The organism is Pseudarthrobacter sp. fls2-241-R2A-168, from assembly GCF_030209335.1.
GTDB lineage: Bacteria > Actinomycetota > Actinomycetes > Actinomycetales > Micrococcaceae > Arthrobacter.
The window spans coordinates 1-56,152 of the sequence record NZ_JARVSG010000042.1 but is presented as its reverse complement, the minus strand read 5'-3'; the positions used below and the strand labels follow the sequence as shown (position 1 = coordinate 56,152).

The window sequence follows — 56,152 nt, the reverse complement described above, 5'->3', positions numbered from 1 at the left end:
TTCAGCAGATTGGTTCCGGTTCCGGTCAGCCAGCCCCTCACGAGCTCATTCCTCCCGGGCACTGGCGCGGCGGTTTCAGGGGCTGCAGCAGCCTTGCCGTGCCGCAGGCTCTTCAATAACAGCGACAGCCCCAGCCAGATCATGTAGGCGGCGCCGGCGATGGTCAGCACGCGGTAGGCCATCTCGGACGCTGCCAGCAGGGCCGAGATACCAACTGCTGCGGCGGCTCCCCAGATCATCGCCCCGGTGCTGATGCCGATCGCCGTGGCAAAGGCGAACGGGCGGGACCTGGAGATGGACGAGCGCAGCACCAGGGCAGTGTCCATGCCGGGTACCAGCGTCAAGAGCCCGGCAACCACAGCAAAGGAAAGAACAGCCTGGAGGAGAGTCACCGTTCAAGGATATGGGGGCCTGTGGTTCAGCGTGCCGAAACCCGTGACCCGCAGTTCACTTTTGATTCACTCAGGCAACAACCGCTGTCCAACCGGCCTCCATAGCGTCGGACCCATGGACAACATCTCACGCAGATCCCTGATTTCCGCCGGGCTTGGTGCCGGCCTCGTTGCCGCCCTGCCAGGTGCCGCCGTCGCCACTTCCATCGCAGACGACGCCGGTCTCCGCACCGATCCGTTTATGCTCGGCATCGCCTCGGGCGAGCCGTGGGCGGACGGCTTCGTCATCTGGACGCGCCTGGCGCTGGACCCCCTTGCCGAGGACGGCCTGGGCGGCATGCCCTCCCGGCAGGTCCCGGTGGCGTGGGAGGTGGCCGAGGACCCGAACATGCGCACTGTAGTAGCCCGCGGCGTCGAACACGCCCGGATCGAAACCGCGCACTCTGTGCACGTGGAGCTCAAAGGCCTGAAGCCTGGCCGCGAATACTTCTACCGGTTCCGCAGCGGCCGCCACATCAGCGGAACGGGCCGCACCCTTACCGCTCCGGCGCTGCACGAGACCCCGGCCGCACTGGCCATGGCCTTCGCCAGCTGCTCGCAGTACGAGCACGGCTACTTCACTGCGTACCGGCGGCTCGCGGAGGACCACCCGGACCTGGTGCTGCACCTGGGCGACTACATGTATGAGTACAAGAAGGGCAGCTACGTGATCGGCGGCGGCAACCCCCGCGACCACCAGGGCCCGGAGACGACCACGCTGCAGGGCTACCGCCAGCGGCATGCCCAGTACAAGGCCGACGCCGACCTGCAGGCTGCGCACGCCATCGCACCGTGGCTGGTGGTGTGGGATGACCACGAGGTGGACAACAACTGGGCGGACGACATTCCGGAAAACCGCGACGCCGGCCAGCTCAACGACAGCACCGAGCGGTTCCGCCAGCGCCGGGCCGCCGCATTCCAGGCGTACTACGAGAACATGCCGCTGCGGGCCTCGTCCGTTCCGGCCGGGTTCGACATGAAGATCTACCGCACCATCCAGTGGGGCCAGCTGGCCAACTTCCACATGATGGACACCCGGCAGTACCGCGACGACCAGCTCGCCGGGGACGGCTGGCGGAAGAACGTGGCCGAACGCCTCGCCGAAGACCGCACCATCACCGGCGCGGAGCAGGAAAAGTGGCTGCTGGACGGTTTCCAGAACTCCAGTCAGCGCTGGGACATCCTGGGCCAGCAGGTTTTCTTCGCCGAGCGGGACCGTGCCCAGGCGCTGGATATCGACGACGTCTCCATGGACGGCTGGGATGGCTACGCCGCCTCACGCCGCCGCATCACCCAAGGCTGGCTATACGCGAAGGTGCGCAACGCCGTCGTCCTCACCGGCGACGTGCACCGCAACTGGGCCAACGACCTGAAGGTGGACTACAAGGATCCTGCCTCGCCCGTGGTGGGCTCGGAGCTGGTGTGCACGTCCATTACGTCCACCGGCAACGGCACGGGCGCCACCACAGACCCCACCATGGCGTGGAACCCGCACCTGAAGTTCTACAACGATTCGCGCGGGTACGTGAACACGAAGATCACCAGGGACGCCATGACCGCAGACTTCCGGGTACTGGACTACGTCACGACGCCGGGCTCCCCCGTTTCGACGAAGGCCTCCTTCACCATCCAGGACGGCGTCCCCGGCCTCCAGGCGTAGCCGTTCGAAACGCGGTGGTTGAGCCTGTCGAAACCCGGCAAGCCCCTTAAAGTAAGTAGCGCCAAGTGCCGTTTTGAGCGTTCAAAACGGCACTTGGCGCTACCCAGTTTGGGGGAAGCTAACCCGCCAGGCCAGCCACCAGGAAGATTGCCGCCGCGATGGCGAAGCCCATCACGCCGATGAGCGTCTCCATCACGGTCCAGGTCTTCAGCGTGGTCTTGACGTCCATGCCGAAGAAGCGGCCCACCAGCCAGAAGCCGGAGTCGTTGACGTGCGAGACCACCACGGACCCAGCGGCAACGGCGATCACGAGGGCGGCGATCTGCATGCCGTTCAGTCCCGCAGCAGCAACGGCCGGAGCGATGAGGCCGGCGGTGGTGGTCAGTGCCACGGTGGCAGAACCCTGGGCGATGCGCAGGATAGCGGAGATCAGGAAGCCAGCCAGGATCAGCGGGATGCCCAGGTTGCCCAGGACATCAGCCAGTGCGGCGCCGATGCCGGAGGTGCGCAGGACGCCGCCGAACATACCGCCGGCACCGGTGATCAGGATGACTGAGCAGACCGGGCCAAGCGAGGATTCGAGCAGTTTCTCCAGCGCGCCTGCGTCCTTGCCCCGCTTGGCACCCAGGACGAACATGGCCACAATCACGGCGATCAGCAGGGCCACCGGAGTTTCGCCGATGGTGCGCAGGACCTGGAACCACTGCTCCTTCTTAACGTCCGCGGAGAGAACGCCGGACGAGGCCAGGGTGTTCAGGCCGGTGTTCATGAAGATCAGGACCAGCGGCAGGAGCAGCAGCCCCACGATGGTGCGGAAGCGCGGCGGGTGGGATTCGGCTTCGGCGCTGGCGTGGCCCAGGAGTTCCGGGACGGGCAGGACCAGCTTCTTACCGGTGTACAGGCCGTACAGGTAGGCGGTGACGTACCAGGTGGGGATGGCGGTGATCAGGCCCGCGATCATCACCAGGCCGACGTTGGCCTCAAAGAAGGCCGCGGCGGACACCGGGCCCGGATGCGGTGGCAGGAAGATGTGCATCACGGAGAATGCGCCGGCGGCGGGGAGTCCGTAGCGGAGCACTCCGCCGCCCAGGCGGTGGGCTACGGCGAAGACGACGGGCAGCATAACCACCAGGCCGGCATCGAAGAAGATGGGGAACCCGAAGATCAGCGAGGCCAGGCCCAGGGCGAAGGGGGCGCGTTTCTCGCCGAAAATGCCGATCAGGTAGTCGGCCAGGACCTTGGCGCCGCCGCTGGTTTCCACGATCCGCCCCAGCATGGCGCCCAGGCCAACGAGCAGGGCCACGGTGCCAAGGGTTGTCCCGAAGCCGTTGATCAGGACCGGCACCACCTGGTTGGCGGGAATGCCGGTGGCGAAGGCCGTGGCGAGGCTGATGACGATCAGGGCCAGCAACGCGTGCATCCGCAGCTTGATGATCAGGAACAGCAGGGCGACGATCGCCGCCGCAGCGATGAGCAGCAGGGGGCCTGCGCCCATCGTTTGGGTCCATCCTTCGATGGTCATGGTTCTCCTTTGAAACAGGATTGTTGGGGTTTGGGGATGCTTAGGATGCCTGGCCTGCGGGGAGCTGCAGTGCGGCAATGATGGTTTTGACGAGCTCTTCCGGGGACTTGGAGATGTCCAGCCGGAGGCTTCCGGCGGCAAGCTCCTCGTCGGTCAGCGGCTCCAGTGTGGCCAGCTGGCTGGGCAGGAGCGTGGGCGGCATGAAGTGGCCTTCGCGGCCCTGCATGCGCTGGCCGATCAGGTCCGCTTCGCCGTGAAGGTGAAGGAAGAGAACGCGGCCCTCGGCCTGGGACAGCAGCTGGCGGTAGCTCTGCTTGAGGGCCGAGCAGGTGAGCACTGTACTCTCGCCGGCCTTGGCCTGGGCGGTCATCCAGTTTTGGATTTCCTGCAGCCACGGCCAGCGGTCCTCGTCCTGCAGCGGCGTGCCCTGGCTCATCTTCTGGATGTTGGCCTGCGGGTGGAACTCGTCTGCTTCGGCGCAGGCCCAGCCAAGCTGCTGCGAAAGTGCTGCCGCGATGGTGGATTTGCCGGAACCGGCAACGCCCATGACCACCAGGTGCGTGGCGGGATACTGCATGTTTTACCTCCGAAGAAGACGCCGTTGGCTTAGGGAAGAAAGCTCATTTGCACTTCCGGTGAGGAAATGCGCTGGAGATAAGGTATCACCTTTTGTGAGCACAGATACTATCTTTGCGTGTCATAAGTCATACCTTTGCGTCTTTTTTGGGTAGGCTGGTACCGCGCAGGCCCGCAGAGGAAGGCAGGAAGATGTCGACGGCGACACCACAGGACCAGGACACCGCGGACGACGGCGGGACCTCCCCCGCCCTGCAGGGACGCGTTGTCGAGGCGCTTGGCGTAGCCATCGCCTCCGGCGATCTGCCGCCCGGAAGCCGGCTCACCCTGGAAGGCCTTCAGCAGGAGTACGGGATTTCGCGCACCGTGGCCCGGGACACCATGAAGGTGCTGGAATCCATGAACCTCGTCTACTCGCGGCGGAGGGTGGGCATTGTGGTGCAGGAGCGACGGTTCTGGAATGTCTTCGACCCCAAACTGGTGCGCTGGCGGCTTGCCTCGGACCGGCGGGAAATCCAGTACAGCAGCCTCACAGAGCTGCGCATCGCCGTCGAACCCATTGCCGCAGCCGGGGCGGCCCGACGGGCGAGCGCCGCCGAACGGGCCAAGCTGACTTCCCTGGCCGCCGATCTGCGCCGGCTGGGCGAAGCCGGTGAGCTCGAGGCATTCCTGGCCGCGGACATCGAGTTCCACTGCCTGCTGCTGGAAAGCTGCGGCAACGAGATGTTCCTTGCCCTGGAAGGCATGGTGGCCGAGGTCTTGACCAGCCGGACCAAACAGGGGCTGATGCCGTTCAAACCGCGGAATGAAGCGCTGCAGGCGCACGAGGATGTGGCTGCCGCCGTGGCCGGCGGGGACGCGGTAGCGGCAGAAACAGCCATGCACCACATCCTGGATGAGGTGCGCAACGCCATGGGACTGCACTGACCGTCGGTTGAGCGTGTCGAAACCCGCAGCATGGACGGCCCTCGCCCGCCTAAGCGGTGTTGGCCAGCACCGTCCCAGCGGGCCACGGCCGCTCATGCCGCCAGGACCAGGCCGCCGCTACCCCTTCCGGGACAGCCGCTCTGCGTCCTGGACAGCCAGGAAGAACTTCACTCCGCCGTCGGTAAGAAGTGCACGGTCAGCGAACGTGGCCTTGGGAGTCTTCAGGCACAGGCACATCAGGGTCCACGAGACGGTCCGGTAGATGTCTGTGATCCACTCTTCGGGAATGGGATGGCCGGAGCGGGTAACAAATCCCGTTTCCTCCAGCGCCAGCCGGATGACATCCCTTTCCAGGTTCCAAGGCGGCGCAATGCACGTGAGGTACCAGTTCGTGTAAAGGTGCGTGACGAGCCGGACGGCGTCGTGCCTGGGATTGGCGATGGTGTCCACCATGAGGTCCCACAAGTAGCCGGGATGTTCGATCGCACGCCGGCCGCGCGGCGCGAGCACCAGCCTGCCCTTGAGTTTCCGGACCAGCTTCCATGCAAGTGCGTGCTCCCTGAGTTCGCGGACCGGCAACACATGGGCTTCGCGGTTCCCCTTGCCGAAGACAATGCCGTCCCAGCCGATCTCCTCCACTGCCTGCTTAACCAGGACGGGCTTCAGGTAGCCGTCCTTGGTCAGTTCCAGGCCGTCGCCCGCGGCGTTTCGCAGGAGCCACAGTACCGGCTTGAGTACGTCGTCCCGCTCCTCCTCCGTGACAGGCTCGGGCCACCACTGAAGGGCGAGAATCCGCAGTTTGCGGTTCACGGCCTGCACGTTGAAGCGGGTGGCGTCGAAGCGCTCGCCGAATTCACCGGCAGTCTCGAACACCCATCGCGCCGCATCCTCGTGTTCCGGGTGCTGCTGGTCGGCCAGGATCTGCACCAGGCGGGCGTACCCGGGCGGCCCGCCGGAGTCCTCCACGGGTCCGCGGTTGGCGCCGTCCAGGCACAGGAGTTGGCCGCGCTCCAGTTCAGCGGGCCCCACCAGTTCCGTGCGGTGGGTCCAGCCGTCGCCAAAGTCATACTCGTAGTCGAACACAGTGCCCGGCTTCTGCGGGTCCAGCAGATCTGAAAGCACGACGGCGGCAGGCGACTCGGCGTCAGAATTTTCAGTTACGCCGTCGGGACCCATAACAACGCGTGGTTTCCCGGCGGGATCCACGGCGCGGACGCCGTACAGGTGCCGGTCCTCCCAGCCGAAGACTGCCTGCAAGGCCAGGTGGAACTGCTGGATGGTCAGGGCAGCGGGAACACGCAGCCGTCGCCAGATCAGCGGCTCGGAATCCTCGATGGTAATGCGGAGGTCGAAAGCGGGGACAGTGCCGGCTGAATGCATAGGGGCCATCTTTCCAGAGGGAACCGCCGGATGTGGCGTCAGGCCCTTCGTAGCACGCGCGGGTTAAACAAAAGCAGGGCCGGTCAGTGACCGGCCCTGCTCAAAAATTGAAACCCTGAGGCCCCAGTTTCCCTAAGAAATTAGAGAGCCTGGATGTTGGTGGCCTGGGGACCCTTGGGGCCCTGCTCGGTTTCGAAGGAAACCTTCTGGTTCTCTTCGAGGGAGCGGAAGCCGTTGGAGTTGATCGCAGAGTAGTGTGCGAAAACATCCTGTGAAGAGTCATCGGGGGAAATGAAGCCGAAGCCCTTTTCAGCGTTAAACCATTTGACGGTACCAGTAGCCATTATTTTTGTCCTTCGTGAAGGTGGAGGAAAAGTCCCGACTTTCGGGTCCTCCGGTGTGGGGTGTTCAAAACCGCTACTTCAGAAGAACGCGGACTTTCGACCGCGCGTACTGCCTGAACTACCAACTGCATAAACACAACAACAGGATCAACAGTACAGGAGTTTTGGCAGACGGATTACCACAGCGGCCGGACCGGAGTATTCTGCGAACAGATCCACTCCTTCCGGACCACTTGGAGCACCCCATGGACACAACGACGTCGTCCAGCGCCCACGGTGACCGCCGCGCTTCCGGGTTGCCGGAGCGGGTGGACACCCTGGTCATTGGGGCCGGACAGGCCGGGCTGGCCACCAGTTACTGGCTCACCCAGCTCGGCGTGGAGCATCTGGTGCTGGAGCGGAGGGACGGGATCGGCGGGGCGTGGCAGGACAGGTGGGACTCGTTCTACCTGAACACGCCAAACTTTTTCTGCAGACTCCCCGGGCTTGGGTACGAGGGCTCCGAGCCGGACGCTTTCATCCCCCGCAATGCCGTCGTCGACCTTTTCCGCGACTACGCCCGGCGGATCGCCGCGCCGGTGCAACTGGGAACGGCCGCCACCCGGATCAGCGGGGCGGCGGGCGCCTTCACGGTGGAAACGACGAGGGGACAGCTGGCCGCGGCAAACGTAGTCCTCGCCAACGGCGCGTTCCAGCGACCGCGTATCCCCACGGCGTCGGCGGACATCCCCGCCCGTATCAAGCAGCTGCACAGCCACGACTACCGCAACGCCACGCAACTGCCCGACGGCGCCGTCCTGGTGGTGGGCACCGGCCAGTCCGGCGGCCAGATCACCGAGGACCTGCTGGCCGCCGGCCGCCAGGTGCACCTGTCCGTTTCATCGTGCCCGGAAGCGCCCCGCCGGTACCGCGGCCGGGACCTCCTCCACTGGATCCTCGAGCTGAACCTGCACGGCTCCGAGCACGGCATCAACGGCTTCCAGGTGGCCAACCTCCCCTCCCCCGCCGGCCGATTCCTGTGCAACCCGCTGATCTCCGGCAACGACGGGGGCCACAGCATCCATGTGCGGGAGCTGGGGCGCCGCGGCGTGCGCCTGCACGGCCGCTTCGAGGGAGCGGACGACGGCGTCCTCATCTTCAGCGACGACCTCCCCGAACGTCTCGCGCTGGTGGAGGCCGGGTTCAGCCCACGCCTGCGGCTGGCCGATGCCTACATCGAGGCCCTCGGCATTGATGCACCGGCCGCGGATCCGGTCCCGGACGATCCCTGGCTTCCCCCGGAGCCCGGGGCGCGGCTGGACCTGGCCGCGGAGGACATCCGGTCCATTATCTGGGCCACCGGCTACAGCATGGACTTCAGCTTCCTCGACTTCCCGGTGCTGGATCAATGGAACTATCCCCGGCACAACCGGGGCGTCACCGAAGTGCCGGGCCTCTTCGCCGTCGGGCTGCCCTGGCTGACGAGGCATGCCTCGGCAACGCTTGGCCTGGTGGGCGAGGACGCCGGGTACGTGGCGGAGCAGATCGCCGCCCGGCACGCTTAAACCCACTCCAAGCCGCCACGCGAAATGGCACTTCGCGGCAATGTTGTGGGGAAACATTGCCGCGAAGTGCCATCTCGGGTGAAGGGCCGGCTACATGATGCCGGTGGGTACCAGCAGTGCCCAGGCCAGGGCCGGTGCAACCAGCACCACGCCGCCGGCGTACATCATGAGCTGCTTGTAGACGCGCTGCCGGTCGTCGTCGCGGGCGTTCGCGACCACCAGGGCGCCGTCGGTGGAGAAGGGCGAAACATCCACCACGGTGGCCGCAATGGCCAAGGCGGCGACGGTGCCGGAGGCGCTCAGGGTGCTGCTGGCGAGCAGCGGGCCGGCAAGCGGGATGAACGCTGTCAACAGTGCGGTGGAGGAAGCGAAGGCGGAGCCCACGCCGATCACGTAGCAGAGGACCAGGGCCACCAGCAGGGGCGCACCGAGTGCCAGGGCCTGTTCGGCGAGGGTGTCGATGACGCCGACGTGCTGCAGCAGCGAGACGTAGGTGATCATGCCGGCCACCAGCAGGACGGTGGACCAGGAGACACCGCCGATGAACGTCTGGTGTTCCTTGATGTTGATGAAGGCGAGCAGGAGCCCGGCGGACAGGGCCACGAAGCCGATGGGCATATGGAAGCCCAGGGTGCAGACGAGCATCGCGCCGATCAGGACCAGGGTGAGGATCTGCTGGCCGTGGGGACGGCCGGTGCTGGTGGTGTCCACGTCGGCAAGCTGGCCGCCTTCGCCGTCCCGCAGTTTGCCGAGGAGGCTGAACAGCACAATGGTCAGGACGGAAAGGATCAGGTTCAGGGCGAAGCTGGCAATGAAGAGGGCGCCCTGCGAGATGGGGAAGCCGTTTTCAACGGCGATGTTGTGCACCAGGACGCCGGCCACGGACAGCGGGGAAAAGCCGCCGGCGTGGGCGCCGTTGATGATGAACGCGCCCATAACCACAGGGTGGATGCGGGATTCGTAGGCGAAACCAAGGGCTGCCGGTGCCAGCAGGGCGACGGCGGCCGGCGAGAAGGTGCCCAGCGAGGTGAGCGCGGCAGCGATCAGGAAGAAGACCCAGGGCAGCAGCATGGTTTTGCCCCTGACCAGGCGGACGCAGGTCTGGACGATGATGTTGATGGTGCCGTTCCGCTGGGCCATGCTGAAGAAGTAGGTGACGCCGATGATGGTCAGGACGATGCTGGCCGGGAATTCCTCCAGGATCTGCTTGTCCGTCATCCCAAGCATGAAATAGCCGACGCCGAAGGAGGCCACCAGCCCCATCACGCCGATGTTCAGCGGCCACTTGGTGGCCACAACGAACATCACCACGAGGATGACGAGCGGGATGATCTGTACGGCTGTCATGGTGTGCTCCGGGTCCGTGGCGGCCCCCTGGTTGAGGAAGCCACCCCCCAGCACGAGGGCAGCCAGGCCCAGGATTGCGAGTCCGGCCACCACCATCAGTAGGATACGGCGGCGGCGGTTGGGACGCGGTGACTGTTGGTCCCGGGTCTCCTCGAGAGTGTCAGTGGGGCGTTGCGCTGTTTTGGTCATGGCTTACTCCTCATTGAGTGGCTCCCGCGAGGACGGCAGGTGCAGCGCTGCCGGAAACCTCGGGGAGGTGGATGATGGTGGTGGCGATGGTGCGGGCGGTGCGGTCGACGCCGACGAGCAGGCTCCCGGCGTGGTCCTCGCTCCAGGTTTCAATCACCCCGGCGGGGGTCCGCAGCCGCAGGGTGTCGCCCTGCGTACCGCCCGTGATGGTGTGCAGCACGGTGCCCGGTGTCCGGGCGGCCAGGGTCAGGGCGATGCTTCCGGTGATGGCCAGGGCCGGGTGGGGCCTGCCCATGGAGAGCATCATGACGTTGACGTCGGCGCTTGCTTCGGCGTCTGCAGGGGCGGCAACGATGGCGAGCTTGGGGATGGCCCGGGCAGCTTCGGCGGGAGTGGGAGCCAGCCCCATCCGCACGGCCGCCTGGCGCCGGATCTGTTCCAGGGTGTCCAGTTGCAGTTCCACACCTGCGCGCCACGTCTCGTAGCGGGCGGTGTCCAGGCCCAGCTCCTCGGCGCGGACCATCACCACCGGCGCTCCGGCGTCGACCATTGAAACGGTCCAGTTGGTCCCGCCGGCGGTGATGGTGTCCGTTGCCGCGCCGGTGGGAAGCAGTGCCCCGGTGGTTTTGCCGGCGGGGTCCTGGAAGCCCAGGCCCACGGGGTATCCAGGGAACGGGACGCCGGGCATCTGTCCTTCCGGGATGACCGGCAGGGCACCGTCCGGGGTGGGCACGCGCTGGACGATGACCTGGTTGGTGTTGGTGTTGCGGGTGACAATCCGGGTGATGTCCCCGGTAGGTACAACCCAGCCCTTCTCGATCGCGTACAGGCCCACCACTGCGGAGCCGTTCCCGCAGTTGCTTCCCCAGTCCACGCCGGCTTCTTCGATGCCCACCTGCGCGAAGGTGTATTCGACGTCGATATCGCCGTCCGTGGGCCGGTGCAGAATGATTGCCTTGCTGGTGGTGGAAGTGGCTCCGCCCACGCCGTCTATCTGGCGGGGGTCCGGACTTCCGAACAGCCGGGGCAGCAGCTCATCGAGGCTGGCACCTCCCTCCTGAAGATGCTCCGCTTCGAAGACCCAGCACTTGCTGGTGCCTCCGCGCATCCATTCCGCTTCGATCTTCATCGACTTCCACCTCTCCTTCGCCTCAAAACTGTTGAGGGCCTACGAAAAGGTTGAGCCAGATCACACTTTAGGACAATGTTGGATAGTTGCATGGGGATGTAGAGTTACTTCATTCAGTGACACTAAAGGGCGTCGGGCATGGGATCGACCGTCCCGAACGTCGGTGTAGTGCGGGAAAGCACGCGGAATCCCGGACACATTGCAGTGAATTAACGAAAAGCACAGAGAGGCGAACGGATGCTTAACGAAGAGGAGCAGCCTCTGTTCGATATCCGGCGGCTGGCCCTGCTCCTGGAGGTGGTGGAGCAAGGATCGATCACTGCCGCGGCCGAGCTGATGATGTACACGCCCTCGGCTGTCTCGCAGCAGCTGCGCAAGCTGGAACAGGAAGTGGGGCAGCCCCTGCTCAACCGCCGTTCGCGCGGGGTGGTGCCTACAGAGGCCGGGCAGGTATTGGCCGGGCATGCCCGCAAGATAGTCCACCAGATGAAGGCGGCGCAGTCGGACCTGGGCCAGATCGCCGGGCTGAAGCGCGGATCGCTGACGGTTGGCACGTTCCCCACCCTTGCCGGTTCCTTCCTGCCCATCGTCATCCGGACCTTCAAGAAGCGTTACCCGGCAATCGGCCTTTCACTCCGCAGCGCCCGCTTCGACGAACTCGTGGCAGACCTGGAGTCCGGCGTCACGGGCCTGTGCCTGCTGTGGGACTACCCCTGGAACCGTTTCGAGGACGAGTCCATCCGGGTCACCGAGGTCTTCCAGGAGAGCACTGTGATCCTGGTGGCGCGCGGGCACAAGCTGGCAGGACGGGACCAGGTGAGCATGGAGGACCTGCGCAACGAGTCCTGGATCGTCCGGGCAGAGGCCCACCCGGTGGTGGAAGTCCTGCAGCGTTCCGCCCACGACGCCGGCTTCGAACCAACCATTGGTTTCCTGGCCAACGACTACCAGGAAGCCCAGGCGATGGTGAGCGTGGGCATGGGCGTGGCCATGGTGCCCAAAACCGCCGTATCACTCCAGCATCCCGACGTGAGGGTGCTCAGCTTGGGCTCCGCGGCACCCCTGCGGCGAATCCTGCTGGCCCAGCGCCAGGATAAGGTCTACGCCCCGGCCGAGGTCGCCTTCCACTCGACGCTGCTTGAGGTTGCCCGCGAACGGGCCGCGGACTACCTCTAGCTTTTCGGGCTGACGCGCGCCGTCTCGGGTTGCTACAATTGCTACGGAGGCTGGCCATGACAACAATTCCCCATCGCGAATTGCGTAACCAGAGCAGCAAGATCCTGGAACGCGTGACGAACGGCGAAACGATCGACGTTACGAACAATGGCGAAATCGCAGCGACAATGATTCCGCCGTCAATCTCCCCTTTTGAACGTCTCTTGCTGGCCGGTCAGGTCAGGCCGGCAAGGCCAGGCCGAGTTGACTTCCGGACCCTGCCCCGCATCACATCGAAGGTGGGCACAGCGGAGATCCTGGACGACCTTCGAGGGGACCGTTGATCTATGTCGACACCTCAGCCGTTCTAAAGCTGGTGGTGGCGGAAGAAGAATCCGCGAGTGTTGCAGATTACCTCTCCGAGGCCGCGGCCAGAGGGGATAACCTCGTCGCATCGATGCTCCTCTATACCGAACTACATTCCGCGGGGCACCGTCGAAGGATCCCTACCGGACTGGTCAACGACGTCTTGGCCGGGATCAATCTCGTTGACCTGGCGAGATCCGACCTTATGTTTTCGGCCGCGATGCCGGGCCATTTGCGCAGTGCAGACGCCATCCATCTGGCCACCGCTATCCGGCTGCAAGCCGATCTGCTCGTTGCTTATGACACAGAACTGTTGGCCGCAGCCGTCGAGGCTGGCCTTGACGTCGCCTCACCTTCCCATCAGCCTGGACACTGACGCTTTGGCAATCCAACAACCCTCCTGGCGCATCGAGATGTGTGGGGCACGGAGCCGTCGCCGTCCAAGGCGCCGTTGGGCCGGCTGACGGCGGAAGAGTCTGCCCTCTATACGGCGCTGGCCAACGACGCTTTCGGCGCCTCCATCAGGCTGGAGCAGGAGCTGATCCGTTGGGACTGGGCGCTTGGGAAACTCCATCGTTGAGCGGATGTAAATCCGTTATCGGCCAAGCCCCAGAAAGACCACAAGGGACTGCTCCACAGCGCCCATGGTCCTGGAATCAATCCTTCCAATCCGCTCTCCGAGGTTGGAGCGCCGTACCGTGGCCAGCTTATCCACCATGATTTGACTGACCTGCTGAAGGCCGCTCAGGCGCCCGGGCTCTACGGTCAACCGCAGCAGCTCGCCACGATTCACTCCGGCCAGTCTTCCGATATCTGCTCGATGAAGTCCTGGTCGTCAGTAGCGCGGTCTGAAGCGGCAACGGCCAGTGCTTGCATCCACCGGCCGCACTGCCTCCTAATCCAGCGCCGGCGAGTATGCGGTAAACCCCTCCCGCAGCCGGACCCCGGAGGAACCAATCATCAAAATGTCCTCCCACAGCACCAGGAACGAACCCCGGTGCCGCCACCGGAAGATCGAAGGCAGCGGCCAGGGCTGCCGCAGGACCGTCCGCTCATAGCCCAGGAACGAGGCCGCACTGTGCGGGCTGACCACGAGACCGAGCAGGCGCGCTTCGGCCAGAAGCTGCCCCGGCCCGCCGTCCACCACAAACCGCGCGTCGGCCACCCTGCCCAGGCGCGCGCCGCCGTCGTCATGGACATCCACGCCCAGCAGGTCACCGAGGATCATGGCGGCCTCCCGGGATCCGCGCGATGATCTTGTCCCGGATCCAGCGCTCCACCCAGCCGGCGTCCAGGTGCTCGCCGCTGACGCCCAGTTTCAGCACGACGCCGACGTCGGACACGTCCTTCCAGGGAATGCGGATCAGCCGGGACGACGGCGGCCTGCCGCCAAAGATGCGCGTCCCCAGCACCGGCCCGGTCAGCAGCGCCGTCAGGACCGGCGCGGGTGTGCCCGGTGCCAGCTCCACGTCCAAAGCAGGCCCGCTTAACTCAAGGTCGTCCACGGTGGTGACCGGGACGCCGTCGTTATCCAGGACCTGCCGGTCCAGCAGATGCAGCTGCGCATCCAGGAGGCGGCCCGCCACGGGCGGAGCAGGCGCGAGCCGGCGGGGCTTCACGATCCGGCTCCCGTCATGATCATCAGGGGAATCGCCGCCAGGGAGGCCGCCAGGATGATCACCAGGTAGACCATGGCCAGCACGTTGACCGGGCGGCCGTTGACATGTTGGCCCATGTATTGCGGATCGTTGGCCACAATCAGGATGGGGAGGTATGTCAACGGAAGGGCGATTGCGGAAAAGACCACCGAGTATTCGGTGACCAGCACCGGGTCCACGCCGGTAGCCAGGACCGCCAGCCCAATGAACAGGCAGATGATCATGGCCAGGTGGAAGCGGGCGGCCTGCGCCGGGCGGCGGAACTTGCCCCAGGACCAGCCGAAGAACTGGGCCAGGGTGTACCCGCTGGACAGGGTGGTTTCGAGGGCCGCGCCAAAGGTGGCGGCCACCAGGCCCACCAGCACAAATGCCAATCCCACCTTGCCTGCGCCTTCGGCCACCGGGAGGACCACCTGGGACAGTGACGTCACGGCGATCCCGGCCGGAAGGAGCACCACGGCGGCGCAGCCGGCGATTGCCACGGACAGCAGCCCGCCCAGCGGAAAGCCCACCAGCACGTTGACTCGCGACTGCACCAGGTCCCTGATGGACCACCCCTCCTCCACCGCTCCGGAGGAGAAAAAGAACACCTCGTACGGTGTCATGGCCGCGCCGAACAGGGCAATGGCGTAATACCAGTAGGTGGGCGCCGTTTCCTCGGCGGGTACGGCGGGCGCCAGGGCCTGCCCGGCGAGGCTCCCCCAGTCAGGTTTGAGCAGGAACAGTGCCACTGCAAACACGATCAGGGTCAGGCCCAGCAGCCCGGTGACGTTCTCCATGATGGAGAACTTGACCCGCCACACCACCAGCCACACGGCGAGCGCCGCCACCGGGATCCACAGCAGGTAGTGGACGCTGCTGGCCAGCTGGAGGGCCAGGGCCACGCCGCCGATTTCCGCCGTCACGGTCATCAGGTTGATCAGGAACGACGCCGAGAGGTTGGCCAGCCCCGCCCGCGGCCCCAGCCGTTCACGGATCACCTCGAATGTGGCCCGGCCCGATGCCGCAGCCACCCGCCCGGACATGTTGGCGAACAGGCAGATGCCCAGCACGCCCACTCCCACCACCCATACCAGTGACAGGCCAAAGCGGGAACCCACGACGGCGTTGGTCACCAGGTCGCCGATGTCCACAAATCCGCCGATCGCCGTCAGGATGCCCAACGCGACGCCCAGGAGCCGCTTCATTTTCCGCCGCCCTTCGCCATCAGCGCGGACAGCCGGTCCACCGCTTCGGCCAACTCCCGGTCGCCGTCAGTGAGGGAGGGATCGCCGTCGTCGGACGCTACGGCATCCCGGGCGGTGGTGAGGCTGGCGGTGCAGCCGTTCAGGACGGAAAGCGCCTCCTGCACTGCCTCCCTTTCTTCTGCGCTGCCGGGCGCCAACCGGAGCACTGAGTCCCGGCTGGTCTGCAGTTCTTTGAGTGCGTCGTCCAATGCGGTGGCGGTGGCGGCTTTGGTGAGCCTGCCCGCGGAATCCAGCCGGACTGCGAGCTGCGCCGTGGCCAGGGCGGAGTGGCTGTCCTCAACGGCGGTGGAGATGGTGCTGCTTGCCCCGCCGCAGCCGGCGAGGACGGCAAGTGCGGCGAGGCAGGCGGCGCACGTCAATCGCCCCTTCAGCACTGGTCCCCTCAGCACTGCGCGCCTCCAGCCTCCGGTGCTCACCCCGTGGTCTTAGCGCCCCTCAGCAAACCGCCGAATTAGTTGCCTTGAGCTAGGTATAGCACTCCGGGGACGCATGTGGCGGGGATTGAGCTGGGGAAGTTTTGATGGCCAGGGAGCAGCATCATCCGGCCACGAAAATTCTTTGGCAACAACCCATCCCGGGTGCCTTGGACCGCGAATTGCTGGCATAAGCACATGGATCGCCAGGACGGGCTGATCCATACACATAGATCGCATTCAGGAGTTCACCATGGCAACACACACCAGCACCGGCATGGCCGCACGCACCAACGTCCAGAAGGCATCGATCGTTGTGGGAGCGGTGTTCATGCTGGTCGGCGTCCTGGGCTTCGTTCCGGGCATCACCAGCAACTTCGACCAACTGCACATCGCCGGCCACCACTCGGAGGCCATGCTGCTGGGCCTCTTCCAGGTCTCGGCCCTGCACAACATCGTCCACCTGCTCTTCGGTGCAGCGGGCATTGCCCTGGCCAGGAGCGCCGCGGGAGCCCGCTCATTCCTGCTCTACGGCGGGGTCATCTACCTGGTCCTGTTCATCTACGGCCTGGTGGTCCCCCAGGATTCCGCCGGCAACTTCGTGCCCCTCAACGGCTTCGACAACATCCTGCACCTGCTGCTCGGCGTGGGGATGATCGCCCTGGCCGTGATCCTCACAAAGGGCCGCACCACCGCCCGCGCCTAGACGTCCCCGCGGCAACCCGCCGCATCCGCACAGTTAATGGCCCCGGCCGCAGCTTCCACTGCCGCCGGGGCTCTTCACGTTCCGGACGTGCCACGGCGGGCGTAGCATCCTCCCATGGAACCAGTTCGGGCCATCCTTCTACCCGGGAGCGTGCTTCCCGCCCAGCCCGCGTACGGTGCGCTGATCGAGGCTTTGGGGCCGGAGGTCCATGCCGCCGCCAAGGACCTGGAACTCTACGCCGGCGACGCTCCCCCGCCCGGGTGGAACCTGGACACCGAGATCGACGGCATCCTGCGCGAAGCGGACGCACGGGACTGGGACACGTTCCACCTGGTGGGCTATTCCGGCGGCGGATCGGCCGCTTTGGCCTTCACCGCGAAGCACGGCGGGCGGCTGCTCAGCCTGGCCCTGCTGGAGCCGGCGTGGGCAGGGAGCTGGGACTGGAGTCCCGCCCATGCGCAGCTGTGGAAGCAGTATGACCAGCTGGACGCGCTGCCGCCACAGGAGTTCATGCCCGCGTTTATGCGGCTGGGAGTTAAGCACGACGTCGTCCTGCCGCCACCGCCGCAGGGTCCCCCGCCGCCGTGGATGGCAAAGCGCCCCGCCGGCATCAGGGCGTTCGTGGAAACCTTCAAGTCCTATGATCTTGACCGTTCGCGGCTGGCCGCTTTCACCAGGCCGGTGCTCTTTATCCTTGGCGGGCTGAGCAACCCTGACGACTACGCGGACAATGCGGAGCGCCTCGCCAGGGTCTTCCCCGACTTCCGGCTTGAAGTATTTCCGCAGCGGCACCACTTCGACCCGCCGCACCGGATCGAGCCGGACCGGGTGGCAGCGTTGTTGCGGGAGCACTGGGACCGGGCGGAGGGCCTAGCCGCATAGACGGAGTGGGACTTTCTACCGTTTGGAACGCGTCCCCGAGTCCGTGCTTGTCCCGGTTGTCGGCACGAAGTTCCAGTCGAAGGACCCGTCCCCGTGCAGCGTCAGCCGAAGGAACCCGTGGGTGTCGCTGAACCGCTTCTCAATGTACCGCGGACTGCTGATAAAGGACCGGAGGCTGGTGCCTCCCGTGGAAACCTGGAACGCGGTCATCCCGTCATCGACGCAGTCGTCAGAGTTATTCACCGGGCATGACCGCTCGTAGTTGTGTTGTGACGCTGACAGGGTCAGCCGGACCCGGTACTTCCACATCACGTCGACCCACGGCTTGTGGTCAGCGGCCCGCTCATGCTGGTCCGTGTTAGAGGTGAAATACGGTTCGTGGTACACCACGGCCAGATGCTTGCCAGCCTCCTTGGCTGCGGCGAGGTCCTGGTCCAGCCATGTGGTCAGCTCCCGGGCCCTCTTGGGGTTGTACTTCCACTGCGCGGACGACAGGAACGCGAAATGCCAGTTCCCGAAGTCCTTCGAGTACGGTTCCCCGTTCGAGATGGAACCACGCTCCTGGTTGATCGCAGCCTTCTCCGGTGACCCAGGGCACCGGCCATCCATGAAGTTGTCCAGGTCTGCATTGCGTCCGGGTTCCCAGTCGTGGTTAGGGGCCGACACCCAGTACAACTTGGGCAGGGTGCCGCCCCACAGCGTCTTCCAGTAGTCCACGTAGTCTTTGCACCGCGCGGTGCTGTACTGAAAGTCCCCGAGCCCCAGGAAAGCGTCAATCTCGTTGTTCTCCACGAGCCGGGTGATCTCCGCAGCGTTCCGGCCTGACGGGCTGTCCGGGTCAACATTCCCGGCGTCGTTCATGTCGCCCACAGCGGCGATGTGGACATCAGGCACAGGAGACGCGGGCGGTTTGGGAGTGCCCGTGCACCCGGCGGCGGAGAACGCCAGAAGGGCTGCGAAGATTGCCGCCGCGCCCCGGAGGGATCTGCGGCGAGGGACTGCTGACTCCAACCGATACCCCCTTCGAGAAGCCGAACCGAGGCCTGGCGCGTGAACCACAGGCAAGGCCCGGCACCTTCAGTATTCCTCAGGCGGCATTCCCATGCACGGACTGGCTGTCAAGGCGCGCCGGGCTTGGGTAACGCCACTACCGGGGCCGCGGCTACCAACGCCGCCATCGCTTCCACTGCGGCTTCTTCGGCAAGCCCGTTGCTTTGGCAGAGGGAGTGCCAGGTCCAGAAAGAGACAGCGTGGCCAACAAGGGCCCGCAGGGTCTGGCTGTCCCGGTGGTCCGTAAAGGGCTCTGACAGTACGTCCCGAAAATGCTCATCACGGTCCTGCAGGCTGCGGCGCAGCCCCTCGGGCAGCACTTCCTTGTCCCGATAGAGCCGCAGGAGCATGTCTGCGCCGTCGCGGTAGAAACGGTATATATCGGACAGGCCCAGGCGCAGGCGGCCGTCCGGGTCTGCGGTCTTCGACCATGCCGCGGGGTCCGGGAGTTGTTGATTGGACCGCCAGTGAGCCGAACAGGCGTTGTAGAGATCAGCCGCGTCCGGGAAGTGCTTGTAAACGGTCAACCGGGTTACTCCCGCCTGCTCGGCAATCCCGGCAATCGTGGTGCGTGCCGGGCCGATGGTGGCGTGGAGGCGGGAGGTGGCCTCGACAATGCGTTGGCGCGTGCTGTCCATCTGGTCCGCGCGCTTGCGCATCTGATATTGCCGGGCTTTGGCTGAACGCTGCTGTTCACTCAAAGTATTGACTCAGCCCTTTCCCCTGCGGATAATTCGATATACACCAGTGTATATCCAAACTGGCGCCCACCAATTGTGAAAGGGATCCGTCATGGAACAAGATGAGGCTCCACGGCTGACTGTCGTGGAGCCGGGGCAGGGACGCGAAGCACCGCTGGGAACCATCGGCGTCGTATTTAAACTCTTCGGCGCAGACACCCATGAACAGCTATCCATCGTGGAGCATCCCTTCCCCGTGGGGGCTTTGGTGCCTCCCCACATCCACACGCGTGAGGATGAATACTCCATCGTTCTCGAAGGGGAAATCGGATTCCGGTCCGGTGAGCGGCAGGCCGTTCTGGGTGCAGGCGGATACATCACCAAACCTCGGAATGAACTGCACACCATGTGGAATGCCGGCAAAGTACCCGCCCGCATGATCGAGATCATCAGCCCTGCGGGTTTTGAACACTTTTTCTGGGGCCTCGCCGATCACCTCGAGGCCGGCCCCCCGGATCCCGGGCTCATCGAAAAACTTGCTGCCGATTTCGGGCTCCAGTTCGCCGAAGCACCTTGGCTGCCCGACATCATTTCGCGCTACAACCTGACCCCGCCCCGATAAAGGGCCCTGGCAATGCAGGCCCAAGCCGTCGCTCACCGGCTTCGGATGCGGCGCGCGGTATCAGCCACCGTGAAAGCACCGGGCTGGCTCTTCCCAGGCGGAATGGCCACGGCGTTCATTGTGTTTCTGCACGTCCTTGGATGGGGCGGCGTCCTACTGCTCGCTCCGCCTCCAAAGTCCGGACCAGGGTTCACCTTGGCCGGGCTTGGGCTGACGGCATACCTGTTGGGACTCCGCCACGCTTTCGATGCCGACCACATCGCCGCGATCGACGGGGTGACGCGCACACTGATTCAACAGGGCCGCCCCGCCGCATCTGTCGGATACTGGTTCTCCCTGGGCCACTGCTCATTGGTCTTTGTGTTGTCCGGACTGATAACGCTGGGAATCCACAGCTTTGCCGCCGCTCCATCCCTGGAGGGGGCCGTCCCCCAGGCGTTTGGGCCGGCAGGGGCGCTGGTGGCAGGCCTGTTCCTCTACGTCATCGGCCTCGCCAATCTCAAAGCGCTGCTTGGCGCCTTCAGAAGGCAGGCCCCTCCCCGGGCAAGCCATGGCGAGGGAACATTTCCCGCAGTCAGAACGCCGGTAAGCATGCTGCTGTCCCGAACGTCCTGGGTGGTGGACAGGCCCGGCGGAATGTTCCTGGTGGGAATGCTTTTTGGACTGGGGCTGGACACAGCCCTGGAGGTCGCCTTCCTTTGCGTTACGGCAGGAGGACTGCTGTTGACCGCCCCCTACGCGGGCCTGGTGCTGCCGGTTCTTTTTGCCGCCGGCATGATGCTGCTCGACAGCCTCAACGGCTGCTTCATGAGCGCCGCCTACAGTTGGGCCTCACTTCGGCCCGCAGGAAGGAGCTACTACAACGCCGTCGTCACGGGCATAGCGGTCGCGGCCGCCTTCGCGGTCGGATCCTTGCAGTTGGCGTCAGCCGTGGCGGGCGCTGCGTGACTCCATTGGATTCAGGCGGTTGACCGGCGACTGGATCCTTCGCTGTCCTGTTGTCCAACAAACCCGTCACACCGGTAGGCTGGAAATCCCAGACCCACGAAGCGAGGCATAACGTGCACCAGGACGCCGCCCGGTTCCTGTCCCAGCCGGTGGCCGCCCAGCCCGGCTCCCCCCTCCGCGTGGCGGTGTACTCCCGGATCGCCGAGGCCATCCGCAACGGACTCCTCACGCCCGGCTCCATGATCCCCACAGAAACCGAACTCGGGGCGGACATGAAAGTCAGCCGCACAGTGGTCCGCGAAGCCCTCATGCTGCTGGAGGAGGACGGGCTCATCAGGGCGAGGCGCGGCGTCGGCCGTTTCGTCTCGGACACCCTCCCCCGCATCGGCATCGAACGCATCCGCCCCTTCGAGGAAGTCCTCGGCACTGCCGGACAACAGCTCGAGGTCAAGCGCGTCCAGGTGGTGCGCCAGCCCGCGTCCGAGTTCGCCGCGCCAGGCGTCGGCGTCGAGCCGGGCACCGACTGCTGGCTCTGGGAATCTGTCCTGATCCGCGACGGCGAGGCCATCGCCCACCTGCAGGAAAACATTTCCGCCCAGCCGGTCAGCCTCGGCACCGGCCCTGCCGCGCCTTTGGACATAGAGGACGACGGCGGCAGTACTTTGCTTGCCTCCCTCAACAAACAGCTGGGCCGGCTTCCCGGTCCGGGCGAGTGCCAGATCAGCCTGAGCCAGGTGGGGCCCAGCCGCGCCAAGCTGCTGGACCTCCGCCCGTCGGATCCTGTGCTGGTCCTCACGCAGTACGTCAGGTACGGCAACCAGCCCTTTTACCTGGCCAAATGCCTGGTGGCCGCACGGGCCGGGCACCTTTCCGTGATGCAGTCCCTCCAGTCCTGACGGACACCGGCGTCCGGGTCTTTTGGTCGGGGACTTTTCGGCGGCCGAACTGCACCTAGCGTCCAGCCGCATACACACGGACCCAGTCCACCCGCATCTCGCCGGGGCCGTCGGGAGTCCCGTCCGGGAACCAGTCCAGTTGAAGTGTCTGGTGCATCGACGCTGGAGGCTGGTGCGCAGGGTCGGTGTCCTCAAACCACTTCACGCCGTCGATGTAGCCGACCATTCCATTCGGCGACCAGTCAACCGCGTAGTTGTGGAACTGGGAAATGTCCAGGACCATGGACCCTGACGTCTGCGAGTTCGTGCATCCATAGTGGTGGAAGAACTTGATCAGGTTCCAGTCACCGGTGGTTTCCGCGTAGTCGATTTCGCCTTCACATGGCCAGTTTCCACTGTCCGGCCACAGAAGGGACACCAAACGGTATTCGTTGTCACCGGACCCCGCCGCACGGATCTCCCACCGCCCATACTTCTGGCGTGCGAACTTGGCGGACATGCCGGCGGTAGTTCCGTCCGGTGTCCCGGTGATGACCATCGTGGAACCATTCACGGCAGCCTGCTGCGGACTCCGGATACCGTTGCCTCCGTGCCCCAGGCTGTTGTAGACGTTCCACTTCGTGGCGTCCGGGGCACCTGCATAATTGAACTCGTCGCCGGCAACAGGCGCGCCCCAGCCATGGAGCACCGCGGCCTCGGTGGAGGAACCCGTGTCCGGCGCGGTGGTCACCACCAGCCGGGGCCGGAGGGTGGAACTAGGGGATTCCTTTGATTTGAATCCGATCCACTTCTGCGCTCCGCTTTCCAGCTTGAAGTTCTGTTCGCCTCCTTTTGCGCTGACGCCCTGGGTCACATCCCATTCAACCCAGGAGCCCGTGCGGAAGCCTCCGGCTCTCCCCAGCCATGTCCCGGCCGCGGGTGCGTTATTCCAGGTGAGTCCCCGTTCGGTCCAGCCCCCGGATGTGGTGGAAACATCCACGAACTGGGTGGACGTCGCAGACGCCTCCGAATAAGCCCGCAGTTTGGCAGAAACAACGTGTTGGCCGGCAGGAACCTGAACGTTGAACCGCAGGAACGTGTGCCGCCAGATGCCCGCGCGTCCCTCGGTAGACAAGCGGGCGCTGGTCCCGAAGTTCGTGGCCGGCCTGTCCCGCTGAGTGTAGGTGTCCATGGTGGCCACCGAGGTGATTGTTGCCGCATTTGCCGTTGTGGGTGCCATGATGGCGAACCCAGCCAGCAGACAAAGGGAGGAGGCTATGGCCAGGCATCTACGCCTGAACGTCAACCCGCCGCCTGACAAGGCTGAAGATCGTCTCAGACCCCAAGGCAGGGGGTTTGCGAAGCCAGCGGACGGAGCATTCATGTTGATCGCTGTTTCTACTGGGGACTTATGCATCGAACTGGCAAAGCGATGGCCGGCCCAGAAACAACCACCGCCACATGCCAGGTATGCAAAGCGTAGGCCGGGTGCGAAAAGGTGCGCAATCAATCCCCTATACCCAATTCCTGGGGTGATTAAATCCCTGTACCGGGCGGTGAAATGTACTTACGCCCCCAGCAAACCGGAGCCCATTGTGCCCCATTGCGGGCAGCGGCTACGATGCTGGCGGGGAGAGGGCCTGGTCTGCCATAACGAGCGCAAAGGGGCCCACCGATGACCGACTTCTTCACCATGCAGCCCGGCGAGACCGCAGCTCCGCTGCCAGCCGGACCCATCCTGTGCGGCGGGACCGCCGGCATGCGGCGCATTCACCGCTTTTTCCTGTGGGCCTATGAGGAGGCGCCCGGGCTTGTGCGCTCCGCCGCAGCCGGAGACACTGCCCGCGCAGCCTACGTGGGCGACGTGCTGGGAAACTTCGACAAGGTGCTCCACATCCATCACGAAGGCGAGGACCTGCTCATGTACCCGCCGATGAAGGAGCGGGCACCGGGCTGCGCGCTCCACGTGGCGCAGATGCTCGAGCAGCACCGGCAGGTCACCCAACGCCTCGAGGCCATCGAGCCGCTCCGCCTGCAATGGATGCAGACGGCAGACGCCGAAACCGGTTCAGAACTCGCTGCACGCTACGAAGACCTGAAGGCCGTCCTCAACATCCACCTGCGCCGCGAAGTCACTGAAGTGATGCCGGTGGTGGACAGGGTGCTGACCGAGAAGGAGATGAAGACGGCCGCGCAGCACGGGATCGACCAGCTCGACAAGAAGTTCCTGGTGGGATACCTCGGGATGGTGCTGGCCACGAATCCGCCCGCGGACCGGAGGGAAATGTTCAAGGAAATTCCCCCGCCGGTCCGCCTTGCCTACCGTCTCTTTGGGCGCAGGCTGTACCGGAAACAGTACGCCACGCTCTTCCCCGGCCGCCCGGTCCCCGAGACGCTTTAGACGGCCGATCCCGCTGAGGCGAGTGCCGCCGTCGTGGTTTCGCTCCCCGCCGGAAAGTAGCTCAACAGCGTCTCCACCAGGTGCGGGGCGAAGTCCTCCTCGAGCGCGAGCACAACCCGGCACCTCGCGCCCGCCACCGGAGGGTAGCCGGCGTACAGGCCGCGCATGTCGCAGATGGTCTGGCCGCGGCCAGGCCCGTCGGAGGTGTCGACGGCGGCCCGCACCACGGGTGCCACCGCCGCCTGAGCCCCGCCTACCGCGAGCGCCGCCGCCAGCGGGTCATGCATGGCAGAGCAGGGCCGGCCGTAAATACCCTCGTAAAACCGGAAGTAGTAGCCCAGCATCTCCCCCAGCGCCTGCGCCACGGGCGACGGAGACGCCAGCAGTTCCTGCCGGTGCGATTCCTCCAGGACAGAAGCCATGGTCACGTCCAGCGGCACCAAGGTGATGTCCCAGTCGGCGGCCAGCACCAGCGCGGCGGCCTCGGGGTCATTGTGGATGTTGGCTTCGGCCACCGGCGTGATGTTCCCCGGAGCCAGGGCAGCACCGCCCATCACGGTGATGGACTCCACCAGGGACGGCAGGGAAGGCTCCAGCCGGAGGGCCTCGGCGATGTTGGTCAGCGGGCCGATCGCCAGGACCTTCAACGTGCCAGGGTACAAACGGGCAAGCCGCACCAGCATCTCCGCCGCGGACTCCCCCGCAACGGAAGCGGCCGCCGTCGTCAGCGCCACCTCGCCGATCCCGTTCCCACCGTGCACCCACGGCGCCCCGCCGCCGAACGAACCGGCGAGGGGGTCATGCGCGCCGAGCGCCACAGGGATGTGGGCGTGGCCGGCGAGCTGGAGCAGGTCCAGGGTGTTGCGGGCGCCGACGGCGGCACTGACGTTGCCGCTGACGGTCCCGATGCCCACCACATCGGCGGCGGGGGCGGCCAGCAGGTAGGCCAGGGCGAGGGCGTCGTCGATTCCGGTGTCGCAGTCCAGGTAGAACGGGGAGGTGGCGGTCATGATGGTGGTTCTCTTTCGGTTGAAGCGGGTTAGACGGTCTCGCCCTTGGGGGCGGCGACGAAGAGGCTGACGATGAACGCGGCGGCGGTGATGGCCACCGAGATCCAGAGGGCGCTGGCATACCCGGCGGCCGTGGCCTGGGCGGCGAAGGGCGCCACGAGGACGACGCCGAGGCTCGCCCCGATGCCGAAGGACGCACCGTTGATGCCGGGCAGGGCGGCCGGGGCTTCCTTGGGTGAGAGGAGCACCGAGAGTCCGTTGATGGCGGTGAGGAACAGTCCGTTGTAGAAGATGCCCAGGGCTGCGACGGCGATCAGCACCGCCGTCTGGTTGGTGGAGAAGGTGGCGGCAGCGATGGCGCAGGCGAGGCTGAGCCCCGTGCCAAACCGGAGGGTCTTGATCCAGCCGCGACGGTCGGCCAGCCAGCCGGCCAAAGGTGCGGCGAAAACGCCGATGAGCGCGGCCGGGGTGAGGAACAGCAAAGCCGAGACGGACGCGGTCAGCCCGAATCCGCCGTCGGGATCCTGGCTGAGCAGCACCACGGTGAAGTTGATGATGGCGAAGATGCCGGCCAGGGTGAGGACGGTGGTGGCGATGACCGGCCACACCTGGCGTGAGCGCAGGTGGTGGACGGCGATCAGCGGGTTGCTGCGGCGCTTCTCGATCAGCCAGAAGGCGGCGAAGGACGCGATGGTGCCGGCCAGCAGGATCAGGGTGGAGGGTGCGGTCCAGCCTGCTGCCGAACCCCCGGAGACGAAGTAGGTGATGAACACCAGGAACAGCGAGAGGGACCCGGCGCCCCACCAGTCCATGGCGCCGCGGACACCTGCGGGACGGCCCTTGGGCACCATTTTGATGATGCACGCGGCCGCGATGGCGGTGAGGACCAGGACGACGCCGAAGATGGACCGGAAGCCGAGCGTCTCGGCCATCAGCCCGCCCACGTAGCCGTCCACGCCGCCGATTCCGCCGTTGATGGCCGCGATGATGCCCACGGAGGTGCCGAAGACCTTGGCCTGGAGGTTCTCGCTGAGCACGATATAGGCGAGCGCGAAGACGGCGCTGGAGACGCCCTGCAGGAACCGGCCGGTGACCAGCAGCGGCAGGGTGGGGGCGGTGATGCAGAGAATGGTCCCGGCACCCATGATGCCGAGGACCAGGAGCAGCGCGGCGCGGCGGCCGATGAAGTCGCTCCACCGGCCGATCACGGGCCCGGCGATGGCGCCGGCCAGGAAGAACATGGACTGGACGGGGGCGGCGCTGTCCGCGCCCTGGCCGAATTCGGCGGCGATCTGCGGCAGTGCAGGGGTGACCATGCTGGCGTTGAGCTGGAAGGACAGCACGCCGAGCAGGAGGGTTGAGATCAGCAGGGCTGCGCGGCGGCCCTGGAATGTGGGGGCATTCGTTTCATGGACGACGGCGGCGTCGGCGGCTTGGGCGGGAGGCGCGGCTGCCGCGGGGGTTGGGGTGTTCACATCAAACTCCTTTGTTTTGGGCTTACTGCCTTGTGGATGTGAGTTGTTATACAACCATGTATGACTGACAAGTACAACAGTGCCGTACACTATTTCCTAATCCGGCCGCTTCCGGCTCCTCCCCCGTAAGGAATCTCATGAGCAACCAACTTCCTGCCCTCACCGTTGTGGGCAGCATCAACCTGGACCTGATCGCCACCGCCCAGCGGCTCCCCACCGCTGGCGAAACCATCGGCGATGCCGTCCTGTCCGAGCAGCCCGGCGGCAAGGGGGCCAACCAGGCCGCAGCCGCCGCCCGGCTGGGCGGCAGCGCACGCATGGTCGGCGCGGTGGGCAGCGATGCACACGGCCGGCTGATGCTGGACGCCCTGGCGAACGCCGGCGTCGACACTGCCGACGTGGCCGTCCTGCCCCAGCCGACGGGGACGGCCCTCATTGTGGTGGACCGCGACGGCGAGAACCAGATCGTGGTGTGCCCGGGCGCCAACTCCCATCTGTCGTTGGAAGGCGTCGAGTTCGGCCCGGACGAGGCGGTGCTGTGCCAGCTGGAAGTGGGCCTGCCGGTGGTGCTGGAGGCTGCCCGCCGGTCGACGGGCTACTTTGTGCTGAACGCCGCGCCTGCCATGGACCTGCCGGCGGAGCTGCTGGAGCGCTGCGACCTGGTGATCGTGAACGAAAGCGAGTACGCCCTGATCCCCGCCCTCGCGACGGCGAAGCTGGTGGCGGTGACGTACGGCGGCGAAGGCTCGGCCATGTTTGAGCACGGCAGGAAGGTAGCCGAGGCACCGTCGGCGTCAGTGGCGGTAGCCAACACCATCGGCGCCGGTGATGCGTTCTGCGCCGCCCTGGTCCTGGCGCTGCAGCAGGGACTGGACTACGCCCGGGCACTGGCTGTGGCCAACGCGGTGGGCGGGGACGCAGTGGGCGATCCCTCGTCACAGCCGGGACTGGCACGGCTGGGTCACTATGTCGAGCGGACTGCCGCGACCGCAGGCGCGCGGTGAGCATCGCATTCAGGCTGGCGGCGCCGTCGGACTTGCCGGAGGTCCGACGCATCACCCGCGATGCCTATCTGGCGGCTGGGCACTTCGCGACGGACCATCCGTACATGAGCGTGCTGGAGGACGTGGAGCACCGGGCCGAGCATGCTGAGGTTTGGGTGGCGGAATCGGGCAGCCGGGTGGTGGCGGCTGTGACGCTGACGTTTGCCGGCGAGCCGTACAGCGAGATCGCCCGGGACGGTGAGCTGGAGTTCCGGATGCTGGCCGTCGACCCGGCGTCGCAGGGCAATGGCCTGGGCCGTGCAGTGGTGGGCAAGGTAGTGGAGCACGCCCGGCAAATGCCCGGCATCGAGGCCATCAGCATCACCAGTGCCACGTTTATGGAGCGCGCCCACAGGCTGTATGAGTCGCTCGGCTTCCGGCGCGCACCGGAGCGGGACTGGTACGTGCGCGGCGAGGACGTGCTGCTGTGGGTGTTCACACTCGAGCTGTAACCCGGTGGTTGAGCCGGGCCCACGCCCGCAGGGTTCCCTGGCCGAGCTTGCGAGGTTAGGGGGCGGGTGGGGAGCGAAACCCGGTGGTTGAGCCTGCCGGAATCCGGTGGTTGAGCCGGGCCCACGCCCCCAGGGTTCCCTGGCCGTGGAGCCAGGGCGGCGAGGGCCCCGGCCCGAGCTTGCGAGGGCAGGGAGCCGGCATGGACTTGCGAGGTTAGGGGGCGGGTGGGGAGCGAAACCGAGCCTGTCCAAACCCGAATCCGCACCCCAAAACGGGCACCAGCTAGGTAAAATGGGTCATGGTGTTCATCGGGCTCCTACTCTGGATTGCTTTCCTTTTCGTTGCCATGGTCCTGTTCGGCATTATCTGGACGGTATCCAAGATCGTCCTCTGGCTGATGGACCTGAAACCACTGCTTTCCGGGCCAACAAACCGACTGAACGCGCCGTCGCAGCCGCCCGTCCGGCAGAGGCCGAACGTGCCCCAGGTGCCAGCCCCGCGGATCGTTGCCCAGGCTCCGGACCGGCCCACAGCCGAAACCCACGCAGCATCCGACATCTGGCCCAAATGGACCGCGTCGTACAGGCAGTACGTGAACCAGGAAAAGTCCCTCTGGCAGGAGCAGTTCGACGCCCTGAACTTCCGGGAGTAGGGCACGGTCCGAGCAGCAGCAAACGTACAAGTGCCGACACTTATATGTGGAGGTTCCAATGCCGAGTGCAAAATCACGGCGGCTTGAGGTGCGCACGGACGCGAGCACCGATTCCCTCATCACGGAAGCCGCCGAGTTGCTCCACGTGGCGAAGTCGGACGATGAGCGAACCGTCTTTCCGCATCGCCGGGCTAACCCCGGGTATGGCCTGGGGCTTTTGACTGCGGTGAGCTAACGCGCAGTGCAGGTATCGGGAGCAGCGATGAAACTATCCAGTGGGTCCTCGAATTTCAGGCGTCGAGCTGCCGTTTGAGGTTCCCGACAACCTCTTTGTTGTTGCGAGGCACCATAAAAGCCATCACCGGAGCCATCAGCATCTTCAGACCGGAGGGGTGCAACTCAACGGAACGCGTAAACCGGGTCCCTTCCCCGGCAGGCTCCATGCTGTAGGAAATGGTTGGCTGGAGTCCCCCGAACTCGCCCCGATACACCACGCGCGCATCCTGCTGGACGTCAACCGCAGTCAAGGTCCCGTCAGTGGTTCCCATGAACGGCTTGAACTTGAGCGGATACGTCTTGCCCACCACCGGAACAGGGTCCGTCCCTTGGGGCACGGAGTCAACGTCCGTGTGCCACTTGGGTTCATTCCGGAGGTCCGCGACGAACCGGAACACCTCCTGCGGTTTCCGGGCAAGAATGACCGTTTCTGAGGACTTGACCATGATTTCCTCCTGGGCTTTGCTCGGCGCATTGACTGATTCCGGGCGGATTTCCGGCCGAAGACTGCCCCTATTCGTCGTTCTACGCTCGCCGACCTGCACCGTCAACATGAGTTGCTTGCGAAAGAAATGCGGCCCCATGAAACACCGGAAAAGCAAGCCGCCCGGGAAGCTTCCGCCGGGCTTCCGACTCGTTTTCTGCGCGTTGTGCGCATTTGGGGTTGCGCTAAATGCGCAACAGTGTTTATGATTTTAATCATGCTTCGAGCCGAGCGCTCGACCCCTCTCCCCCAACAACAATGAGGTTGCAACATGTCTGTCCCCATCAAGGCCACCATGGAAAAAGTCCCCGGCGGCATGATGTTGATCCCCCTGCTCATCGGTGCAATCCTGGGCACCTTCGCACCGGATTCCGCCAAATTCTTCGGCTCATTCACCGGCGCGCTGTTCACCGGCGGCACCACCATCCTCGCCGTGTTCTACGTCTGCATGGGTGCCAGCATCGACATCAAGGCCACCCCGTACATCCTGAAAAAGGGCGGCGTCCTGTTCGGCAGCAAGGTCCTGTTCGCCGTCATCATCGGCGTCGTCGCCGGCCGCTTCATGGGTGAGCTTCCCATCGACGGCGGAATCCTCAGCGGCCTGTCGGTCCTGGCCATCCTGGCAGCCCTCAACGACACCAACGGCGGCATGTACATGGCCCTCATGGGCCAGTACGGCAAGCCCAAGGACGTGGCTGCCTACTCTGTCATGACGCTGGAGTCGGGTCCCTTCCTGACCATGGTGACCCTGGGCGTTGCCGGCCTCTCGGCCTTCCCGTGGCAGGCCCTGGTGGGTGCCATCATCCCCCTGCTCCTCGGAGCCATCCTTGGCGCGCTCGACCCGGCCATGCGCAAGTTCCTCTCCTCCGCGGCCCCGGTCCTGATTCCGTTCTTCGCCCTCGCATTGGGCTTCGGCCTGAACCTGGGTCAGGTCGTCAACGCAGGGCTCTTGGGTGTGGCGCTTGGCCTGTTCGTACTGATCGCCGGCGGAGCTGTCCTCTTCTTCGCTGACAAGCTGACGGGAGGCTCCGGCATTGCCGGCCTGGCAGCGGCCACCACCGCGGGCAACGCCGCCACGGTTCCCATGCTGGTAGCCGCAGCCAACCCTGCCTACGCTCCCGCCGCCGGACCTGCCACAGTTCTGGTTGCCGCCTCCGTGGTGGTCACGGCCATCGGCTGCCCCCTTGTGGTTGCCTGGTACGCCAAGCGCCTGAAGAACAAGGAAGCGGCAGCATCACCAGAGGTTTCACACGCAGTATGAACACCAACGCTGCCACGCGGTGGGCAATCATCGCCGATGACCTGACGGGGGCGGCCGATGCGGCCGCCGCCTACGGTCCCACGCACAGCAGTTGCGTCATCCTGGACGTCGACTCCGCCTGGCCCGAAGCCCAGATCCTTTCGATCAACACCGAGAGCCGTTACCTGGCTCCGGTGGAAGCCGCCGCAGCCGTCACGACGGCGGCCCGGCGTGCCCTCGGGCAGCACCGCCGGGTCTTCAAGAAGATCGACTCCCTGCTGCGGGGCAATGTGGGTGTGGAAGTCGCGGCAACACTGGCGCAGCTTACAGATGGCCGCGGCAAAGGCCTGGCCGTTGTGGCTCCCGCGTTCCCGGGCACGGGAAGAACCACCCAGGGCGGCATCGTCCACGTGGGCGGTGTCGGGAACTCCGAAGGGAACTTTGGCGGCGACGTCGCCGGAGCCCTTGCTGCAGGCGGGCTGACCGCCGAGGCTGCCGGCGGGGCCGGACGTGACCCCGGGGAACTGGCGCGGCACCTCCGCGAGGTGCAGGAACGCGGGACTCACGCCGTCGTACTGGACGCTGCTTCCGATGATGACCTCGAAACCATCGCGGCGGCTGCGGAACTGCTCGACTTCCCAACGCTGCTGGTCGGCTCGGGAGGGCTGGCTGGACACATCGCTGCGCGTCAAGACGGAACCGCTGCGCGGAATGCGCAGGAGCGGCATGTAACCCGCACCCTGACCGTGATCGGCAGCTACTCGAGCCTTGCCCGGCAGCAAACCCAGGCACTCGTGGAGGCCGGCGCGGAACACATCACGCTGGACCACGCCGCGCTGGACGATACGGCGGTCCCCCGCCTCGTTGCCCAGGCGATGGCCCGCACGGATGTGGTGCTGACGCCGGATCCGATGGGCATCGTGGACAAGTCCCGGGCACTGGTGGTGGCAGAGGCCCTGGCCCGCGCCACCGCTGCCGGGATCGGACACTGCGACGCCCTCGTTCTCACGGGCGGCGAAACGGCCACTGCAGTCCTGAAGGCCCTCGGCGCCGGCAGCTTCACGGTCGTCGGGGAGATCGAACCCGGCGTCGTGATGAGCCTGCTGCCCGAGCCACTCCCCCTGCTGGTCACCAAGGCCGGCGCTTTCGGGGACGCCGGTACGCTGGCCCGGACCAAACAATTCCTTACTGGCACAACGACTGAAATGAGTATCAAATAATGGGACGCCCGATTGTTGCCATCACCATGGGCGATGCGGCCGGCATCGGTCCGGAGATCATCGTCAATGCCCTGGCTGACAACGAACTGCGGTCAAAGGCCCGCATGCTCGTCATCGGCGACCTCCGCCGGCTGCAGCTCGCCGCGGACATCGTCGCCAGCCCGCTGACCCTGCGCAAGGTCGCCGAACCGTCGGAGGCCCTGTTCGACGAGGGCACCATCGACGTGCTGGACATCGACTGCATCCCGGAGGACCTTGCCTGGGGCGAGCTCTCCGCCGCAGCCGGCCACGGCTCCTACCTGTTCATCGAGAAGGCCGTTCAGCTGGCCATGGACAAGAAGGTGGATGCGATCTGCACCGGCCCGCTGAACAAGGCCGCCCTGCACGCCGCCGGCCACAAGTACCCGGGCCACACCGAACTCCTCGCCGAACTGACCGGCACCGAGGAAGTTTCCATGATGCTGACCGCCCCGAAGATGCGCGTCATCCACGTGACCACCCACATCGGCCTGATCGACGCGATCGCAAAGATCAACGGGGACCTGGTGTACCGGACCATCAAGCGCGGACATGAGCTGCTGCAGGCTTCCGGCATCGAAAACCCGAAGATCGCGGTGTGCGCCATCAACCCGCACGCCGGTGAAAACGGACTGTTCGGCTATGGCGAAGAAGCCGAAAAGATCCAGCCGGGCATCGAGAAGGCCCAGGCTGATGGCATCAACGCCTTCGGCCCGCTCCCGGCGGATACCCTGTTCTTCCTCGCCGGCCGCGGCGACTTCGACCTGGTGGTGGCCCAGTACCACGACCAGGGCCACGGCCCGGTGAAGGTCCTGGGCCTGGAGAACGGCGTGAACATCACCGTGGGCCTGCCCGTGGTGCGCACGTCCGTTGACCACGGCACCGCCTTCGACATCGCGGGCAAGAACATCGCCGACCACGAGTCGCTTCTTGAGGCACTGCGGCAGGCTGTGGACCTGGCGCCGGCACGGGACGAGACTCTCTAAGCACTTCGCAAGTGACGAACGGCCGGTCAGCGTAATATTGCTGACCGGCCGTTGCCGTCCCGGCCCGTGGTTGAGCCCGCCGAAACCATGGCCCGCAACTAGCATGGTTACCACTGCCACGGGAAGGAGACCGGGAATGCTGAGCGCAAACGCGCGGCGCGAGGAGATTTACCACCTTGCCGTCACCACCGGTTTGGCTTCCGTGGAGGAGCTCTCCGCCCGGTTCGAAGTGACAGCTTCCACCATCCGCCGCGATCTCGCGTTGCTGAACGGGCAGGGCCGGCTGGCCCGCACCTACGGCGGGGCGATGGCGCTAGGCGCGCACCCGGAGGCGTCGCTGCGGCAGCGCACCGGCGAAGCATTTGAGCAAAAGCACGCCATCGCCCGCTGGGCGACGTCCGTGATCCGGCCGGGTGAGAACATCCTGCTCGACGCCGGCTCCACCGTGGGTGCCCTGGCCCACGAACTGCGCGGGTTTGAGAAGCTGTCCGTGACGACGCCGGGCATCAATACGTTGCAGGAGCTCGCCGAGTCCGAGGGCATCGAGGTGGACTGCCTGGGCGGGAGACTGCGGAGCCTTTCCCAGAGTTTTGTGGGGCCCCTGGCCGAGGTGGCGCTGGAGCGGATGAGCTTCGACCGCGTATTCCTGGGCGCGGACGCCGTCACCGCCGAGGACGGCATTTGCGAAGCCGACCACGCCCAAACCCGCCTCAAGGAACTTATGGCCCGCCGCGGCAGGGACGTGTACGTCCTGGCGGACTCGTCCAAGCTTGGCCTGCGGCCCTTCCACGCCTGGGCACGGTTGGCACTGCCCTGGACCCTGGTGACGGACGACGGCGCCGACCCCGCCCAGGTGCAGAAGTTCCGTGACGCGGGGGTACAGGTTGAGGTGGCCTCCGTCGGTGTTTGAGCTTGGGCCCACGCCCGCAGGGTTCCCTGGCCGAGCTTGCGAGGTTAGGGTGCGGGCGGGGAGCGAAACCAGAGCCACTGGGTACGCTGCTGCTACAACGATTGAAACCCCCAAACAGAATGGAGACGCGCTTGCACGCCGTGCTCGAATACACCTACGCAGACAACTACCTTGAGTCCCGCGAACAATACCGCGCGGACCACCTCAGGGCAGGGTGGGAAGCAGTCGAACGCGGCGAGCTTCTGCTGGGCGGGGCAGTTGGCGAAGGTCCCTTCACCGGGCTGCTCATCTTCACCGGCGAGAACCCAGTCGAGGCCGCCGAAGCTTTTGCAGCCGCTGACCCCTACGTGATCAACGGCGTCGTGACGTCGTGGACCGCCCGCCCATGGACAACAGTGCTCGGAAACGAAGCGGCCGCACCCGTTCGCCCCTAAATCCAGCCCACCACACCTGATCTTGCGGCGGTAAATGACCATCTCGAAGGCAGAGCCGACGGCGAGCCAGGAGGGGTGTTCCACTCCCCCTTGTGCCTGTGCAGTTCGGGCGTAGGGTACTGGCATGGAACCGTTTCGGGTCATCCTGCTTCCCGGCTCAGTGCTCCCCGCGGACCTGGCTTATAGAGCCCTGATCCAAGCCCTGGGGCCGGAGGTGCAAGCCGTCGCCAAAGACCTCGAGCTCTACAAAACCGATGAGCCGCCTGCGGACTGGACCCTGGACACCGAGGTCGACGGCGTCCAGCGCGAAGCCGACGAACGGGGCTGGCAAACGTTCCACCTCGTCGGCTACTCCGGTGGCGGCGCCGCCGCACTTGCGTTCGCCGCCAAACATCCCGACAGGCTGCAAAGCCTGGCCCTGCTGGAGCCCGCCTGGGCGGGCAACTGGGACTGGAGCCCTGCGTACACGCGTCACTGGAAGCAGTACCAGGAGTTGGAGTCCCTTCCTCCCGAGCAGTTCATGCCCGCCTTCATGCGTCTGCAGGTGAGGCCCGACGTCGTCCTTCCGCCGCAGGAGCCCGGCCCGCCGCCGCCGTGGATGGCCAAGCGGCCCGCCGGGATCAGGGCGTTCCTGCGCAGCTTCAAAGAATATGACCTGGACAGGGCGCGGCTGGCCGCTTTCGACCGGCCGGTGTTCTTCGCCCTGGGCGGCTTGAGCCATCCGGACGACTACGGGGAAATTGCAGCCCGGCTGGCCAGGGTTTTCTTCCCGGACTTCCACCTGGAGGTGTTTCCCCACCGCCACCACTTCGATCCGCCGCACCGGATCGAGCCCGACCGGCTGGCAGAGGGGCTCCGGCGGCACTGGGCGTCGGTGGAAGCCAGCACTCCCGCCGCATAGAAGCACACGGGGTCCAACGGCGACATTCCTTATGCCGGACGCCCCGATGCGCCGGACGCCTCAAGGACCTGCTGCAGCCCGGTGATCGGCATGTCCGGGAACTCTGCGCGCCCCGGCCCGAACTGGAACGCGGCTGCCCCGGAGTCTTCCCAGACGGCCGCCCCTGAAATCCTGGCAAGGAACGGTGAAACCGGGCGCGCGGCCACGGACAACAACCGGATGGCGGCGACTGGAATCCGTTGAACGGATCCGTGGCCGGCCTGGGCGAGCAGGGCCTCCGCCACCTCATTTGCAGTGAGCGTCTGCGAGCCCCACTCGATGACGCGGTTCCGCAGCGCCGGGTCGTGGAGGGCACGGACCACGATGGCGGCCGCGTCCCGGACCGAGGTATAGGTCACCGGGGCGGACCCCGAGCCAAACACGGGCAGCTTGCCCTTCGACTCAAGCGGCGCCCTCATGATCTCCAGCCGCTGTTCCAGGAGCGCGCCGATCCGGACAACCGTCCAGTCCATGCCGGATGAGCGGACCGCGTCCTCTGCCGCCGCCTTGCAGCGCAGAAAATCAATGGGCCCGTCCGCGGCCGCACCGGGCATGGACAGCATCACCACGTGCCGCACTCCGGCGGCGGCTGCGGCGCGGACCAGCCGGATGGCGCCGTCGCGGTCAACCGCGCGTGGGTGGGAGTACTTGATCCCAAATCCCGAGGCCGCGAACACCACTTCCGTGCAGCCGGCCACCGCTTGCCGGCAGTCTGCGTCGGAACCGAGGTCCCCGCGGAGGAGTTCGACGCCGTCGCCCATCTTTTGGGGGAAAGGCTGGGACTTGCCCCGGGCCATGATGCGGACCTGTTGCCCGGCGGCGAGGAGCAGGGGAACCACCGCGCGGCCCAGGCGGCCTGTGCCGCCGACCAGCAGGATCATGGCCGGTCACCTCCGGCTGCCCCCTGGACTGCCTCCCGGACGGCTTCGTTCACGTCGCCGGAGTGGTGATCCACGGGTTCGAGGTAGAACTGGGCCGCGCCGATCTTGTCGTCGCGGAGGGTGAAGATGGCCACCCCTGCGGCGCGCTGCACGGATCCGTCCGGCCGGGTGCCCCGGTTGCTCCACTCCATCCAGAGTTTGCCGGTCGGGCCGGTGGCCGCGTCGTGGACGGTAAGGGTGAGGTCCGGCAGGCCGGCGAAGAGCGCCGTCCAGTTCTTCCGGACCTGCGCCGGGCCCGTGAAACTGCGGGCCGGGTGAACGGGGGTGGTGTTCCTGTAGTCCTCCGCGAACTCGGACACCAGGGCCTCAAGGTCATGGCGGTTGGCCGCGGCAAGCATGCGCCGCACCGGGCCTTCGGGGACGCGCTCGATTCCTGAAGCGTCCATGGTGTGCTCCTTAGTCTCCGTCGCGGGAGGCGGAGTGGCTGGTAAGCCAGTATTTGATACAGTGAGCTGTATCAAACTGATACAAGGAGCTTAGGCCCGATGGGACCCACGGTCAACGGTGCGCCACCCCGCTCCCGCAGCTACGACGCCCGGCGCCGGCAGGAGGCGGCCGAAGAGGCCAGGAAGCGGGTGCTGGCCTCCTCGCGCGCGCTGTTCCTGGCCCAGGGGTACGGCCGGACCACCATCGCCGCCATCGCCCGCGCCGCCGGCGTCTCCAAGGAATTTATCTACAAGGGGTTCGGCGGGAAGCCCGGGCTGGTCCGTGCGATCTTCGAGCAAAGCCTGCTTGGAGCCGGGGGCCCGCCGGCGGAAGAGCGGTCGGACCGGGCGAAGGCCACAACCACCGATCCCCGCGAACTCATGGAGCAGTTCGGCCGGTTCATCGCAGAGATCAGCCCGCTGGGCTCGCCCGTCTACCTCCTCATCAGGGACGCCGCGGCGAGCGGGGACCAGGATATGCTCGGGCTCCTGCGTGACGTGGACGACGAGCGGTACCAGCGCATGCTGCACAACGCGCGCCAGGTTCTCGTAAGGGGATTCCTGCGGCCGGGCCTGACGGTGGACGAGGTGGCCGACGTCTTCTTCATGTGCACCTCACCCGAGCTCTACGAGACCCTGGTCCTCAAGCGCGGCTGGAGTGCGGAGCGCTTCGGGACGTTCATGGCCAGGACCTTGGCGGCCAACCTCTTACCGGACAGATAAAGTCGGCAGGCGCGATCAGCGCCAGCCGAGCTGCGGGGCCACATCCTTCAGGATCGACTCGATAACATGCGCGTTGTAGTCAACGCCCAGCTGGTTCGGCACCGTGAGCAGCAGGGTGTCTGCCGCGGCGATTGCCTCGTCCTCGGCCAGCTTGGCAGCCAGCTCGTCCGGGGCACCGGCGTAGGACCGGCCAAAAACCGCACGCGTTTTCTCGTCAATGTTGCCTACCTGGTCTGAGCTGTAGCGGTCGCGGCCGAAATATTGCCAGTCGCGCTCGTCGGTCAGTGCGAAGATGCTGCGGCTGACCGAAACGCGCGGCTCCCGCTGGTGCCCTGCTTGCTTCCACGCCTGCCGGTAGAGCTCGATCTGCTCGGCCTGCTGGACGTGGAACGGCTTGCCGCTTTCGTCGTCCTTGAGCGTGGAGCTTTGCAGGTTCATGCCGAGCTTGGCCGCCCAGACGGCTGTGGCGTTGGAGCCGGAACCCCACCAGATGCGGTCGCGCAAGCCCTCGGAGTGAGGCTCGATGCGCAGCAGGCCCGGAGGGTTCGGGAACATCGGGCGCGGGCTCGGTTGCGCGAACCCCTCGCCGGTGAGCACCTCAAGCAAACGCTCGGTGTGCCTGCGGCCCATGTCCGCATCCGACTCGCCCTCGGCGGGGACGAAGCCGAAGTGGCGCCACCCGTCGACCACCTGTTCGGGTGAACCCCTGCTGATGCCCAGCTGAAGCCGGCCACCTGAGATCAGGTCGGCCGCGCCCGCGTCCTCGGCCATGTAGAGCGGGTTCTCATAGCGCATGTCGATCACGCCGGTACCGATCTCAATGCGGTTTGTCCGTGCTCCGATCGCAGCAAGCAACGGGAAGGGGGACGCGTATTGCTGCGCAAAGTGGTGTACGCGGAAGTAGGCGCCGTCCGCACCCAGTTCCTCTGCCGCGACTGCAAGGTCGATCGCCTGCAGCAGCGCGTCCGATGCACTCCGCGTGCCGGACTGGGGGTGGTCAGTCCAATGACCAAAGGACAAAAATCCGATGTTCTTCACACCGGAGAGCAACATGGCGGCCCCGGTCCCTTATTCCCGCACCAGCCCCGCGGGTGCTCCAGCCGCTTCACCCAGCGAGGGCTTATCGCGGGCGAGGTTGCCCCGAGGGGATGCTGCATATCAAGACCGGGCTTGCAAACGGGGCCCGGAACCTCGGCAAAAACTGAGCTAAACCTGGGACAGCAGCCTGCGGCCGGAATATACGATTTCCCTGGACATCCGGGGCCATGGTCTTCCGGCGCAACGTAAATGGGGGAATTGATGCAGGAACTGGGCCGCATCTATTGGACACGGCAAGGCCTTCGCCTGGCCTACTCGGCGGTGATGATCTGGCTCGCTGTCGCGGTAATGTCAGCGCTTATGGCGAAGGCAACACCGGCTGCCGGAGCGGGTCCATCCGCCGCCGCCGGGGTGTTGCGCGGCCTGTTCGATGGCGTCGTCGCCGCGGTAACTCTCCCCGGCGTGGCCGCGGTCGTGCTCGGCATTGCCGCCGCCGTCATGACGAACCGGGATGTCCGGCGCCGCGACCCGGTCCGCCGCTTCACCCGCCAGCAGCGGCGCGAAGGAATGGCCCGCGCCGGTGGCTTGTGCGAGCTGGAAGCCGGCTTCGGGAGGCGCTGTGGCCGCCTGGCCGAGCACGGCGACCACTTCTACCCCTGGTCCAAGGGCGGTTCCACCAGCCTGCAGAACTTCGTCGCCGCGTGCGCCCGGTGCAACCGCGCCAAGCGTGCCAGGATCCCGTCGCCAGCCCAGAAGCAACGGATGGAACGACGACGGCGGGACTACGTTCCGCCGTCGTCCTCCGTCAGTGTCGGCGAACGGCAGCCGCTTCCTTAGGCACCTGCTCTGCCGACACGTCCACGCAGGTCAGGCCGGCAGGCAGTGCACGTTTCCCCCTGTTGAGAGAGCGAATTCTGTTGTGGTCCGTTCCCCTCGGCAGTAACGCGCCTGTAACGCCTCCGGCGGTGTAATGCCCGCAGGGTCTGGGCTCGGTGACAAAGGGTCGTGGGCAATGACTAGTTCTCTCCCGAACGCTTCGGGCCGGATCTTCATCAGTTACCGGCGGGAAGAGACCGCCTACCCGGCCGGCTGGTTGTACGACCGGCTGGCGGACCGTTACGGCGGCGGCCAGGTCTTCAAGGACGTCGACTCGATCCAGCTGGGCGACGACTTCGTTGAGTCAATCACCAGGGCCGTGGGCTCCTGCGACGTGGTGCTCGTGCTGATCGGCGATGAGTGGCTGACCATCGCTGACGAACATGGCCGGCGCCGGCTCGACGACCCTGACGACTTTGTACGCCTTGAGGTCCAGGCTGCCCTGACCCGGAACGTCCGGGTCATCCCCATCCTGGTGGACACGGCCAGGATGCCGCGCGCCGACGAGCTGCCGGAGAGCCTGAACAGGCTGGTGCGCCGGCAGGCCCTGGAATTCAGCCCGGCCCGCTTCGAGTTCGACACCAGCCGGCTCTTCAAGGTCCTGGACCACACTCTTGCCGAGGTGCGGAGAACCCAGGACGACGGCGGGATCCCGGCAGCAGCAGCACCTCCTCCAGCCCCTGCACCGGACCGCCCGCCCCTCCGCGAGCACGATGGCCACACCGAACCACCGCGCCGCCAACGCCTCTCCAAGCGGATGCTTCTTCTGGGCGGGGCGGCTGCCGCCGTCGTGATCCTGCTGGTGGTCCTGCTGGTCGCCAATCTCCAGTCGAGGACCTCACCAAATGCCAACCCTGTTGACCGGCAGGCGCCCGTCCAGGGAGGCGGTGGAATCGACGTCGACTCCTCCCCCGTCACGAGCGAGGACGGGATTCAGCTGACGGAGCTGCAGGCGGCCAGCCGGCGGGATCCCGATCCTCCCCGCGTCGGCGACACCATCACGGTGAGCTACGCCTTGACCAACACCACGGACCAGCCCCTGCAACTCGAGTACACGTTTGTTGGAGCCCGGGATGCGGAAGGGGAACACCACGATGCCGAGGACATGAACGAAGGAAAAGCCCTCAAGCCCGGAGAAACCATCACCGCCCAGGGTAGGGTCCTGCTCACCAGCGCCGGCAGCTGGGAGATGTGGCCGTGCTACGTGCTGACCGGGGACCGCTTCTGCCCCGATAAGTGGCAGGTGTTCTTTGTCCTCGCCGAGTAGCTGACTTCAAGGGAAGGGACGGCCATGGCGCGCGAGGATGAACAGGAACCGGCACGGCCCATCACAGCCGTGCGCACTCCCGCCGCTGAGGATCCCACATGGGACCGGCTGGAGGACCAGATCAGCTGGTATGACCGCAAGAGCGCGGACAACCAACGCCACTACAAGTGGCTCAAGCTGCTGGAACTCGCGGTGGCCGCGGTGCTGCCGGTGGTGGCCGGCATCGGCAGCCCTGTCCTGGTGACCGGCGCACTGGCCGCCGTCATCGTGGTCCTGGAGGGCGCCCAGCACCTCTACCAGTTCCAGGAGCGCTGGATTACCTACCGTTCCACCGCCGAGGCCCTCAAACACGAACGCTACCTGTACCTTGCCAAGGCAGGGCCGTATCTGCGGTCGGACAGGCACCCGCAGTTGGCAGAGCGGATCGAGGGCCTGATCTCCCAGGAACACGCGAAGTGGACCAGCAGCCAGCAGCAGACCCCGAGCCACTCGGAGGAAGGCCGGTAGCCAGGATTCCCTCCCCGGGCCAGCAACGCCGGATGGAACGACGACGGCGGGACTATGTTCCGCCGTCGTCCTCCGTCAATGCCGGCGAACCGCAGCCGCTTCCCGAGGCAGGTGCCCGGCCGACGCGGCTGCCAGGTCATCCTTGAAGCCCTGTTGTACCGCCGCGACGGCTTCGACCGCGGACCGGGGGCTCGTGAGGACAGGTGTTTCGAGGCCGGTCAGCAGGGCGGCAGCAGGTTCCATGCTCGCCTGGGCGAGGACGACGACGTCGCAGCGGCTTGCGAGCACACGCGCTGCTTGGGCGATGCGTGAGTGGTATGCCTCCGCGTCTCCGGCCAGGAAGGCGTCCCACGCACCCTCCACCACGCTGACCTCAACGGTGATGTCAGCCTCCGCGTCAGCGGCCTCCTCGGCGAGGACACGGGTGGTTGGCTCGATGGTGCTCGTGAGAGCCACGAGGACTCCGATTCGCGGGCCGAGGGTCACGGCCCGGCGAAGCATCGGCCGATCGATTCGAATAACGACCAGTCCGTCACCCGACAGGCCCTCCGCTACCTCGCCCAGCGTTGAGCAGGTGCACAAGACGATTCCGCATCCAGCATCTCGAAGTTCCGCGAGATGGGTGGCGACGACGGCACGTACCCTCTCCGCGGCCCCGTCCTGCCGCGCAAGGTCCAGGGCTTCGGGATCCACACGGTGGACCGTGGAGGCGGACGGCAGATGCTTACGGGAGAGGGCGTCGAATGTCGCCACGTGGACCTCCGCCGTGTGGAGGAAGCCGACCTTACTGGCGGCGTCGGTGCGATGATCGGTCATAGTGCCCGACTTTAACAGAGCAGGCACCTCCGCAAGTCCCCGTGGCATGTTCATCCGCAAGGAGGACGAACGTACCTGGCGTTCTCACCAATGTACGGCGAGGTCTGCGTTCACCCGGCCATGCGTCCAAAAAGTCCCGACCCCCTCAATTGGGTTTGTGCTCGCTTCCACCTTCTCGCGGACTGTCCAATTGCTCGCGCCAGGGTTGGCACTCCAAGCGAGCGCGGCAACTGCAGCGACAATCGGTGAAGACATGGACGTGCCGCTGCCGATGTCATAACCCTGGGAACGGTTGTACTCCCTGGCCAGGACAAATCTGTGGTTGGGGAAGGTGGAGTAGACGCTGACCCCTGGCGCTGCGACATCCACCCACGTGCCATACGTGGAGAATGAAGCCTTCTTGTCGTTGTTGTCCGTTGCCCCCACGGCAATGACGTTGGGGTAGGCCCCCGGGTACATCATGGTGGTGCTGTTTCCGTTGCCGGCTGCAGCAACCAGCACCACGCCCGCATTCCAGGCGTTGTTCACCGCAGTTTCCAGGGTGATTGACGCCCCCACGATCAAGCTCATGTTAATGACCTGCGCACCATTCTGGACCGCCCAGTTGATGCCGTTCGCAAGCCCTGAGCTGGATCTCATCCCCGTGTCGCTCAGGATTTTGCCGGCCAGGATGGTGCAGCCCGGGCAAACCCCGCCGACGCCCATGCCGTTGCTGTCGGTTGCAGCGACGATGCCGGCAACGTGTGTGCCGTGGCCGTAGTTGTCCTCGTTGTTTCTCGACGTGGTGAAGTTGGCCCGTGCAACCACCTTCGGGTTGATGTCGGGGTTGTCGGTTGCGACGCCGGAATCGAGGACAGCAACCCGCCGCCCTTCGTGACGTTCCAGGCTTCAACAGCGCCCACATCGGCGTCCGCCGCGCCAGCGGATATCGAGATTTTGCCGTCAGTGTTCGTGAAGGGTTGGGCAGTGTTTTCCAAGGCGTACTGCCGGTCAAAGTAGGTATCGTTTGTGGCCGGCGTGACCACATAATTCGGCACTCCCCTGGACCCTGGTGACGGACGACGGAACCAACCTAGGCAGGTGCAGAAGTTTCCGGGACGCCGGGTCCATCTTGAGGGGGCTGCGGTCCCTGAAGGTGCCCGACGAGACAAGTCAACGTCGCCGCCGTTGGGACTCCTTGGGTAGATGCAAGAGGTGGCCACCTCAGGAACTGGGTCCAGTCGAGGCGACGGCTCGGACGAACCCCCTAGAAATCAAGGTTTTCGAAGCGATGGCCTATTGACAAGCGGGGGGACTTTACGCAGTCCCACATTTCCTTTCGTCTCCCAATGGGTTCGTCACTTATTCGTCACGGCGATTCTGACCGCCCAGCTACCAAGTTGCCTCGCTGTGCCCCTAACAAGTCTCCAGCGGGCGGCGCAATGTCCCAAGAAGGGTGAATTCGGCGCGCCTTAGCGTCGGGAGCTACCCAAGTTGGTCTATCGTCAGATAGGAATTTCGGCACGGCGGATGGTTGTTGGGTGGCAAACGAAGAACTTTTGCAGCGCGGTATCGCCTTGTTTAAGTTCGCTTGCGACGACCGGCTGGAACTAAGCATCTTCGACACAGCTAGGTCTAGGGTTTGAGGCCATAGGGGGCAGAAATGACATCAGAGTCAGAAAAGACTGTGTTCTATCCGCAAGCGTTTTTCTTACACGAACGTCTGCTCACGCAAGATGTGCCGGAGCCAGACAATCGAAATTTTGAAGAGTGGGTCAATTCACAACCGACTCAGATGCATCGGAATAAACTGCGGGCGAGGCGTTGTGAACAAATCGTTACGAACATCTATCAGAGCAGACCGCAGGAGCTCGCAGTTTGGCTCATGAACGACCGGACCGTCGGAGACTCTGAATTAGTCACGACTACACAAAGGTTCTATTTCCGTAAAGTTAGCGACACAAGACGAAGTTTTCGGGCTCCTTCCTCTGTTGATAAAGACGTCACAGTCGAAGGGCGGTTTTCGATCAGTCGATGTGTCGGGGATACCGGCATCGACATGCTTCGGCAAAGCCGGCGAGTGACGGTCTTGGGATACGCCCGGGTTGTTGAGACTAACCCCAAGGTACATATCGAGATCAGTCCTCTGTTTATCGGATGGATCGTTGAGAGGCCCGAATCGGAAGACGCTCCGATCTTTGATTACACCGACAGACGCCAGATATGGGCATCCCAAGTAGATCAATTCGAAAAGATCAAGGACGCACCGAAGGCTACCGCGGAGATGCGGAAAGAAGTCTCGGCAATGCCGGAAGACACAGTGAAGCAACACTTCGCGGAGATCATTGGGGAACCGTACGTAGGCAAAGACTGGGGTGGCGAAAAGTCGGACCTCTTCACGTCTCGATTGACGATAGATGGTCAACCTGTGAGTGTCGGGTTCGCATTCAAGGGCCCTGGAAAGAAGGGGAAGCTGACGATCAGTGCGATGGGGACGAATGGGGATCAAGCACTAAGGCTCTTCGAAGAGCCCATCGACATCGGCGTCGTGCAGCATCACAGAGAGATCGTTCCAGCTGTGAACAACTTACTAGACGCACTGGCGCGACAGCATAACGCGCAATACATGGTCATCGATGGGGAAACGACGGCACAGATACTAAGTGCTTACGGCTACTTGTCCAGCGTGCCGGAGCAATCGGTTATGACGGATGACGACGATGACTTTTAGAGCCCTGCTCAACATCATTGATTGCAGAATCTCGACTCAGGAGCACGGAAAACGGCGAAAGTAAGCATGGCCAGCTCTTGCGGTAGTCCGCCTTGTTGCGTGTGTCCAAGGGCACACTCGCCAACGCCTACAGCTACGCTAGACCGATGCTTTATGAATCGCAAAAGTACCAGCGCTTCGACAAGGATTAGGCAAAAAATAAATCTCTAGAAGCCGGACAATCGCAGCTAGGAAGTTCGCATGAAAGCCAGCCCCACATATTTGCTCGATTCTCTCTCAAACAACGATGTTACGTTTTTCATTCCACCATATCAAAGGAATTACGAGTGGTCGACAGACAACTGCAAAGTCCTACTCGCCGATGTAAGAAAGGTTACCGAAGCGAACCTGTCAAATATAAAGACAGAGCACTTTTTTGGCAGCATCGTCTATGTTGTGGAAGAAGTAGGTTTTGGGGTTCCAGCTAAGTATGTCCTTACTGATGGACAGCAGCGCATAACGACGACGATGCTATTGCTAATGGCATTACGGGATAGCATTGATGATCGCAACTACAAGAAGGAAATTCAGAGGCGCTATCTCGAGAACGATCGAGCCGACGAAAGCGTCGAGTACAAGATCAAACTCAAGCAGGTAGAAACCGACTGGGAAGCCTACAAACTCCTAGTTCTCGAACTAGACATGCCCGACAGCTTGAAGAACTCATCAGTATATCAGAACTACCTTTTCTTTCTCAAGTTGCTTGAACCTTTGATCGATGGCGATAAAAAGAGCCTTCTTGAAAAGGGCCTGATGAAGTTCAGTATCATATCGATACAACTCGAACCCGACCGCAACCCCTGGGAGAACCCTCAGGAAATATTCGAGTCAATGAACTCATTAGGTAAGCCACTTTCGCTTGCTGACCTGGTTCGCAACTACCTCTTGATGGGGAAGAATACACGGCAACAATCTGAGCTCTACAACGGCTTCTGGCTAACTTTAGAGAAACGATTGCCCGGGAAGCTCTCCGAATTCATTCGTGACTGGATGCAAGCAGACCAGCATAGAAGCTTCAAGGTTGCCCGCGAGAGCAACTACAAGGAGCTATACGGGGCCTTTAAGGAGATCACTCGCGGGCGAAGCGTGGAAGAACTGTTTGAAAGCTTTGTCAGATTCTCCCACCCGTACTCAATCGTTTGCGGGCTTGAACAGACAGAGCTCCGGGCGCTTGACCAGGTGATTTTTGACCTTAATGTAATTGGGGTCGCGCCTGCTTACTCCTACTTGGCAGAAGTGCTAGCCGCTTGGGAAGGGCGGAATCTGTCAGACAGAGACGTTATTGAGGTATTGACCGGCATCAGAACATATTTGTTGCGACGACGCGTTCTTGGCATCGCTGTGGCTGAGAACAAATTCTATCCAGTTCTGGGCAAGCGGCTGAGCGAGCTTTCTAGCTCTCAAAACAAGCTGGAGAGTTTGTTCCGTCAGCTTTCGTCTCAAGAGTATGCACTGCGACTACCCAACGATGACGAAATGACATCACGGCTCCGGGCGCTGAACTTCTACAACCTGGGGCGCTCCCGGAGCTACCCTAGACTGCTTCTCTCTATGGCCGAGGAGCACCTTACGAAGTCTCGACCCGCTTGGGATGATTCGCGGCTACAACTTGAGCACATTATGCCTCAGAAATTGAACGCGGATTGGCGTCAGATGCTGGGGGAAGATTCTGAGGCAGTGCATCAAGAGCTTGTGAACAACCTTGGAAATATCACGCTGATTCGCCATAACCAGGAGCTAGGTAACAAGTCTTTTGGCGAGAAAAAAGAGACCTACTCCGGACAATCGGGTCTGCAAGTCACTCAGAATCGTGTTCTAGACCAAGAGATTTGGGACGCCGAGTCCATCAAGAGACGGCAAGATTATCTTATCGGCTTGATCACCCAGAAAATCCTAGACGTCCCTGCCAGCTTCAAGCGCGCGAGCAACTGGAATCAGAGCGATCGAGATTCTACTTCATTCGATCAACGGGCGAAGTTGAATCCGCTGATTGGAGAGACAATCGAGTTCGTTTCGAATCCGTCTATGGTTGCCCAAGTGGTCAGCGATTCCAGAGTATTGTTTGAAGGCGAGGAGTGGGCTCTCGGGCCGCTAACGAAGGCGCTGAAGGAACGGAGTGGCGCGAAGATTAGCAAGACCAGCAGCTTTCATGGTGCTTCAAACTGGAGTTGGGATGGCGTGAAGTTGGTTGATCTCGATATCTGACGCTCACGTGGTGGGCACCAGATCCCGGCCAATCGTTCCAAGGTCATTGAGCGCATCATGCCGGCCGTAGTTGACGGCTTCCCTGTGCAAATAGTCACACAGCTGCAGAATCTCGCCCTGGCGCTAACGAACAGAACAAGCGGGAATCTTACGCATCGCCCGCTTGTCCGGCTTTTCTCAGCGTTTTCGTCACTGTTGGCGCCTCGCGCCACTGCCTCAGGCGGGAGTTCCGGGAATCGTTCCAGGCTGAACATCTGCAAGTACGACTCGCCCGGCCGACGCACTCAGAGCTGTCGGCAAGGATGAGAGACTGGATTGATCGACAGTCTCGGCGCAGCCCCGAAGGTCCAAGCTCCGCGAAGCGTGATGGAATGTCGGCTTACTTGCCGGCCTGGCCTTGTCTGCGTCCGCCGTCGATGGCAGGCACCAAACGATTTGAAGGATACTTGTGACCATCACCCAGACCAGTCTTGATATTCCTATGCTGCCGTCAGTAATCGTGGCGCCTGGAAGGATCCTTGATTACGTCGACGGTGTAACTCAACGACAGGACACCCCCGAAGAGTACGTTCGACAAGAGATCGCCAAGTCCCTCGTTCGTGAATATGGCTATCCTAAGACCAACATCGCTGTTGAGTGGCCGCTGAAGTTTGGAAGCCGCCGAGTCCGCGCAGACTTGGCCATTTTTGCTTCCGGCGCCGAGCGGGACCAGCCCGACGCTCAAATCCTCATTGAGTGCAAGCGGTCGTCTATCAAAGCTTCCGACAGGAAAGACGGCGTCGGGCAACTACAGAGCTATATGGCAGCTTGTCCGAACGTCAGTTACGGGATGTGGACTAACGGAAGCGAGCGTGAATGCTTCCATATGGTGACTCGTGACGGTAAGAGGATCCTAGAATCTGTTCCTGATATTCCACGCTTTGGAACTAACAGCGAGGCTGAAGATCAGCCAGAGTTTGACCAGCTTCGTCCTGCGGCAAGCGACTCTCTGCTCTTCGCATTTCGGCGCTGCCACGACTACATTGCAGGAAACCAAGGTTTACAAAAGCCAGAGGCCTTTTGGGAGCTACTGAAACTAATCTTTTGCAAAATTCAAGACGAGCGTGGTTCAGATCGCCCAAACTTTTTCGCGTCTGCAAAAGAACGTTCAGGGATCAACGGCCCGCTCAAGTGCAAGAAACGAATTGACTCCCTGTTCGCAGCCGTCCGGGAAGACTATCCACAGATCTTTAAGCCACAAGAGGAAATAGAGCTCACTCCGGTCGTCTTGGCCTATATCGTGACGCAGCTCCAGATGTTCGCTTTGCTGGACAGCGACATCGATGTGAAGGGCAAAGCGTACGAAGAAGTTGTTGGCTCCAACCTGCGTGGGGACCGGGGCGAGTTTTTCACCCCCCGAAACATCTGTTCGATGATGGTCGCGATGGTCGATCCCACCGATAGCGATATCATTCTGGATCCGGCGTGCGGCACCGGCGGCTTTTTGATTACGGCTATGAACCACGTCCTCGACAAGATCGCAGATGAAGTCAATACGAGCAGTCGCAGCCACGCGGCTAAAAGCATGAGCATAGAAAGCCGCAAAAAGAAGTTCTTGGAGCGCAACCTGATAGGGATTGACTTCAACCCAAGCCTCGTCAAAGCCAGCAAGATGAACATGGTCATGAACAATGACGGTTCCGGCGGTCTCTATCAGTCGAACTCGCTGGCTTCACCTGCAACCTGGACGGATGGACTCCGAGAGCGTCAGCTTTTCGGCCAGGTTGACGTGATCGTCACCAACCCGCCGTTTGGATCCAAGATTCCTATCGATGACCCCTCCATACTTGAGCGCTTTGATCTAGGACATCACTGGACTTATAACGAAGAGTCCGACACTTGGGTCAAAGGAACTGAGACCAAGTCACGTCCTCCTGAGATCCTTTTCATCGAACGCTGCGTGGCCCTTCTAAAGCCTGGGTCAGGGGTTGCGGCAATGGTCCTACCGGACGGCATCCTAGGGTCTCCGGGTCTTGGCTACGTGCGACAGTGGCTCATGGATCACACAACTATTCTGGCCAGCATCGACCTCCATGCAGACACCTTCCAGCCCGGCACCAGCGTGCAAACAAGCGTACTGGTTTTCCGTAAAAAGACCGCGGAACAAGTTCGCGATGAAAGCCTGTCGGGCCAGATGATGAACTACGACGTGTTTATGGCTATATGTGATCACGTGGGACATGACAAGCGTGGAAATTCGATCTACGTACGCGACGACGACGGAAATGAAGTAATCGTCGAGACTCGCGATGTAGTTACTGCCACAGTGGACGGCGTGAGGACAAAGCGCCTTCACAGCGCGCAAGAGCGCAAGATTGATGACAACACGGCAGACATAGCAGAGGCATTTCGGGCATGGCAGCAGCAGAACGTTTAGAAGCGCAACTTCCAGAAGTAACGGCAAAGGGTCTGGCCGTTGATTTAGCGTGGTCGAGCGTGAAAGTCTCGGTTCTCCAGCGCGGGCAGCGGCGTCTTGAAGCCAGCTCCTACCTCACGGATGGATACGGGCAACGGCAGTTGATTGAAGCGCGGCCGAGTGGATGGAAGCGCATGGAAGATGTTGCAGAAGTTTGGCAGCCCTCGCGGCTTAAAGGCGTCGTCGTTCGCCCGCACGCTGGGCTTCCATTTCTTTCAGCAGGCCAAGTTTTTGAGGCCGCCCCCGTTGTAAGAAAATGGCTGGCGACAAGCCACGTCCCGAACAGGGCGGAGAGATACGTTAAGAGCGACTGGCTGCTAATGAGCTGCTCTGGTCGGGTTGGGCGAATCACCGCCGTGTATCCCCATCACGAGGACCTGGTGGTCACGCACGATCTTCTTCGCATCGTCCCCAAGTCGAAGACTGACTACGGGTGGTTGTACGCCTACATGCGGACGAAGGCCTTCGGGGGAATCGCACAAAGCTCTCAGTACGGGCACATGATTAAGCACCTTGAACCGGAGCACGTACAACGCATGCCCGTCGTCGAACCCGCAGCAGAGATTAAGCAACGAGTTGCCGCGCTGGTGGAAAAGATTATGGAAAAGCGTCGCGATGCCATGCAAATCAAAGCAGTAGCCGACGACTTATATGAGTCTCTGATCGATCCTGAAGGAACTTCTTTAGATTCATCCGTTGGCGGTCCCGTACCGATAAATCTTTTGCTTAAGGCACGGCGCCGACTTGATGCTCAGTTTGTCCGTCCTGACTTCAGGCAAATCGATTCGTTTATTCGATCGGCAAGTACGCGACCAGTAGAGTCAGTCGCTGACGTCACGGACAGCGTTGGTCTCGGTGGGCGCTTCCGTCGTTACTACGGTGAAAAGGGAACGCCATATCGGAGCGCCGAGGAATTGTTCGATCTGAACGCTCCTGTTACGAAGCGAATTTATTCGGCATTGGTTCCCGGCAGCGATGAGTATGTCCTTCGGCAGGGATGGATCATCATGGCTCGTTCGGGGCAGGTGTACGGCCTAAACGGACGATGCCTGCTTCTAACCGAAGCTCACGAAGGAATATTCGGTAGTGATGACCTGATACGCATCTTGCCGAACGCTGATGCTATTCATCCGGGCTACCTGCTGATGGTGCTGACAAACCAGAAGTTCGGAAGGCCGATGGTTATCCGTAATGCCTACGGAACGTCGATTCCTCACTTGGATCCTATGGATATAAGAGAGATCCCAGTACCACGGTTTTCCGAAGACGTGGAGGAACAGATCGGGGCGCTAATGGAAGAAGCCGCGGTGCTGCGCGACGAGGCAGATGCACTCGAGAATGAGGCTACTGCCTTAGCCGAGGCGACTGTTGCCGATTTCATAGGAGTTCACGAGCTGACCAGCAGCCACCAGGAGCCATCAAGGCTATTACGGGCAAAGTTATGAGTTACCAGTTGCCGAATTTTTGAAGCCGCGAATATCACTGCAGGCTGCCAATAGGTTCTATTGGACCACTGCCGCTGCCGTCGCAAACACATCTGCTGGCATCGGCCGGTGCAGCTTCCACGTGATCGCGATTGGCTTCTCACCCCTGTGCTGAACATAGTCCACCTGGCCCAGACATGTGTATGGAACTGTCAGCCCGGTCTCGTCGTCCGCCGTGTCCCGCGTGAAGATCACAACCCTCGAGCCATGTGAAGCCCGGTCAAGATAGCGCCGCCCCGTCGGACTGGTTGGCGAGGTCGCGTTCTGCGACTCCCAGTGGAACAGCTCCGGGCTGATGGCGTAGTCCTTGTACATCGTGGTCGCTGAATGCTTCTTGTCGTCCTTGTTTAGGGTGACAAAGAAGGCATCTGTGGAAGTTGCAGGACACCATGCGACGCCCTCGCGGTGCTGCACATTCTTGCCCTGTTCCAGCGAGCCGTACTGAAGCGCCGCGAGAACCTCCTCGCGCCGGTAGGTAGCATGCGAGAGCAGCGGGACATGCTGCAGCCCCGCACCGAGGCTCTTAGCCGCATGCTTTGATGCCGCCGACCCCAGCTTCACGACCTGGCGAATCTCGCGGCACACAAACTGATAGCCGCGCAGATGGTCCAGCCCGTCGTCGTACGTGCTGAACCCGCCGCCGTCGTCCCACAGCGTGTAGAAAAGCATTCGCGCAAAAGCCTGCTCCCGCAAGCCAAGCTCGGCATAACGAGGCGCGTCGGGAGCAACCAGCATGGAATAGGCGGCGGCGCGTTCCGGATCGTCCACGTGAATCAGCGCGGCCATGCGGCCCAGCAGCTTCTTTTCCTCCGCGTCCGACAGCTCCTCAATTTTCCCACGAAGCACGGTCTCCAGGGGCGAGTACCCTTCGATCAGCCCTGCCTGGCGGAGGTAGCCGGTCCACGAGTCCCTGGTGGAACGGTAGATCGTCTTCACGTCGTTCCCCGACCGCTCCAGATAAGCCTCTAGCTCGGTCTCGGCGTACGAGGCAATATCCCGGACCAGCTGTGCCCGGTTGAACCGGAGCTGTGCCTTAATGTTGTCCAGCACCACCTTCTGTGCTACCCGGTCCAGCACGATCTGGGAGCCGGACGGCAGGTACGGGAACTCATCCTCGACAGCCTTCTCCAGCTCCTTGCGCCCGTAGCCGGTCAGCGCCCGGTAGCGTAGGTCAAAGCGGAACTCACGGCGCTGCTGGCCGATGAAGTCCAGGACCGTCAGCACCGCTTTGCCCTCAGCACGACGCAGCCCGCGTCCAAGCTGCTGGAGGAAGACGGTGGCGCTCTGCGTGGGCCGGAGCAGCAGGATGGTGTCCACCTGCGGCAGGTCCAGGCCTTCATTAAAGAGGTCGACGGCGAAAATACAGTTGATCTCCCGCTTCCCCAGGCGCCTGAGGGCTTCCTCTCGGTCAGCATTGTCCGTGGTGCCGTCGACTGCGACGGACGCAATGCCGGCTCGGTTGAACACCTCGGCCATGTAGCGGGTGTGCTGCACGGAGACGCAGAAGCCGATGGTCCGCATCTGGTCGGCGCTGGTGACCTTGTCCCTGAGTTCGCGGATGACCTTGGCGGCCCGGGCGTCGTTCCCGGTGTAGAGGGCGCTCAGCTGGGTGGTGTCGTAGTTGCCGCGTTTCCATTCCAACTGGCTCAGGTCGACGTCGTCGGAGACGCCGAAGTAGTGGAACGGCACCAGCAGGTCAGCATCCAGGGCGTCCCAAAGCCTTAGCTCGCTGGCGGTCCGGCCGTCGAAGAATTGTTTGGCGACGTCGACGCCATCGCCGCGCTCCGGTGTAGCGGTGAGCCCGAGGAGTTGCTGCGGCTGCAGGTAATCCAGCAGGCGCCGATAAGTGGGCGCCATGGCGTGATGAAACTCATCGATGACCACTATGTCGAAGAAGTCAGGCTCCAGCTGCTCGATGCCGAGCGAAGACAGCGACTGAACCGAGGCGAAGATGTGCTTCCACTCTCGCGGCTTGTGGTCCCCCACGTAGAGTTCACCGAAAGCGCCGTCCTGCATGACGTCGCGGTAAGTGCGCATCGCTTGCTTCAGGATTTCCTGCCGGTGGGCGACGAAGAGTAACTTTAGGTCACGGCCCGCAGCTTCGCTGAGCCGCCTGTAGTCCAGTGCGGCGATAACCGTCTTGCCAGTCCCCGTGGCGGCGACCAGGAGGTTGTGGTTGAAGCCCTTGGTGCGCTCCGCTTCCAGTTCCTCCAGCATCTCCTCCTGGTGAAGGAACGGCTGAACCTCAAGCCCGGTGGCAGCATCCGGGGCCGCGGTGCGGCGGCCGCCGTTGCGTTCCAACGCGGCGTCCAGCTTCTCGCCGTCGCGCTTCGGGTCGTAGCTCTGGAAGGGCCGCTGCTGCCAGTAGCTGTCGAAGGTGACCTCGAACTTCTGCAGGAGGGCCGGCGTTGCGACGGAACTGAGCCGGACGTTCCACTCAAGCCCATCGAGGAGGGCAGCCTGGCTCAGGTTGGAGCTGCCTACGTAGGCGGTGTCGAAGCCGGTGTTCCGGCGGAACAACCACGCTTTGGCATGGAGTCTTGTCGCCTGGGTTTCGTAACTGATCTTCACTTCGGCCCCGTACCTCTGGACGAGTTCGTCAATCGCCCGGCGTTCCGTTGCGCCCATGTAGGTGGTGGTGATGACTCTGAGTTTGGCGCCGCGCTCTTTGAGCTGCCGAAGGGCAGGCTCCAAGATCCTAATGCCGGTCCACCGGACAAAGGCACAAAGGAGGTCCACGGTATCTGCAGACTCCATCTCGGCCTTGAGCTCGGCTGCGAGATTTGGGTCATCCTTGCTATTGGTGAGCAGGGAAGAGTCACTCAGTTTAGTGATTGGGCGGCGGAGATTCCGACGTTTAAGAGCAGCTGGACGATGTAGTGACTGAAGCTGGGTAGGACCTTCCAGGATGCGGTCTTCTGTCTTCAGTTTCTCGAGAAGCAGGTTTGCTAGGCCGACCCGCTCGGCTGGCGTAGCCATGGCGAGAGTTTTGCGCACAGCGTCGGCGATATGCCTAGCTAAGACGTCGGGGGCGTTTTCGTCGTCGATAGTTGCGAAAGCTGCTTGCAGCCTCGGCTCTTTACTCACTGCCTTGTCGAGCGCGACCGTATTGAGCAGCTCGTACAGGCCTTCGGACAGGTGCTCTGCGGGGACTCCCCCGTGAAAAATATTCACGTCCCCAGAGTATTGTGTGAATGCTGCAGAGTCGTGCTGCCCCGCTCGTGGTGGAATAACTCACTCTTCACTGCCCGGAGGTCATTCGTCATAGAATTATTTCCTCCGAAGGAGCACAAGCGGAACGCTGGTTATTAGCACCCTTCAAAACGACTAGGACGTCTGACTTTACATTGGAAGTTCAGGCGAGACTCAGGGCCTAAACCAGGACCTTGCGAGCTGAAGCTTCGAATGCAGCCTGGGCTTGCGGCAGTATTTCAGCAAAGACCACCGTGAAATTTTCGCGGCTCTTGTTGTCTATCGAGTCAAAGTAATCTTGAGCGGATCCGGCAAGCTTGGGATACCCCAGCCTAAAGCTCGCCAAAATAGAAAGCATTTCGAGCCGCAAAGCATTCCGCTTATCAATGTTTCTAGTCGACTCTGCACGGTCATCATCAGATTCCAAAGACTTTCGGCGGAGTCCGCCCTGTCGATCATCATATATGTCCAGATTCATTTGAGCAATTTCCGCTCCGACAATCAAGAATCGGGCCGATATTTGAGTTAACTCCGTGCGCCTAGCCCGCTTGTCATCTCTGTGGCTCTGGATGATCATAGAGACTAGAGCCCCGGCAAAGCCAAACATGGCGCCGACCAGGGCAGCATACAATTCCGTCACATTTCCCCTTAAATATCAGCTGTCAGCCGTTGAAACTGCGGCCTAAGAATCAAGCTGATGCTACCCGACTTAGCGACTGCCCGAACTAGTGACCATAGGAACCGTCCTCGAAGTGACCGCGGGATTGCTCCAAGCCATGGTTTTCTATTGTTGCCGGGTTGGTGTTTCGTATGACCTCGTTTCCGGGCGCCGCTGGGGCTGCCACCTGATCGACGCGATGCTTGAGCGGTTTCTTGTGTCGGGACTGTACGACAAGACATACCTGGATAAGCCTGCCCTTACATTTGGCAGACATTAGGCCATAAGATTCCAGATTTTTCTCATGGTTTGAAAGCTTTTGAGGTTCGCCCGAGCCGTGAAGATGGCCTTACAGATGCATTGCATCGTCGGGGACTCGGTACTTTGGCGCCCTCAGGGCGCCGCGGACAGTGACGGCGAACAACATGCCGGGTCCTAGTTAACATGAGCGGCCATCGGACAGTTAGAGCAATACCGCTACTGAGGGAATGGGGACCTCTCAGTACCGGTCCTTCTCACTGCCGTAGATAGGGGACTTCCGAATCACGCCTCCGCGCCTACAGGGGTTCCACGGTATTCATGCCTGTCGCTCCTGGACCGACCGGTCATCAACTACCTCAGAATCAGCGCTGAGCAGCTGGAGTGCAGCGCTGAGTCTGCCCCCCCGTAGCGCCTCCCCACTGGGTCTACGGCGATAGTTTCGGCTCGTGCAGTCAGCCCGTGTTGGTGACCCTAGGATGATTCAATGGGCGAGAACCGAAGATCCGAATCACCAGATGAAATTACCGAATCTTGGCGGAAGAAGTGGCGACTGAGTCGTCCCTGGATAGCCGTCTACGCTTTTGGCGCAGTTTCGGGCGCGGGCGTAGATGCCCTTGCACGCGAACTCGTATCAGCGGGAACTCTGAGCGGAACTGGTATGGGCGCGAAGGACTGGGCCACCATCTATATCACTACACTCGCCCTCTTCGTATCTGTCGCGGCGTTCGCGCACACCCGAAGCAAAGCAACGAAAGACGCTTTTCTCGCCATTCACGAGAAGATGTTTGATCTCGAGATTCAAGAGGGACGAGGCATCCTCTATAGCAAAATCAAGAGCTTGGACGACGCAGAGAAGTTGAAGAAGTACGACAAAGAAAGCTTTCGGAAGGTCAACCGCGCGATCGCGATGTGGGACGTTCTCGCGATGTATGTCAGCCGCGGCTATCTACCCAAACAGATGGTCTTAGAGGAATGGGGTCGAAACTTGGCAAAATATCGAGGTCGAGTGCTGTTGTTCGGGGAGGCTCGGAACAAACACTGGGAGCACTATGAGGCACTCAGCAAAGAAGCCTGTGAAAAGTACCCCTCCGCGGCTGACGAGTTGAAAGTAGAAGGGCGTAGCCGAAAAAGCTTGTACCCGTTCCGGTGAGCCTTTCTCAGGGTAATCAGCGTTGGTAGATATCGCCTACAGACAGCCGTTCTAGTTCGGTGCTCTGCAACGAGCCTCTTTAGTTTCGGGTTGGCTGGCAGAACGACTCACAGTTCCCGCCCAGCGAGCTCCTCGACGAGATATCCTTCTGTGCTGGTGTCAGCGATGGTCGAAAAGTGAGCCATTTCGCGGGCTGAAAAGTGAGCCACTTT

Annotated in this window: 56 protein-coding genes (1 of these 56 cut by a window edge); 31 read left to right on the top strand and 25 right to left on the bottom strand. The window is 63.3% G+C overall.

Translation table 11 applies throughout. The features are described 5' to 3' along the window. Positions 1-392: the 5' portion of a LysE family translocator gene (locus QRN11_RS20060; protein ID WP_285314224.1), read on the bottom strand. Its footprint begins 256 nt before the window's first position; 392 of the gene's 648 nt are visible here — the first part of the coding sequence; it begins with the start codon at positions 390-392; its stop codon lies off the left edge, out of view. Between the two features lie 115 nt (positions 393-507). Here QRN11_RS20060 and QRN11_RS20055 point away from each other — a divergent pair, with 115 nt between their 5' ends. Then, complete coding sequence (locus QRN11_RS20055; protein WP_285314223.1) at positions 508-2,091, top strand: alkaline phosphatase D family protein; 1,584 nt, start codon at positions 508-510, stop codon at positions 2,089-2,091. A gap of 118 nt (positions 2,092-2,209) precedes the next feature. Here QRN11_RS20055 and QRN11_RS20050 read toward each other — a convergent pair whose 3' ends face one another. Both QRN11_RS20050 and QRN11_RS20045 read right to left on the bottom strand, forming a co-directional pair. Beyond that, positions 2,210-3,613: a GntP family permease gene (locus tag QRN11_RS20050; RefSeq protein ID WP_091417898.1), complete on the bottom strand. Its 1,404-nt coding sequence runs from the start codon at positions 3,611-3,613 to the stop codon at positions 2,210-2,212. A gap of 40 nt (positions 3,614-3,653) precedes the next feature. Further along, on the bottom strand, positions 3,654-4,190 hold the full coding sequence (locus QRN11_RS20045; RefSeq protein WP_285314222.1) for a gluconokinase: 537 nt from the start codon (positions 4,188-4,190) through the stop codon (positions 3,654-3,656). Positions 4,191-4,381: 191 nt separating this feature from the next. Here QRN11_RS20045 and QRN11_RS20040 point away from each other — a divergent pair, with 191 nt between their 5' ends. Then, on the top strand, positions 4,382-5,116 hold the full coding sequence (locus tag QRN11_RS20040; protein WP_285314221.1) for a FadR/GntR family transcriptional regulator: 735 nt from the start codon (positions 4,382-4,384) through the stop codon (positions 5,114-5,116). 117 nt (positions 5,117-5,233) lie between these two features. Here the strand turns inward: QRN11_RS20040 and QRN11_RS20035 are convergent, their stop codons facing one another. Together QRN11_RS20035 and QRN11_RS20030 are read right to left on the bottom strand one after the other, a co-directional pair. Further along, a complete protein-coding gene (locus QRN11_RS20035; RefSeq protein WP_285314220.1) occupies positions 5,234-6,496 on the bottom strand; it encodes a plasmid pRiA4b ORF-3 family protein in 1,263 nt (420 codons plus the stop codon). Positions 6,497-6,636: 140 nt separating this feature from the next. Next, a complete protein-coding gene (locus QRN11_RS20030; RefSeq protein WP_050056011.1) occupies positions 6,637-6,840 on the bottom strand; it encodes a cold-shock protein in 204 nt (67 codons plus the stop codon). A 245-nt stretch (positions 6,841-7,085) separates the two neighbouring features. Here QRN11_RS20030 and QRN11_RS20025 point away from each other — a divergent pair, with 245 nt between their 5' ends. Next, positions 7,086-8,384, top strand: a complete 1,299-nt coding sequence (locus QRN11_RS20025; RefSeq protein ID WP_285314219.1) for a flavin-containing monooxygenase — start codon at positions 7,086-7,088, stop codon at positions 8,382-8,384. A gap of 90 nt (positions 8,385-8,474) precedes the next feature. Here the strand turns inward: QRN11_RS20025 and QRN11_RS20020 are convergent, their stop codons facing one another. After that, positions 8,475-9,920, bottom strand: a complete 1,446-nt coding sequence (locus tag QRN11_RS20020) for an SLC13 family permease (RefSeq protein ID WP_091417885.1) — start codon at positions 9,918-9,920, stop codon at positions 8,475-8,477. Positions 9,921-9,930: 10 nt separating this feature from the next. Continuing rightward, positions 9,931-11,049, bottom strand: a complete 1,119-nt coding sequence (locus tag QRN11_RS20015; RefSeq protein WP_142057626.1) for a PrpF domain-containing protein — start codon at positions 11,047-11,049, stop codon at positions 9,931-9,933. Between the two features lie 237 nt (positions 11,050-11,286). Between QRN11_RS20015 and QRN11_RS20010 the strand changes: the two genes are divergently transcribed. From QRN11_RS20010 to QRN11_RS19995, 4 genes are read left to right on the top strand one after another with little or no spacing between them, the layout of a single operon-like run. Continuing rightward, positions 11,287-12,225 (top strand): LysR family transcriptional regulator, encoded by a 939-nt coding sequence (locus QRN11_RS20010; protein WP_285314218.1) that lies wholly within the window; start codon positions 11,287-11,289, stop codon positions 12,223-12,225. Positions 12,226-12,281: 56 nt separating this feature from the next. Further along, positions 12,282-12,548 (top strand): type II toxin-antitoxin system Phd/YefM family antitoxin, encoded by a 267-nt coding sequence (locus QRN11_RS20005; protein ID WP_285314216.1) that lies wholly within the window; start codon positions 12,282-12,284, stop codon positions 12,546-12,548. Next, positions 12,545-12,946 (top strand): type II toxin-antitoxin system VapC family toxin, encoded by a 402-nt coding sequence (locus tag QRN11_RS20000; protein WP_285314215.1) that lies wholly within the window; start codon positions 12,545-12,547, stop codon positions 12,944-12,946. Before QRN11_RS20005 ends, QRN11_RS20000 begins: the two co-directional genes overlap by 4 nt. 24 nt (positions 12,947-12,970) lie before the next feature. Then, positions 12,971-13,150, top strand: coding sequence for a Wadjet anti-phage system protein JetD domain-containing protein (locus QRN11_RS19995; protein WP_285314249.1), 180 nt, complete (start codon positions 12,971-12,973; stop codon positions 13,148-13,150). A 15-nt stretch (positions 13,151-13,165) separates the two neighbouring features. Here the strand turns inward: QRN11_RS19995 and QRN11_RS22580 are convergent, their stop codons facing one another. The 5 genes from QRN11_RS22580 to QRN11_RS19975 form a co-directional block, all read right to left on the bottom strand. Next, positions 13,166-13,363, bottom strand: a complete 198-nt coding sequence (locus QRN11_RS22580) for a type II toxin-antitoxin system PemK/MazF family toxin (RefSeq protein ID WP_350224015.1) — start codon at positions 13,361-13,363, stop codon at positions 13,166-13,168. A 102-nt stretch (positions 13,364-13,465) separates the two neighbouring features. Further along, a complete protein-coding gene (locus QRN11_RS19990; RefSeq protein WP_285314214.1) occupies positions 13,466-13,798 on the bottom strand; it encodes a PRC-barrel domain-containing protein in 333 nt (110 codons plus the stop codon). Further along, on the bottom strand, positions 13,785-14,189 hold the full coding sequence (locus QRN11_RS19985) for a hypothetical protein (RefSeq protein ID WP_350224014.1): 405 nt from the start codon (positions 14,187-14,189) through the stop codon (positions 13,785-13,787). Before QRN11_RS19985 ends, QRN11_RS19990 begins: the two co-directional genes overlap by 14 nt. Beyond that, positions 14,186-15,415: an Nramp family divalent metal transporter gene (locus QRN11_RS19980; RefSeq protein WP_285314213.1), complete on the bottom strand. Its 1,230-nt coding sequence runs from the start codon at positions 15,413-15,415 to the stop codon at positions 14,186-14,188. The genes QRN11_RS19985 and QRN11_RS19980 overlap by 4 nt, the downstream gene beginning before the upstream one ends. Continuing rightward, the gene (locus QRN11_RS19975; RefSeq protein ID WP_285314212.1) at positions 15,412-15,849 is read right to left on the bottom strand and encodes a hypothetical protein; all 438 of its coding nucleotides are present in this window, start codon (positions 15,847-15,849) and stop codon (positions 15,412-15,414) included. Before QRN11_RS19975 ends, QRN11_RS19980 begins: the two co-directional genes overlap by 4 nt. A 292-nt stretch (positions 15,850-16,141) precedes the next feature. Between QRN11_RS19975 and QRN11_RS19970 the strand changes: the two genes are divergently transcribed. After that, positions 16,142-16,594, top strand: a complete 453-nt coding sequence (locus QRN11_RS19970) for a DUF4383 domain-containing protein (protein ID WP_285314211.1) — start codon at positions 16,142-16,144, stop codon at positions 16,592-16,594. A gap of 114 nt (positions 16,595-16,708) precedes the next feature. Continuing rightward, positions 16,709-17,476, top strand: coding sequence for an alpha/beta fold hydrolase (locus tag QRN11_RS19965; protein ID WP_285314210.1), 768 nt, complete (start codon positions 16,709-16,711; stop codon positions 17,474-17,476). A 15-nt stretch (positions 17,477-17,491) separates the two neighbouring features. Here the strand turns inward: QRN11_RS19965 and QRN11_RS19960 are convergent, their stop codons facing one another. After that, positions 17,492-18,487, bottom strand: coding sequence for a metallophosphoesterase family protein (locus QRN11_RS19960; protein ID WP_285314209.1), 996 nt, complete (start codon positions 18,485-18,487; stop codon positions 17,492-17,494). Positions 18,488-18,594: 107 nt separating this feature from the next. Then, positions 18,595-19,227, bottom strand: a complete 633-nt coding sequence (locus QRN11_RS19955; RefSeq protein WP_285314208.1) for a TetR/AcrR family transcriptional regulator — start codon at positions 19,225-19,227, stop codon at positions 18,595-18,597. A gap of 91 nt (positions 19,228-19,318) precedes the next feature. Between QRN11_RS19955 and QRN11_RS19950 the strand changes: the two genes are divergently transcribed. The 3 genes from QRN11_RS19950 (at position 19,319) to QRN11_RS19940 (ending at position 21,672) form a co-directional block, all read left to right on the top strand. After that, positions 19,319-19,828: a cupin domain-containing protein gene (locus tag QRN11_RS19950; protein ID WP_091417842.1), complete on the top strand. Its 510-nt coding sequence runs from the start codon at positions 19,319-19,321 to the stop codon at positions 19,826-19,828. 12 nt (positions 19,829-19,840) lie between these two features. Next, complete coding sequence (locus tag QRN11_RS19945) at positions 19,841-20,776, top strand: HoxN/HupN/NixA family nickel/cobalt transporter (protein ID WP_285314207.1); 936 nt, start codon at positions 19,841-19,843, stop codon at positions 20,774-20,776. A gap of 113 nt (positions 20,777-20,889) precedes the next feature. Then, positions 20,890-21,672, top strand: a complete 783-nt coding sequence (locus tag QRN11_RS19940) for a GntR family transcriptional regulator (RefSeq protein WP_142057866.1) — start codon at positions 20,890-20,892, stop codon at positions 21,670-21,672. Positions 21,673-21,727: 55 nt separating this feature from the next. Here QRN11_RS19940 and QRN11_RS19935 read toward each other — a convergent pair whose 3' ends face one another. Next, positions 21,728-22,891, bottom strand: coding sequence for a CBM96 family carbohydrate-binding protein (locus QRN11_RS19935; RefSeq protein WP_285314206.1), 1,164 nt, complete (start codon positions 22,889-22,891; stop codon positions 21,728-21,730). Between the two features lie 435 nt (positions 22,892-23,326). Between QRN11_RS19935 and QRN11_RS19930 the strand changes: the two genes are divergently transcribed. Then, positions 23,327-24,052, top strand: a complete 726-nt coding sequence (locus QRN11_RS19930; protein WP_285314205.1) for a hemerythrin domain-containing protein — start codon at positions 23,327-23,329, stop codon at positions 24,050-24,052. Here the strand turns inward: QRN11_RS19930 and QRN11_RS19925 are convergent. Together QRN11_RS19925 and QRN11_RS19920 are read right to left on the bottom strand one after the other, a co-directional pair. Continuing rightward, entirely contained in the window at positions 24,049-25,062 is a 1,014-nt protein-coding gene (locus QRN11_RS19925; protein ID WP_285314204.1) for a nucleoside hydrolase, read from the bottom strand. The two genes, QRN11_RS19930 and QRN11_RS19925, sit on opposite strands and share 4 nt — an antisense overlap. Positions 25,063-25,091: 29 nt before the next feature. Then, positions 25,092-26,537, bottom strand: a complete 1,446-nt coding sequence (locus QRN11_RS19920) for an MFS transporter (RefSeq protein WP_285314203.1) — start codon at positions 26,535-26,537, stop codon at positions 25,092-25,094. Between the two features lie 137 nt (positions 26,538-26,674). Between QRN11_RS19920 and QRN11_RS19915 the strand changes: the two genes are divergently transcribed. The 3 genes from QRN11_RS19915 (at position 26,675) to QRN11_RS19905 (ending at position 28,685) form a co-directional block, all read left to right on the top strand. Beyond that, positions 26,675-27,541: a ribokinase gene (locus QRN11_RS19915; protein WP_142057663.1), complete on the top strand. Its 867-nt coding sequence runs from the start codon at positions 26,675-26,677 to the stop codon at positions 27,539-27,541. Next, on the top strand, positions 27,538-28,032 hold the full coding sequence (locus QRN11_RS19910; protein WP_285314202.1) for a GNAT family N-acetyltransferase: 495 nt from the start codon (positions 27,538-27,540) through the stop codon (positions 28,030-28,032). The genes QRN11_RS19915 and QRN11_RS19910 overlap by 4 nt, the downstream gene beginning before the upstream one ends. A 299-nt stretch (positions 28,033-28,331) precedes the next feature. After that, positions 28,332-28,685, top strand: coding sequence for a hypothetical protein (locus QRN11_RS19905; RefSeq protein WP_285314201.1), 354 nt, complete (start codon positions 28,332-28,334; stop codon positions 28,683-28,685). Between the two features lie 290 nt (positions 28,686-28,975). On the opposite strand, the gene QRN11_RS19900 is transcribed toward QRN11_RS19905, so the two are convergent. After that, on the bottom strand, positions 28,976-29,407 hold the full coding sequence (locus QRN11_RS19900) for an SRPBCC family protein (RefSeq protein ID WP_285314200.1): 432 nt from the start codon (positions 29,405-29,407) through the stop codon (positions 28,976-28,978). 309 nt (positions 29,408-29,716) lie between these two features. On the opposite strand from QRN11_RS19900, the gene QRN11_RS19895 reads away from it, so the two are divergent. From QRN11_RS19895 to QRN11_RS19870, 6 genes are all read left to right on the top strand, one after another. Next, on the top strand, positions 29,717-30,706 hold the full coding sequence (locus QRN11_RS19895; RefSeq protein WP_285314199.1) for a 2-keto-3-deoxygluconate permease: 990 nt from the start codon (positions 29,717-29,719) through the stop codon (positions 30,704-30,706). Beyond that, positions 30,703-31,905, top strand: coding sequence for a four-carbon acid sugar kinase family protein (locus QRN11_RS19890; protein WP_285314198.1), 1,203 nt, complete (start codon positions 30,703-30,705; stop codon positions 31,903-31,905). Before QRN11_RS19895 ends, QRN11_RS19890 begins: the two co-directional genes overlap by 4 nt. Beyond that, positions 31,905-32,909 (top strand): 4-hydroxythreonine-4-phosphate dehydrogenase PdxA, encoded by a 1,005-nt coding sequence (gene pdxA / locus QRN11_RS19885; RefSeq protein WP_285314197.1) that lies wholly within the window; start codon positions 31,905-31,907, stop codon positions 32,907-32,909. Before QRN11_RS19890 ends, pdxA begins: the two co-directional genes overlap by 1 nt. Positions 32,910-33,045: 136 nt before the next feature. Beyond that, on the top strand, positions 33,046-33,819 hold the full coding sequence (locus QRN11_RS19880) for a DeoR/GlpR family DNA-binding transcription regulator (RefSeq protein WP_285314196.1): 774 nt from the start codon (positions 33,046-33,048) through the stop codon (positions 33,817-33,819). Positions 33,820-33,950: 131 nt separating this feature from the next. Beyond that, on the top strand, positions 33,951-34,253 hold the full coding sequence (locus QRN11_RS19875; RefSeq protein ID WP_091417804.1) for a YciI-like protein: 303 nt from the start codon (positions 33,951-33,953) through the stop codon (positions 34,251-34,253). Positions 34,254-34,377: 124 nt separating this feature from the next. Further along, the gene (locus QRN11_RS19870; protein WP_285314195.1) at positions 34,378-35,154 is read left to right on the top strand and encodes an alpha/beta fold hydrolase; all 777 of its coding nucleotides are present in this window, start codon (positions 34,378-34,380) and stop codon (positions 35,152-35,154) included. A 29-nt stretch (positions 35,155-35,183) separates the two neighbouring features. Here QRN11_RS19870 and QRN11_RS19865 read toward each other — a convergent pair whose 3' ends face one another. Together QRN11_RS19865 and QRN11_RS19860 are read right to left on the bottom strand one after the other, a co-directional pair. Further along, positions 35,184-36,074: an SDR family oxidoreductase gene (locus tag QRN11_RS19865; RefSeq protein ID WP_285314194.1), complete on the bottom strand. Its 891-nt coding sequence runs from the start codon at positions 36,072-36,074 to the stop codon at positions 35,184-35,186. Next, positions 36,071-36,520, bottom strand: a complete 450-nt coding sequence (locus QRN11_RS19860) for a nuclear transport factor 2 family protein (protein WP_285314193.1) — start codon at positions 36,518-36,520, stop codon at positions 36,071-36,073. Before QRN11_RS19860 ends, QRN11_RS19865 begins: the two co-directional genes overlap by 4 nt. A gap of 99 nt (positions 36,521-36,619) precedes the next feature. Here QRN11_RS19860 and QRN11_RS19855 point away from each other — a divergent pair, with 99 nt between their 5' ends. Next, positions 36,620-37,282: a TetR/AcrR family transcriptional regulator gene (locus QRN11_RS19855; RefSeq protein WP_285314192.1), complete on the top strand. Its 663-nt coding sequence runs from the start codon at positions 36,620-36,622 to the stop codon at positions 37,280-37,282. 15 nt (positions 37,283-37,297) lie between these two features. Here the strand turns inward: QRN11_RS19855 and QRN11_RS19850 are convergent, their stop codons facing one another. Then, complete coding sequence (locus QRN11_RS19850; RefSeq protein ID WP_285314191.1) at positions 37,298-38,335, bottom strand: LLM class flavin-dependent oxidoreductase; 1,038 nt, start codon at positions 38,333-38,335, stop codon at positions 37,298-37,300. 246 nt (positions 38,336-38,581) lie between these two features. Here QRN11_RS19850 and QRN11_RS19845 point away from each other — a divergent pair, with 246 nt between their 5' ends. The 3 genes from QRN11_RS19845 to QRN11_RS19835 all read left to right on the top strand — a co-directional run bounded on the left by QRN11_RS19845 (position 38,582) and on the right by QRN11_RS19835 (position 40,970). Next, complete coding sequence (locus QRN11_RS19845; RefSeq protein WP_285314190.1) at positions 38,582-39,157, top strand: HNH endonuclease; 576 nt, start codon at positions 38,582-38,584, stop codon at positions 39,155-39,157. A gap of 175 nt (positions 39,158-39,332) precedes the next feature. Continuing rightward, positions 39,333-40,463, top strand: a complete 1,131-nt coding sequence (locus QRN11_RS19840; protein ID WP_285314189.1) for a toll/interleukin-1 receptor domain-containing protein — start codon at positions 39,333-39,335, stop codon at positions 40,461-40,463. Between the two features lie 24 nt (positions 40,464-40,487). Then, positions 40,488-40,970, top strand: a complete 483-nt coding sequence (locus tag QRN11_RS19835) for a DUF4231 domain-containing protein (RefSeq protein WP_285314188.1) — start codon at positions 40,488-40,490, stop codon at positions 40,968-40,970. 75 nt (positions 40,971-41,045) lie between these two features. Here QRN11_RS19835 and QRN11_RS19830 read toward each other — a convergent pair whose 3' ends face one another. Continuing rightward, positions 41,046-41,786 (bottom strand): hypothetical protein, encoded by a 741-nt coding sequence (locus tag QRN11_RS19830; protein ID WP_285314187.1) that lies wholly within the window; start codon positions 41,784-41,786, stop codon positions 41,046-41,048. Positions 41,787-41,870: 84 nt separating this feature from the next. Next, positions 41,871-42,593, bottom strand: coding sequence for a S8 family serine peptidase (locus QRN11_RS19825; protein ID WP_350224013.1), 723 nt, complete (start codon positions 42,591-42,593; stop codon positions 41,871-41,873). An 835-nt stretch (positions 42,594-43,428) separates the two neighbouring features. On the opposite strand from QRN11_RS19825, the gene QRN11_RS19820 reads away from it, so the two are divergent. From QRN11_RS19820 to QRN11_RS19805, 4 genes are all read left to right on the top strand, one after another. After that, entirely contained in the window at positions 43,429-44,496 is a 1,068-nt protein-coding gene (locus QRN11_RS19820) for a hypothetical protein (RefSeq protein ID WP_285314186.1), read from the top strand. Between the two features lie 240 nt (positions 44,497-44,736). Next, positions 44,737-46,740: a DUF262 domain-containing protein gene (locus QRN11_RS19815; RefSeq protein WP_285314185.1), complete on the top strand. Its 2,004-nt coding sequence runs from the start codon at positions 44,737-44,739 to the stop codon at positions 46,738-46,740. A 448-nt stretch (positions 46,741-47,188) separates the two neighbouring features. Then, positions 47,189-49,156, top strand: a complete 1,968-nt coding sequence (locus QRN11_RS19810) for a type I restriction-modification system subunit M (protein ID WP_285314184.1) — start codon at positions 47,189-47,191, stop codon at positions 49,154-49,156. Beyond that, positions 49,135-50,640, top strand: a complete 1,506-nt coding sequence (locus tag QRN11_RS19805; protein ID WP_285314183.1) for a restriction endonuclease subunit S domain-containing protein — start codon at positions 49,135-49,137, stop codon at positions 50,638-50,640. Before QRN11_RS19810 ends, QRN11_RS19805 begins: the two co-directional genes overlap by 22 nt. Positions 50,641-50,697: 57 nt before the next feature. Here the strand turns inward: QRN11_RS19805 and QRN11_RS19800 are convergent, their stop codons facing one another. Both QRN11_RS19800 and QRN11_RS19795 read right to left on the bottom strand, forming a co-directional pair. Next, a complete protein-coding gene (locus QRN11_RS19800; protein ID WP_502935063.1) occupies positions 50,698-53,817 on the bottom strand; it encodes a DEAD/DEAH box helicase in 3,120 nt (1,039 codons plus the stop codon). A gap of 235 nt (positions 53,818-54,052) precedes the next feature. Next, complete coding sequence (locus QRN11_RS19795; protein WP_285314181.1) at positions 54,053-54,511, bottom strand: hypothetical protein; 459 nt, start codon at positions 54,509-54,511, stop codon at positions 54,053-54,055. Positions 54,512-55,274: 763 nt separating this feature from the next. Between QRN11_RS19795 and QRN11_RS19790 the strand changes: the two genes are divergently transcribed. After that, the gene (locus QRN11_RS19790) at positions 55,275-55,940 is read left to right on the top strand and encodes a hypothetical protein (RefSeq protein WP_285314180.1); all 666 of its coding nucleotides are present in this window, start codon (positions 55,275-55,277) and stop codon (positions 55,938-55,940) included. Positions 55,941-56,152: the final 212 nt, after the last annotated feature.

What these genes read in the sequence shown, in the direction of transcription:
- QRN11_RS19915 (WP_142057663.1), top strand. Translation starts at nt 26,675, where the DNA reads ATGAGCAACCAACTTCCTGCCCTCACCGTTGTGGGCAGCATCAACCTG.
- QRN11_RS19930 (WP_285314205.1), top strand. Translation starts at nt 23,327, where the DNA reads ATGACCGACTTCTTCACCATGCAGCCCGGCGAGACCGCAGCTCCGCTG.
- QRN11_RS19870 (WP_285314195.1), top strand. Translation starts at nt 34,378, where the DNA reads ATGGAACCGTTTCGGGTCATCCTGCTTCCCGGCTCAGTGCTCCCCGCG.
- QRN11_RS19990 (WP_285314214.1), bottom strand. Translation starts at nt 13,798, where the DNA reads ATGATCCTCGGTGACCTGCTGGGCGTGGATGTCCATGACGACGGCGGC.
- QRN11_RS19815 (WP_285314185.1), top strand. Translation starts at nt 44,737, where the DNA reads ATGAAAGCCAGCCCCACATATTTGCTCGATTCTCTCTCAAACAACGAT.
- QRN11_RS20010 (WP_285314218.1), top strand. Translation starts at nt 11,287, where the DNA reads ATGCTTAACGAAGAGGAGCAGCCTCTGTTCGATATCCGGCGGCTGGCC.
- QRN11_RS19905 (WP_285314201.1), top strand. Translation starts at nt 28,332, where the DNA reads ATGGTGTTCATCGGGCTCCTACTCTGGATTGCTTTCCTTTTCGTTGCC.
- QRN11_RS19850 (WP_285314191.1), bottom strand. Translation starts at nt 38,335, where the DNA reads ATGTTGCTCTCCGGTGTGAAGAACATCGGATTTTTGTCCTTTGGTCAT.
- QRN11_RS19880 (WP_285314196.1), top strand. Translation starts at nt 33,046, where the DNA reads ATGCTGAGCGCAAACGCGCGGCGCGAGGAGATTTACCACCTTGCCGTC.
- QRN11_RS19845 (WP_285314190.1), top strand. Translation starts at nt 38,582, where the DNA reads ATGCAGGAACTGGGCCGCATCTATTGGACACGGCAAGGCCTTCGCCTG.
- QRN11_RS20025 (WP_285314219.1), top strand. Translation starts at nt 7,086, where the DNA reads ATGGACACAACGACGTCGTCCAGCGCCCACGGTGACCGCCGCGCTTCC.
- QRN11_RS19950 (WP_091417842.1), top strand. Translation starts at nt 19,319, where the DNA reads ATGGAACAAGATGAGGCTCCACGGCTGACTGTCGTGGAGCCGGGGCAG.
- QRN11_RS19890 (WP_285314198.1), top strand. Translation starts at nt 30,703, where the DNA reads ATGAACACCAACGCTGCCACGCGGTGGGCAATCATCGCCGATGACCTG.
- QRN11_RS20020 (WP_091417885.1), bottom strand. Translation starts at nt 9,920, where the DNA reads ATGACCAAAACAGCGCAACGCCCCACTGACACTCTCGAGGAGACCCGG.
- QRN11_RS19865 (WP_285314194.1), bottom strand. Translation starts at nt 36,074, where the DNA reads ATGATCCTGCTGGTCGGCGGCACAGGCCGCCTGGGCCGCGCGGTGGTT.
- QRN11_RS19840 (WP_285314189.1), top strand. Translation starts at nt 39,333, where the DNA reads ATGACTAGTTCTCTCCCGAACGCTTCGGGCCGGATCTTCATCAGTTAC.
- QRN11_RS19925 (WP_285314204.1), bottom strand. Translation starts at nt 25,062, where the DNA reads ATGACCGCCACCTCCCCGTTCTACCTGGACTGCGACACCGGAATCGAC.
- QRN11_RS19820 (WP_285314186.1), top strand. Translation starts at nt 43,429, where the DNA reads ATGACATCAGAGTCAGAAAAGACTGTGTTCTATCCGCAAGCGTTTTTC.
- QRN11_RS19790 (WP_285314180.1), top strand. Translation starts at nt 55,275, where the DNA reads ATGGGCGAGAACCGAAGATCCGAATCACCAGATGAAATTACCGAATCT.
- QRN11_RS20015 (WP_142057626.1), bottom strand. Translation starts at nt 11,049, where the DNA reads ATGAAGATCGAAGCGGAATGGATGCGCGGAGGCACCAGCAAGTGCTGG.
- QRN11_RS19935 (WP_285314206.1), bottom strand. Translation starts at nt 22,891, where the DNA reads ATGGCACCCACAACGGCAAATGCGGCAACAATCACCTCGGTGGCCACC.
- QRN11_RS20035 (WP_285314220.1), bottom strand. Translation starts at nt 6,496, where the DNA reads ATGCATTCAGCCGGCACTGTCCCCGCTTTCGACCTCCGCATTACCATC.
- QRN11_RS20050 (WP_091417898.1), bottom strand. Translation starts at nt 3,613, where the DNA reads ATGACCATCGAAGGATGGACCCAAACGATGGGCGCAGGCCCCCTGCTG.
- QRN11_RS20030 (WP_050056011.1), bottom strand. Translation starts at nt 6,840, where the DNA reads ATGGCTACTGGTACCGTCAAATGGTTTAACGCTGAAAAGGGCTTCGGC.
- QRN11_RS19965 (WP_285314210.1), top strand. Translation starts at nt 16,709, where the DNA reads ATGGAACCAGTTCGGGCCATCCTTCTACCCGGGAGCGTGCTTCCCGCC.
- pdxA (WP_285314197.1), top strand. Translation starts at nt 31,905, where the DNA reads ATGGGACGCCCGATTGTTGCCATCACCATGGGCGATGCGGCCGGCATC.
- QRN11_RS19855 (WP_285314192.1), top strand. Translation starts at nt 36,620, where the DNA reads ATGGGACCCACGGTCAACGGTGCGCCACCCCGCTCCCGCAGCTACGAC.
- QRN11_RS19830 (WP_285314187.1), bottom strand. Translation starts at nt 41,786, where the DNA reads ATGACCGATCATCGCACCGACGCCGCCAGTAAGGTCGGCTTCCTCCAC.
- QRN11_RS19980 (WP_285314213.1), bottom strand. Translation starts at nt 15,415, where the DNA reads ATGAAGCGGCTCCTGGGCGTCGCGTTGGGCATCCTGACGGCGATCGGC.
- QRN11_RS19860 (WP_285314193.1), bottom strand. Translation starts at nt 36,520, where the DNA reads ATGGACGCTTCAGGAATCGAGCGCGTCCCCGAAGGCCCGGTGCGGCGC.
- QRN11_RS19970 (WP_285314211.1), top strand. Translation starts at nt 16,142, where the DNA reads ATGGCAACACACACCAGCACCGGCATGGCCGCACGCACCAACGTCCAG.
- QRN11_RS19805 (WP_285314183.1), top strand. Translation starts at nt 49,135, where the DNA reads ATGGCAGCAGCAGAACGTTTAGAAGCGCAACTTCCAGAAGTAACGGCA.
- QRN11_RS19900 (WP_285314200.1), bottom strand. Translation starts at nt 29,407, where the DNA reads ATGGTCAAGTCCTCAGAAACGGTCATTCTTGCCCGGAAACCGCAGGAG.
- QRN11_RS19895 (WP_285314199.1), top strand. Translation starts at nt 29,717, where the DNA reads ATGTCTGTCCCCATCAAGGCCACCATGGAAAAAGTCCCCGGCGGCATG.
- QRN11_RS20055 (WP_285314223.1), top strand. Translation starts at nt 508, where the DNA reads ATGGACAACATCTCACGCAGATCCCTGATTTCCGCCGGGCTTGGTGCC.
- QRN11_RS19945 (WP_285314207.1), top strand. Translation starts at nt 19,841, where the DNA reads ATGCAGGCCCAAGCCGTCGCTCACCGGCTTCGGATGCGGCGCGCGGTA.
- QRN11_RS20005 (WP_285314216.1), top strand. Translation starts at nt 12,282, where the DNA reads ATGACAACAATTCCCCATCGCGAATTGCGTAACCAGAGCAGCAAGATC.
- QRN11_RS20040 (WP_285314221.1), top strand. Translation starts at nt 4,382, where the DNA reads ATGTCGACGGCGACACCACAGGACCAGGACACCGCGGACGACGGCGGG.
- QRN11_RS19835 (WP_285314188.1), top strand. Translation starts at nt 40,488, where the DNA reads ATGGCGCGCGAGGATGAACAGGAACCGGCACGGCCCATCACAGCCGTG.
- QRN11_RS20045 (WP_285314222.1), bottom strand. Translation starts at nt 4,190, where the DNA reads ATGCAGTATCCCGCCACGCACCTGGTGGTCATGGGCGTTGCCGGTTCC.